Source organism: Micromonospora chokoriensis (genome assembly GCF_900091505.1).
Lineage (GTDB): Bacteria > Actinomycetota > Actinomycetes > Mycobacteriales > Micromonosporaceae > Micromonospora > Micromonospora chokoriensis.
Map to the genome: position 1 here is coordinate 6437743 of NZ_LT607409.1, position 56226 is coordinate 6493968.

The 56226-nt window shown below is 72.6% G+C and carries 56 protein-coding genes (1 of these 56 only partly in view); 24 read left to right on the forward strand and 32 right to left on the reverse strand.

Translation table 11 applies throughout. The features are described 5' to 3' along the window. Positions 1-1105, reverse strand: the 5' portion of a protein-coding gene (locus GA0070612_RS29160) for an HNH endonuclease signature motif containing protein (protein WP_088990832.1). The gene continues 146 nt to the left of window position 1, outside the view; only the first 1105 of its 1251 coding nucleotides appear in the window; its start codon is at positions 1103-1105; the stop codon falls past the left edge of the window. A 288-nt stretch (positions 1106-1393) separates the two neighbouring features. Further along, a complete protein-coding gene (locus tag GA0070612_RS29165) occupies positions 1394-1582 on the reverse strand; it encodes a hypothetical protein (protein WP_088990833.1) in 189 nt (62 codons plus the stop codon). A 67-nt stretch (positions 1583-1649) separates the two neighbouring features. Between GA0070612_RS29165 and GA0070612_RS29170 the strand changes: the two genes are divergently transcribed. Then, positions 1650-1955 carry a hypothetical protein gene (locus tag GA0070612_RS29170; protein ID WP_231924383.1) on the forward strand — a complete coding sequence of 102 codons (306 nt, stop codon included), beginning with the start codon at positions 1650-1652 and terminating at the stop codon, positions 1953-1955. A gap of 73 nt (positions 1956-2028) precedes the next feature. On the opposite strand, the gene ligD is transcribed toward GA0070612_RS29170, so the two are convergent. Further along, entirely contained in the window at positions 2029-3060 is a 1032-nt protein-coding gene (gene ligD, locus GA0070612_RS29175; protein WP_088990834.1) for a non-homologous end-joining DNA ligase, read from the reverse strand. A gap of 47 nt (positions 3061-3107) precedes the next feature. Between ligD and msrB the strand changes: the two genes are divergently transcribed. Further along, positions 3108-3512, forward strand: coding sequence for a peptide-methionine (R)-S-oxide reductase MsrB (gene msrB, locus GA0070612_RS29180; protein WP_088990835.1), 405 nt, complete (start codon positions 3108-3110; stop codon positions 3510-3512). A gap of 54 nt (positions 3513-3566) precedes the next feature. Here the strand turns inward: msrB and GA0070612_RS29185 are convergent, their stop codons facing one another. Together GA0070612_RS29185 and GA0070612_RS29190 are read right to left on the reverse strand one after the other, a co-directional pair. Then, entirely contained in the window at positions 3567-4148 is a 582-nt protein-coding gene (locus GA0070612_RS29185; protein WP_088990836.1) for a DUF305 domain-containing protein, read from the reverse strand. 63 nt (positions 4149-4211) lie between these two features. Next, positions 4212-4952 (reverse strand): lytic polysaccharide monooxygenase, encoded by a 741-nt coding sequence (locus tag GA0070612_RS29190; RefSeq protein ID WP_088990837.1) that lies wholly within the window; start codon positions 4950-4952, stop codon positions 4212-4214. A 245-nt stretch (positions 4953-5197) separates the two neighbouring features. Between GA0070612_RS29190 and GA0070612_RS29195 the strand changes: the two genes are divergently transcribed. From GA0070612_RS29195 to GA0070612_RS29210, 4 genes are all read left to right on the forward strand, one after another. Beyond that, positions 5198-5458 (forward strand): Prokaryotic metallothionein, encoded by a 261-nt coding sequence (locus tag GA0070612_RS29195; protein ID WP_088990838.1) that lies wholly within the window; start codon positions 5198-5200, stop codon positions 5456-5458. Between the two features lie 204 nt (positions 5459-5662). Continuing rightward, complete coding sequence (locus tag GA0070612_RS29200) at positions 5663-6604, forward strand: DMT family transporter (RefSeq protein ID WP_088990839.1); 942 nt, start codon at positions 5663-5665, stop codon at positions 6602-6604. 37 nt (positions 6605-6641) lie between these two features. Continuing rightward, positions 6642-7097 carry a GNAT family N-acetyltransferase gene (locus GA0070612_RS29205; protein ID WP_088990840.1) on the forward strand — a complete coding sequence of 152 codons (456 nt, stop codon included), beginning with the start codon at positions 6642-6644 and terminating at the stop codon, positions 7095-7097. A 118-nt stretch (positions 7098-7215) separates the two neighbouring features. Beyond that, positions 7216-8316: a lytic polysaccharide monooxygenase auxiliary activity family 9 protein gene (locus tag GA0070612_RS29210; protein ID WP_088990841.1), complete on the forward strand. Its 1101-nt coding sequence runs from the start codon at positions 7216-7218 to the stop codon at positions 8314-8316. Between the two features lie 71 nt (positions 8317-8387). On the opposite strand, the gene hemQ is transcribed toward GA0070612_RS29210, so the two are convergent. From hemQ to hemE, 3 genes are read right to left on the reverse strand one after another with little or no spacing between them, the layout of a single operon-like run. Further along, positions 8388-9089, reverse strand: a complete 702-nt coding sequence (gene hemQ / locus GA0070612_RS29215; RefSeq protein ID WP_088990842.1) for a hydrogen peroxide-dependent heme synthase — start codon at positions 9087-9089, stop codon at positions 8388-8390. Continuing rightward, positions 9086-10495 (reverse strand): protoporphyrinogen oxidase, encoded by a 1410-nt coding sequence (gene hemG / locus GA0070612_RS29220; protein WP_088990843.1) that lies wholly within the window; start codon positions 10493-10495, stop codon positions 9086-9088. Before hemG ends, hemQ begins: the two co-directional genes overlap by 4 nt. Before the next feature lie 7 nt (positions 10496-10502). Continuing rightward, entirely contained in the window at positions 10503-11600 is a 1098-nt protein-coding gene (gene hemE, locus GA0070612_RS29225) for a uroporphyrinogen decarboxylase (RefSeq protein ID WP_088990844.1), read from the reverse strand. Positions 11601-11737: 137 nt separating this feature from the next. Between hemE and GA0070612_RS29230 the strand changes: the two genes are divergently transcribed. From GA0070612_RS29230 to GA0070612_RS29250, 5 genes are all read left to right on the forward strand, one after another. Further along, positions 11738-12310, forward strand: a complete 573-nt coding sequence (locus tag GA0070612_RS29230; protein ID WP_088990845.1) for a DUF3000 domain-containing protein — start codon at positions 11738-11740, stop codon at positions 12308-12310. Positions 12311-12503: 193 nt separating this feature from the next. Next, complete coding sequence (locus GA0070612_RS29235; RefSeq protein ID WP_088990846.1) at positions 12504-13823, forward strand: ribonuclease D; 1320 nt, start codon at positions 12504-12506, stop codon at positions 13821-13823. Positions 13824-14078: 255 nt separating this feature from the next. Beyond that, positions 14079-15275, forward strand: coding sequence for a thiolase family protein (locus GA0070612_RS29240; protein ID WP_088990847.1), 1197 nt, complete (start codon positions 14079-14081; stop codon positions 15273-15275). Further along, entirely contained in the window at positions 15272-17332 is a 2061-nt protein-coding gene (locus GA0070612_RS29245) for a 3-hydroxyacyl-CoA dehydrogenase NAD-binding domain-containing protein (protein WP_088990848.1), read from the forward strand. Before GA0070612_RS29240 ends, GA0070612_RS29245 begins: the two co-directional genes overlap by 4 nt. Positions 17333-17503: 171 nt before the next feature. Beyond that, a complete protein-coding gene (locus GA0070612_RS29250; RefSeq protein ID WP_088990849.1) occupies positions 17504-18283 on the forward strand; it encodes a hypothetical protein in 780 nt (259 codons plus the stop codon). A 67-nt stretch (positions 18284-18350) separates the two neighbouring features. Here the strand turns inward: GA0070612_RS29250 and GA0070612_RS29255 are convergent, their stop codons facing one another. The 4 genes from GA0070612_RS29255 to GA0070612_RS29275 form a co-directional block, all read right to left on the reverse strand. Beyond that, entirely contained in the window at positions 18351-18854 is a 504-nt protein-coding gene (locus GA0070612_RS29255; RefSeq protein WP_088990850.1) for a levansucrase, read from the reverse strand. Positions 18855-19018: 164 nt separating this feature from the next. Beyond that, positions 19019-19438 carry a VOC family protein gene (locus tag GA0070612_RS29260; protein WP_088990851.1) on the reverse strand — a complete coding sequence of 140 codons (420 nt, stop codon included), beginning with the start codon at positions 19436-19438 and terminating at the stop codon, positions 19019-19021. A 306-nt stretch (positions 19439-19744) separates the two neighbouring features. Further along, positions 19745-20920 (reverse strand): sensor histidine kinase, encoded by a 1176-nt coding sequence (locus tag GA0070612_RS29270; RefSeq protein ID WP_088990852.1) that lies wholly within the window; start codon positions 20918-20920, stop codon positions 19745-19747. Between the two features lie 55 nt (positions 20921-20975). Next, positions 20976-21644 (reverse strand): response regulator transcription factor, encoded by a 669-nt coding sequence (locus GA0070612_RS29275; protein WP_088990853.1) that lies wholly within the window; start codon positions 21642-21644, stop codon positions 20976-20978. A gap of 143 nt (positions 21645-21787) precedes the next feature. Between GA0070612_RS29275 and GA0070612_RS29280 the strand changes: the two genes are divergently transcribed. Next, positions 21788-22906, forward strand: a complete 1119-nt coding sequence (locus GA0070612_RS29280) for a peptidase C39 family protein (RefSeq protein ID WP_088990854.1) — start codon at positions 21788-21790, stop codon at positions 22904-22906. Here GA0070612_RS29280 and GA0070612_RS29285 read toward each other — a convergent pair whose 3' ends face one another. Then, positions 22907-24190: an outer membrane protein assembly factor BamB family protein gene (locus GA0070612_RS29285; protein ID WP_157742640.1), complete on the reverse strand. Its 1284-nt coding sequence runs from the start codon at positions 24188-24190 to the stop codon at positions 22907-22909. Continuing rightward, complete coding sequence (locus GA0070612_RS29290) at positions 24187-25482, reverse strand: outer membrane protein assembly factor BamB family protein (RefSeq protein ID WP_157742641.1); 1296 nt, start codon at positions 25480-25482, stop codon at positions 24187-24189. The genes GA0070612_RS29285 and GA0070612_RS29290 overlap by 4 nt, the downstream gene beginning before the upstream one ends. Positions 25483-25564: 82 nt before the next feature. Between GA0070612_RS29290 and GA0070612_RS29295 the strand changes: the two genes are divergently transcribed. Beyond that, positions 25565-27475: a hypothetical protein gene (locus tag GA0070612_RS29295; RefSeq protein WP_088990857.1), complete on the forward strand. Its 1911-nt coding sequence runs from the start codon at positions 25565-25567 to the stop codon at positions 27473-27475. On the opposite strand, the gene GA0070612_RS29300 is transcribed toward GA0070612_RS29295, so the two are convergent. Beyond that, positions 27476-29326 (reverse strand): hypothetical protein, encoded by a 1851-nt coding sequence (locus GA0070612_RS29300; protein WP_088991846.1) that lies wholly within the window; start codon positions 29324-29326, stop codon positions 27476-27478. It abuts the gene before it with no gap. Next, a complete protein-coding gene (locus GA0070612_RS29305) occupies positions 29326-31098 on the reverse strand; it encodes a hypothetical protein (protein WP_408630593.1) in 1773 nt (590 codons plus the stop codon). The genes GA0070612_RS29300 and GA0070612_RS29305 overlap by 1 nt, the downstream gene beginning before the upstream one ends. Positions 31099-31649: 551 nt before the next feature. On the opposite strand from GA0070612_RS29305, the gene GA0070612_RS29310 reads away from it, so the two are divergent. Beyond that, on the forward strand, positions 31650-32846 hold the full coding sequence (locus GA0070612_RS29310; protein ID WP_088990858.1) for a hypothetical protein: 1197 nt from the start codon (positions 31650-31652) through the stop codon (positions 32844-32846). Positions 32847-33018: 172 nt separating this feature from the next. Here the strand turns inward: GA0070612_RS29310 and dxs are convergent, their stop codons facing one another. The 4 genes from dxs to GA0070612_RS29330 form a co-directional block, all read right to left on the reverse strand. After that, positions 33019-34965 (reverse strand): 1-deoxy-D-xylulose-5-phosphate synthase, encoded by a 1947-nt coding sequence (gene dxs / locus GA0070612_RS29315; RefSeq protein ID WP_088990859.1) that lies wholly within the window; start codon positions 34963-34965, stop codon positions 33019-33021. 82 nt (positions 34966-35047) lie between these two features. After that, positions 35048-36208, reverse strand: coding sequence for an anhydro-N-acetylmuramic acid kinase (locus tag GA0070612_RS29320; protein ID WP_088990860.1), 1161 nt, complete (start codon positions 36206-36208; stop codon positions 35048-35050). 13 nt (positions 36209-36221) lie between these two features. Then, the gene (locus GA0070612_RS29325; protein ID WP_088990861.1) at positions 36222-37454 is read right to left on the reverse strand and encodes a class I SAM-dependent RNA methyltransferase; all 1233 of its coding nucleotides are present in this window, start codon (positions 37452-37454) and stop codon (positions 36222-36224) included. Beyond that, positions 37447-39543: an APC family permease gene (locus GA0070612_RS29330; RefSeq protein WP_088991847.1), complete on the reverse strand. Its 2097-nt coding sequence runs from the start codon at positions 39541-39543 to the stop codon at positions 37447-37449. Before GA0070612_RS29330 ends, GA0070612_RS29325 begins: the two co-directional genes overlap by 8 nt. Positions 39544-39707: 164 nt before the next feature. Between GA0070612_RS29330 and GA0070612_RS29335 the strand changes: the two genes are divergently transcribed. Together GA0070612_RS29335 and GA0070612_RS29340 are read left to right on the forward strand one after the other, a co-directional pair. Then, positions 39708-40373, forward strand: coding sequence for a potassium channel family protein (locus tag GA0070612_RS29335; RefSeq protein WP_088990862.1), 666 nt, complete (start codon positions 39708-39710; stop codon positions 40371-40373). Positions 40374-40376: 3 nt separating this feature from the next. Continuing rightward, a complete protein-coding gene (locus GA0070612_RS29340) occupies positions 40377-41066 on the forward strand; it encodes a potassium channel family protein (RefSeq protein ID WP_088990863.1) in 690 nt (229 codons plus the stop codon). A gap of 31 nt (positions 41067-41097) precedes the next feature. On the opposite strand, the gene GA0070612_RS29345 is transcribed toward GA0070612_RS29340, so the two are convergent. The 4 genes from GA0070612_RS29345 to dut form a co-directional block, all read right to left on the reverse strand. Then, positions 41098-41781, reverse strand: a complete 684-nt coding sequence (locus GA0070612_RS29345) for a DUF3159 domain-containing protein (RefSeq protein WP_088990864.1) — start codon at positions 41779-41781, stop codon at positions 41098-41100. A 25-nt stretch (positions 41782-41806) separates the two neighbouring features. Beyond that, entirely contained in the window at positions 41807-42187 is a 381-nt protein-coding gene (locus GA0070612_RS29350; protein ID WP_088991848.1) for an OB-fold nucleic acid binding domain-containing protein, read from the reverse strand. A gap of 114 nt (positions 42188-42301) precedes the next feature. Further along, positions 42302-42952 (reverse strand): DUF3710 domain-containing protein, encoded by a 651-nt coding sequence (locus GA0070612_RS29355; protein ID WP_088990865.1) that lies wholly within the window; start codon positions 42950-42952, stop codon positions 42302-42304. A gap of 25 nt (positions 42953-42977) precedes the next feature. Further along, complete coding sequence (gene dut / locus GA0070612_RS29360) at positions 42978-43514, reverse strand: dUTP diphosphatase (protein WP_088990866.1); 537 nt, start codon at positions 43512-43514, stop codon at positions 42978-42980. Positions 43515-43598: 84 nt separating this feature from the next. Between dut and GA0070612_RS29365 the strand changes: the two genes are divergently transcribed. Next, on the forward strand, positions 43599-44129 hold the full coding sequence (locus tag GA0070612_RS29365; RefSeq protein WP_408630518.1) for a DUF3093 domain-containing protein: 531 nt from the start codon (positions 43599-43601) through the stop codon (positions 44127-44129). 7 nt (positions 44130-44136) lie between these two features. On the opposite strand, the gene GA0070612_RS29370 is transcribed toward GA0070612_RS29365, so the two are convergent. Continuing rightward, positions 44137-44985, reverse strand: a complete 849-nt coding sequence (locus GA0070612_RS29370) for a hypothetical protein (protein ID WP_088990868.1) — start codon at positions 44983-44985, stop codon at positions 44137-44139. 116 nt (positions 44986-45101) lie between these two features. Further along, positions 45102-45398, reverse strand: a complete 297-nt coding sequence (locus GA0070612_RS29375; RefSeq protein ID WP_007075406.1) for a DUF4193 domain-containing protein — start codon at positions 45396-45398, stop codon at positions 45102-45104. A 433-nt stretch (positions 45399-45831) separates the two neighbouring features. Between GA0070612_RS29375 and GA0070612_RS29380 the strand changes: the two genes are divergently transcribed. After that, the gene (locus GA0070612_RS29380) at positions 45832-46347 is read left to right on the forward strand and encodes a LytR C-terminal domain-containing protein (RefSeq protein ID WP_197699505.1); all 516 of its coding nucleotides are present in this window, start codon (positions 45832-45834) and stop codon (positions 46345-46347) included. A 25-nt stretch (positions 46348-46372) separates the two neighbouring features. Here the strand turns inward: GA0070612_RS29380 and GA0070612_RS29385 are convergent, their stop codons facing one another. Beyond that, on the reverse strand, positions 46373-47194 hold the full coding sequence (locus tag GA0070612_RS29385) for an inositol monophosphatase family protein (protein WP_088990870.1): 822 nt from the start codon (positions 47192-47194) through the stop codon (positions 46373-46375). A gap of 289 nt (positions 47195-47483) precedes the next feature. Here GA0070612_RS29385 and GA0070612_RS29390 point away from each other — a divergent pair, with 289 nt between their 5' ends. Then, the gene (locus GA0070612_RS29390; protein ID WP_088990871.1) at positions 47484-49079 is read left to right on the forward strand and encodes an RNA polymerase sigma factor; all 1596 of its coding nucleotides are present in this window, start codon (positions 47484-47486) and stop codon (positions 49077-49079) included. A 245-nt stretch (positions 49080-49324) separates the two neighbouring features. Then, entirely contained in the window at positions 49325-49558 is a 234-nt protein-coding gene (locus GA0070612_RS29395) for a DUF7455 domain-containing protein (RefSeq protein ID WP_030337431.1), read from the forward strand. Positions 49559-49740: 182 nt separating this feature from the next. Here the strand turns inward: GA0070612_RS29395 and GA0070612_RS29400 are convergent, their stop codons facing one another. The 3 genes from GA0070612_RS29400 to GA0070612_RS29410 all read right to left on the reverse strand — a co-directional run bounded on the left by GA0070612_RS29400 (position 49741) and on the right by GA0070612_RS29410 (position 52557). Next, a complete protein-coding gene (locus GA0070612_RS29400) occupies positions 49741-51474 on the reverse strand; it encodes a DEAD/DEAH box helicase (RefSeq protein ID WP_088990872.1) in 1734 nt (577 codons plus the stop codon). Positions 51475-51653: 179 nt separating this feature from the next. Then, positions 51654-52298, reverse strand: a complete 645-nt coding sequence (locus GA0070612_RS29405) for a trimeric intracellular cation channel family protein (protein ID WP_088990873.1) — start codon at positions 52296-52298, stop codon at positions 51654-51656. 40 nt (positions 52299-52338) lie between these two features. Beyond that, positions 52339-52557, reverse strand: coding sequence for a DUF3039 domain-containing protein (locus tag GA0070612_RS29410; RefSeq protein ID WP_007456912.1), 219 nt, complete (start codon positions 52555-52557; stop codon positions 52339-52341). Positions 52558-52645: 88 nt separating this feature from the next. Here GA0070612_RS29410 and GA0070612_RS29415 point away from each other — a divergent pair, with 88 nt between their 5' ends. Together GA0070612_RS29415 and GA0070612_RS29420 are read left to right on the forward strand one after the other, a co-directional pair. Continuing rightward, positions 52646-53581: a pseudouridine-5'-phosphate glycosidase gene (locus GA0070612_RS29415; protein WP_088990874.1), complete on the forward strand. Its 936-nt coding sequence runs from the start codon at positions 52646-52648 to the stop codon at positions 53579-53581. Continuing rightward, entirely contained in the window at positions 53578-54477 is a 900-nt protein-coding gene (locus GA0070612_RS29420; RefSeq protein ID WP_088990875.1) for a carbohydrate kinase family protein, read from the forward strand. Before GA0070612_RS29415 ends, GA0070612_RS29420 begins: the two co-directional genes overlap by 4 nt. A 27-nt stretch (positions 54478-54504) precedes the next feature. Here GA0070612_RS29420 and GA0070612_RS29425 read toward each other — a convergent pair whose 3' ends face one another. Beyond that, the gene (locus GA0070612_RS29425; RefSeq protein WP_197699263.1) at positions 54505-54864 is read right to left on the reverse strand and encodes a DUF3099 domain-containing protein; all 360 of its coding nucleotides are present in this window, start codon (positions 54862-54864) and stop codon (positions 54505-54507) included. 105 nt (positions 54865-54969) lie between these two features. Between GA0070612_RS29425 and GA0070612_RS29430 the strand changes: the two genes are divergently transcribed. Together GA0070612_RS29430 and GA0070612_RS29435 are read left to right on the forward strand one after the other, a co-directional pair. After that, positions 54970-55257: a hypothetical protein gene (locus tag GA0070612_RS29430; protein WP_088946797.1), complete on the forward strand. Its 288-nt coding sequence runs from the start codon at positions 54970-54972 to the stop codon at positions 55255-55257. A 13-nt stretch (positions 55258-55270) separates the two neighbouring features. After that, positions 55271-55582 (forward strand): hypothetical protein, encoded by a 312-nt coding sequence (locus GA0070612_RS29435; RefSeq protein ID WP_088991850.1) that lies wholly within the window; start codon positions 55271-55273, stop codon positions 55580-55582. 3 nt (positions 55583-55585) lie between these two features. Here GA0070612_RS29435 and GA0070612_RS29440 read toward each other — a convergent pair whose 3' ends face one another. Further along, positions 55586-56161: an HhH-GPD-type base excision DNA repair protein gene (locus GA0070612_RS29440; protein ID WP_088990876.1), complete on the reverse strand. Its 576-nt coding sequence runs from the start codon at positions 56159-56161 to the stop codon at positions 55586-55588. Between the last annotated feature and the right edge of the window lie 65 nt (positions 56162-56226).

Consider the following 56226-nt stretch of genomic DNA (forward strand, 5'->3'; position numbering starts at 1 on the left):
GGACGGCGTTGTCGAGGCTGGTGGGGCCGCCGTCGGCCCAGTGGTGGATGTGGTGAGCGGCGCACCAGCGTGGCGGCCGGTCGCAGCCCGGGAACGCGCAGCCGCCGTCGCGCAGCACGAGGGCCCGTCGCAGTGGGCCGGTGATGAGTCGGCGTTGCCGACCGACGTCGAGGATCTGGCTGGTGCCGCCGAGGACGGCGGGCAGGATGGCAGCGTCGCAGGCCATCCGGCGCACCGTGTCGGGGGTGAGCTGGAGGCCGATGTCGAGCGCCCCGGCACAGAGTTGCTGGGTGAGGGTGTCGTAGTCGGTGGTGACGACGATCTGGGCGGGGTCGCCGCCGCTGTCGGGCAGCTCGCCGGTGCGCAGGGCGAGTCGGCAGACATCGGCGAGGGCGTCGTGGCGACGTTGCCCGGGCGATCGTGTGTCGTCGGGGCCTGACGGTGCGCTGAGCGGGTCGATGGCGGCACGCAGCAGGCCGGCGGTCTCGGCGTCGAGGGTGCCGGTGAGCCGCAGGCGGCCGTCGGTTTGCGTGGAGAGGGTGAGGTGTCGGTCGCGGGCGGCGCGGGCGTCGTCGGCGGCCAGGGCTGCTGCTGCGGCGGCGTCGGCGAGGTCGGGGGCGACGTGGTCGAGGATCCGGGTGCCCATGCGACGTAGCAGGGTCGGGTCGAACTGCCCGGCCCACTCGACCAGCACGCCAACCGCTTTGTCGGCCACCTCGACGCCCGCCGACGCCGTCACCGTGGCGGCCGTGTCGGCGATGACCCGCGCCTGCTCCGCACTGACCATCCCGCCCGCCAACGCCTCCCGCACCGCAGGTGGGGCGACGTCGACCGAGGCCGCGAGCCCGACCAGCCGACGCGCGGCGGCGACGTCGAGCCGCAGGCGATGACGCAGCCACACCGTCGTCGAGGACGCGCCCTGCGCGACTGCGGTGCCCCGCCCGTCCAACTCCCGGACGACCGCCAACTGCACCGCCGCCAGCCGCTGCTGCAAGCGATGGGTGGCGTCGAGCGCCGCGATCAGCTCGCGCTCGGAGAGGGCCCAGGCAGCAGCGTCGGCGCAGCTCGCCACCGCACTGTCCGCCCGCGCCAACTCATCGATCACAAGCAAATCTTAGAACAGGCGTACGACAAAAATCGGCCGCGCGAAAAGCAGAAACCGAAGCGACGGCCCACCGAAAGCAACCACCGCCAAGATCTGCACAACATCAGCGATGTTGCTGCCTCCCAGGCGTCGGAGGCAGCAACATGCGGGAAGTTGCACGAATCTTGGGCGCGGCATCGGGTCGAGGCGGACGCACAGCAGGGCCGGCGGGCGAGCTGTGCACGCGCCGCCTAACGAGTGATCAGCCAGCACCGCCGCAGCAGGACGAGCCACCCCTGGAAGACCTTGTCAATCTTCCGCCAGCTCCGGGCGGTACTCCCGGATCCAGGCCACCACGTCCGACTTCCGCCAGACCTTGCCCTGCACCAGATCGGCCACCGGGTCCGGGAAGTTCCGGTGGCTGGTGATCACGTAGACCCGCTGCTTACTGATGCCGCCGAGCATCACGCGAATCTCCGCAGCGCCTACCAGCTCCATATGGCGGACCGTAAACAGTTGACCCGACTCCTTGACCCGGGGCAACTTACCGGTCACCGTAAAGGGCATGTCGAAGTCGAACGGAAACAGCGCCGATCGCGCGCCCTTGAGTGACCTGCACCCGGTGCATCAGCACCTGCCGCGGCGGCCCTCCTGGCTGTGCCGTGTGTGCGCCGCTACCTGGCCGTGCCCGTGCGCGCGGATGTTGCTGCGGGTGGAGTACGGGACCGACCGGGTGGCGTTGTCGATCTACATGGCCAGCCAACTGTTCGACGCGACGGCCGACCTGCTCACGCTCAACCCCGACCCGGGACCCGACCCACGGGAGCTGTTCGACAGGTTCCTGGCGTGGACGGCCCAGCCCCGCCCGTGACCGCGTCAGCGGCCCAGCCCCGCCCGTGACCGCCTGAACGGCCCAGCGTGCCCGTGACCGCGAAGGGGGTGTGTCAGGGACCGTCGGGGGTGCGCTTGGCGCGGCTGGGCTGCACGCGCTTGGGTTCGCCGGGCATCTTCGGGTGGTCCGGCGGGTACGGCAGGTCGCCCTGACCGGCGGCGGCGTCGCGGTCGGCCCATTCGAGCAGCGGGGTGATGTCCCACGGGGCGTCGTCGATGCCGGCGTGCGGGTCGCCGCGCTCGGCGAGCCGGGCCGGGACGGTGCGCAGGTCGAAGTCGTCCGGGTCGACGTCGGGCAGTTCGTCCCAGGTGACCGGGGTGGAGACGGTCGCCCGCGCGTTGGCCCGCAGGGAGTACGCGCAGGCGATCGTGCGGTCGCGGGCCATCTGGTTGAAGTCGACGAAGACGCGGCTGCCGCGCTCCTCCTTCCACCAGGCGGTGGTCACCAGGTCGGGGTGGCGGCGTTCCACCTCCCGGGCGAGCGCGATGGTGGCCCGACGCACCTCGGTGAACGTCCAGCGGGGTTGGATGCGCAGGTAGACGTGCACCCCCCGACCGCCGGAGGTCTTCGGCCAACCGGTGACGCCCAGCTCGTCGAGGAGCGCCCGGAGCTCACCGGCGGCCCGCGCGGCGTCGGCGAAGTCGGTGCCGGGCTGCGGGTCGAGGTCGATGCGCAGCTCGTCGGGCCGGTCGGGGTCGGTGGCGCGCACCGGCCAGGGGTGGAAGACGATGGTGCCCATCTGCGCCGCCCAGGCCACGTGCGCCAGATCGGTCGGGCACAGCTCGGCCGCGTTCCGGCCGCTCGGGAAGGTGATCTCCGCCGTGGTGACCCATGGCGGCACCCCCCTGGTGGGCACCCGCTTCTGGAAGAACGCCTCACCACCGATGCCCTCGGGGAAGCGTTGCAGCGTGGTGGGCCGGTCCCGCAGGGCGCGCATGATGCCGTCGCCGACCGCGAGGTAGTAGTGGAAGACGTCCGCCTTGGTGAACCCCCGCTCGGGGAAGATCACCCGATCCGGACTGCTCAGCCGTACGCTGCGCCCGGCCACCTCGACCTCGGTGACCGCCGCCTTGGTGCCCGCCATCCCGCGACCATATGCCACGCCCCCGACGTTCGACGTACCGTTGGGGGGTGAGTCTTGACGACAACGAGCTGCCCCGCACCGAGGACGAGTGGCGGGTCCGGCTGACCCCCGAGGAGTTCCACGTCCTGCGGGAGGCCGGCACCGAACGGCCCTGGACGGGCGAGTACGTGGACACGAAGACCCAGGGGGTCTACCACTGTCGCGCCTGCGGTCTGGAGCTGTTTTCCAGCGACACCAAGTTCGACTCGCACTGCGGGTGGCCGAGCTTCGACGACGCCATCCCGGGCCGGGTCAAGGAGATCGAGGACCGCAGCCTCGGCATGGCGCGTACGGAGATCCGGTGCGCCCGCTGCGACAGTCACCTCGGGCACGTCTTCCACGGTGAGGGCTTCACCCCGAAGGACACCCGGCACTGCGTCAACTCGATCTCGGTCCGCCTCGAACCCCGCTGAGCAAGGGCAAGCAGCAAGGCGCAGGCAGCAAGGCCCAAGGAACCGAAGGGCCGCTCAGGGCGTACCCCGGAGTAGGTCGACCTCGGCGGTCCGGGACTGCTCGATCCGCCGGGCCAGGTCGCGGACCCGCTCGTTGCGGCCGACGTCGACCTGGGCCCGGGCCAGGTCGGCGGCCGACCGCTGGTGGTCGGCGAGCACCTCGCGCAGCACCCGGTCGACGTCCGGGGCGGGCGCGTTGCGCAGCCGGTCGAGCGCCGCGTCGTCGCCGTGCCCCTCGTGGTGGTGCGCGGCGGCGCTGGCGCCCGGCCCGGTGGTGGGCAACCAGCCGCGCATGGCGACCAGTTCGTCGGCCTCGGTGGCCTCGATGGCGGCGGCCAGGGTGCGCAGCGCGTCGTCGCGCACCCGGTCCCGGGACGACCGCACGATCTGCAGGGTGCGTTCGCTGTGCCCGACCATCGTGCTGAGGAACACCAGGTCGATGCCGCTCATCGCGCCCAGGTCGGCAGTGGGTCCGGCGACCGTGGAGCCGGCCGGGGGCGCGGGGGCCGGTTGCGGCCCGCCCGGGTCGGGTGACCCGGCGCAGGCGCTGGTGAGCAGCAGGGCCGCGAGCACTGACACCAGAGGGGTACGGGGCATGTCGGTGCTCCGTTCAGGCGGGGGGCGGCGACGGGTGCGACCCGAGGGGCCGCACCCGCACGGTCAGACCTGCTGCCAGAGCGCCGGTACGTTCGGCGGCTCCCAGCCGGGGATGGCGGTGTGCGCCTGCCGGCAGCGGTAGGTGGTTCCGCCGTAGGTGACCTGGTCGCCGACCTGGTACGCCCGGCCGCTCGCCCAGGTGCCGCCCTGCGCGGGCGGAGTCGTCGGCGTGGGGGTCGGGGTGGGTCGTGGGGTGGCCGTCGGGGTCGGCGTGGGGGTCGGGTTCGAGCCGCCACCGCCGATCTGCACGTCGATGCAGGAGTAGAAGGCGTTCGCCGTGTCGGAGATGTTCCACACCGCGAGGATCTTCTGCCGACCGGAGAAGCCACCGAGGTTGACGGTGTGCGAGACGGTGGCACCCGGCTGCTGGCCGTTGCCGTTCACCACGCCGACGCGGGTGTTGCCGATCCAGTACTCCCAGTTGGCGGTGGCGTGCCGGGCGGTGTTCACCCAGGTGAAGGTCAGCGAGCTGCCGACCGAGGTGGCCGGCCAGCCCCGGCTGTCGTCGTTGAGGACGGCGAAGCCGGAGATTCCGGCGTTGCAGCTGCGCAGACCCTTGGGTCCTTCGACGCTCTGCGGCTCGTACTTGATCTGCCCGCAGTCGGGGACCCGGCCCTGCGCGCAGAGCGCCTGCCGGCTCGGCGGGGCAGAGACGTAGCCGTGGGCCTGCGCGGGGGCGGCGACGGTGAGGGTGGCGGCGACGGCACCTGCCGCCACCAGCGGGACGGTGATTCTTCGACGCATGGGGCAGCTCCTTCTCCGGGGTCCGGTGGGTGCCCCCAAAATAATTTAAACATTGTTAACAGTAAAGACTCCCATCAATAAATGAATCGATGGTGGCGGTTTTCTTCGGCGGAGGTGGAGCAGGCCACCCCCATGACACGCCGGACCGACACGCCGCCGGTCGGCCGGAACATCGACAATCCGCCACCCAGCGCGCCGCATCGAGGGCAACCTGTAGTTACTTGTCCTTATATGGGGGTTTTCTCGTGGCAACCTGCGAGGTCTGCGGCAACGACTACTGGATGGCGTTCGAGGTACGCACCGTCAGCGGCGACGTGCACACCTTCGACTCGTTCGAGTGCGCGATCCACCGGATGGCACCGATCTGCGAACACTGCCAGATCAAGATCGTCGGGCACGGCGTCGAGGTCAACGGCCGCTTCTTCTGCTGCGGCCACTGCGCCCGCGCCGTCGAGGGCGAGGTCGGTGCCGAGATCCGCGACGCCGTCGGGGCACGCCCGGCCTGACCGCGCCAACCCGCCCCGCCCCGCCCGACCGCCCTCCTGCGGTACGGTCGTCGCCATGCGGCCACTGCTGGGCGTCCTCCCCCCGCCGCGCTCCTGAACGGAGCGCCGCGCTCTCGCCGACCGGGTGACTGACCCCGTCGGCCGTCCTGCCGTACGCGCTCCGTCGACGTCGTCCCGTCAACGGCTCACCCTCGGAGCGCCCTCGTGTCCCTCTCCCGAACCACGCGCCCGGCCGCCCCGGCGCCGGTCGTCCACCAGGCCCGCACCGGCCTGATCCAGATCACCGTCACCGGCGTGCTGTGGGGCACCACCGGTGTGGCGGTGCACCTCCTGCACGACAGCACCGGGCTCAGCTCGGTGAGCATCGGCTTCCACCGCCTCGCCATCGCCGCGCTCGTCCTCCTGGCGTGCACCGCCGGTCGACTCCGCACGGTCCTGGCCGCCCTGCGCGCGGCACCCGTACCGCTGCTGCTCACCGGCGTCGGACTCGGCCTCTACCAGGCGCTCTACTTCGCCGCCGTGACCTGGGCCGGGGTCAGCGTCGCCACCGTCGTCAGCCTGGGCGTGGCCCCGGTGCTCGCCGCCGCCTGGGAGTCGGCACGCGCCCGCCAGATCCCCGGCCCGGTGCGACTCGGGACGCTGGTCGCGGCCGTCACCGGTCTCGTCCTGATCACCACCGCCACGGCGGACCCCGGCGCGGCGGCGCCCGCACCCCTGCTCGGCCTGCTGGCGGCGGCCGGCTCCGGCCTCGGGTACGCGGTGACCACCCTGATCAGCCGGCACGCGTCGCAGCACACCACGCCGATGACGCTGACCACCATCTCGACAGTGGTCGGCGCGCTCACCCTGGCGCCGTTCGCCCTGGTGTCCGGAATCGGCGTGCCGGTACGCCCCGACACCGTGGCGCTGCTGCTGCACCTCGGCGTGATCACCACGGCGGTGGCGTACGCGTTGTTCTACGCCGGGCTGCGCACCACAGCGGGCAGCGTGGCCGCTGTGCTGACCCTGCTCGAACCGCTCACCGCCGCGGTGCTGGCGGTGGCGCTGCTGCACGAGCCGCTGCCGCTGCCGGTGGTCGTCGGCGGCGCCCTGCTGCTCAGCGCGGTGGCCGCCACCTACCTGGCACCTCGGGCGAGCACCGGATGAGGCGGCCCAGGCAGGTGACGCGGCCTAGGATCGTCGGATGCCCTCGCAGACCACCGCCATCCGCACGGCCGCCTTCGCCGACCTGGACACCCGCACCTTCCACGACCTGCTCAAGCTGCGCATCGACGTGTTCGTGGTGGAGCAGAACTGCCCGTACCCGGAACTCGACGGTCGCGACGTCGAGCCGGGCACGCGGCATCTCTGGCTGACCGACGGCGGCGCGCCGCTGGCGTACCTGCGGATCCTGGCCGAGCCGGACGGCACCGCCCGGATCGGTCGGGTGGTGGTGGCGCCGGAGGCACGGGGCGGCGGGCACGCCGGCCGGCTGATGACCGCGGCCCTGGAGGTGGTCGGCGACCGGCCCAGCGTGCTGGAAGCCCAGTCGCACCTGGTCGCGTTCTACGGCCGGCACGGCTTCACGGTCAGCGGCCCGGAGTACGTCGAGGACGGCATCCCGCACACGCCGATGCGGCGTGGTGCCATTGACGCCTGACGATCGAGCTGGCATGGTGCCGGGTAGAGCCATCGCAGGAGCCAGCGAGTAGGCACGGGAGTGGGCAACTCCCGTCGGTCCGGGTGTCGTCGTCCGACCTCATCCCCCCGGGGGCTCCATGTCCACTTTCATCCGATCACGGCGCGTGTTCTGGTTGTTCGCCGTCGTGACGGCCGCCGTGCTCCTGTTGACCACAGCGCTGACCACGATCGTGGCTCAGCCCGCCTCCGCGCACGGCTCGGTCGTCGACCCGGCGTCGCGCAACTACAGCTGCTGGCAGCGCTGGGGTGGCGACTTCCAGAACCCTCGGATGGCCAGCGAGGACCCGATGTGCTGGCAGGCCTGGCAGTCCGACCCCGCCGCCATGTGGAACTGGAACGGCCTGTTCCGGGAGGGTGTGGGGGGCAACCACCAGGCCGCCGTCCCCGACGGTCAGCTGTGCAGCGGCGGCCGCACCCAGAGCCCCCGCTACAACTCGCTGGACACCGTCGGCGCCTGGAAGACCACAGCGGTGTCGAACAACTTCCGGCTCCGCTTCTTCGACCAGGCCAGTCACGGCGCCGACTACATCCGGGTGTACGTGACCAAGCAGGGCTTCAACGCGGCCACCCAACCGCTCGGCTGGGGCAACCTGGAGTTGGCCGGCCAGATCGGCAACACCCCGGCCTCGCAGTGGGACAAGGACACCGGCGGCGTCTCGATCCAGATCCCGGTCAACGCGCCGGGACGCACCGGACGGCACATCGTCTACACCGTCTGGCAGGCCAGCCACTTCGACCAGTCGTACTACCTGTGCAGCGACGTCGACTTCGGCGGGGGAACGAGCACGCCGCCGCCGACCACGCCGCCGCCGACCACCCCACCGCCCACGACTCCCCCGCCCACCACCCCGCCCCCGACGACGCCGCCGCCGGCCGGGGCGTGCACGGCTACCTACCAGGTCACCGGCCAGTGGTCCGGCGGCTTCCAGGGTGAGGTGAAGGTGACCGCTGGTGGTTCACCGACCCGAGGCTGGTCGGTGAGCTGGAACTACGGCAACGGCCAACAGGTCACGTCGTCCTGGAACGCCACCGTCAGCACCAGCGGCACGCAGGTCACGGCACGTAACGCCAACCACAACGGCAGTCTTGCCGCCGGCGCGAGCACCACCTTCGGGTTCCTCGGCTCGTGGAACGGCAGCAACCCGGTTCCGCTGGTCACCTGCACGACGACCAGTTGATCCCCGGCCGGCGCCGCACCCGGGCGGGGGTGCGGCGCCGGACGGCGGGACTCACACCAGGCGGGCGGGGCTCAGACCAGGCAGTTGACGATCTCCGCCACCGAGCGGCGGCGGCCCGTGTAGAAGGGCACCTCTTCCCGGACGTGCCGGCGGGCGCCGGACGCACGCAGGTCCCGCATCAGGTCCACGATCCGGTGCAGCTCGTCGGCCTCGAAGGCGAGCATCCACTCGTAGTCGCCCAACGCGAACGAGGCCACCGTGTTGGCCCGTACGTCGGGGTAGCCCCGGGCCATCTTCCCGTGCTCGGCGAGCATCTCGCGCCGCTCGGCGTCGGGCAGCAGGTACCACTCGTACGAGCGGACGAACGGGTACACGCAGATGTAGGGGCGGGCCTCCTCGCCGGCCAGGAACGCCGGGATGTGGCTCTTGTTGAACTCCGCCGGCCGGTGCAACGCCATCTGCGACCAGACCGGGGTCATCGCCCGACCCAGCGTCGTACGCCGGAACCGCAGGTACGCGTCCTGCAACGCGTCACTGGACGCGGAGTGCCACCAGATCATCACGTCCGCGTCGGCGCGCAGACCGGACAGGTCGTACACGCCCCGGACCACCACGTCCTTGCCGGCCAGCTCGTCGAAGAGGGCGACGACCTCACCGGTGACGTTGTCCCGCAGCGACGGCAGCGGGGAACTGGCCCGGAACACCGACCACATGGTGTAGCGGATGCTGTCGTTCAGCTCCCGCAACCGGGCCGCGTTGGTCTGCTCGGTCATCTCGCCGATCCTCCCAGTGCTGTGATGATCTCCTCGGCCGCCGTCTCGCCGGAGCGGACGCAGACCGGGATGCCGACGCCGTCGTAGCCGGCGCCCGCGAGGGCCACTGTGGGGTACGCGGCCCGCAACGCCGCGCGTGCGGCGGCGACCCGGCCGGCGTGCCCCGGGGCGTACTGGGGCAGCGCCCCACCCCACCGCTGCACGTGTCCGTCGACCGGGGCGGGCAGCGGGGTGCCGAGCACCGCCGACAACTCCCGGTGCACGGTGGCCGCGAGGTCCGCGTCGGGGCGTTGCAGGTGCGCCTCCTCGCCGTACCGGCCCACCGAGGCGCGCAGCAACGCCACCCCGTCCGGCCGACGCAGGTGCCCCCACTTGGTGGTGAAGAACGTGGCGGCCTTGGTCAGCAGGCCCTCGGTGCTGGGCACCAGGAAGCCGGACAGCTCGGGCAGGCGGGGTTGCGGCACCGCCAGGGTCACCAACGCGACGCTCGCGTAGTCGAGTTTCCCGACGGCCGCGGCGGCCTCCGGGGCCGGGCCGGCGAGCAGCCGGGCCGCCGGCCGGGCCGGCACCGCCAACACCACGGCGTCCACGTCCACGAACTCCGGGTCGCGGGTCGGGCCGACGGTGAGCCGCCAGCCGGAGCCGGCCGGGGTCACCTCGCGCACCGCCGCGTCGCGCCGGACCGTCGCGCCGCTGGCCACCACCGCCGCCTCGACCAGGGTGCTCAGCCCACCGACCAGGGTGCCGAAGACGGGCGCGCCGGGTGCCCGGGGCGCGGCGGCCTGGGCGGCCCGGACCGCGCCGACCAGGGTGTGCTCCACCCGGGCCGTGCGAGCCAGCGCCGGCATCGTGGTGACCAGGGACAGGTCGTCGGCGCGGCCCGCGTACACACCGCCGAGCATCGGGTCGACCAGCCGTTCGACCACCTCGTCGCCGAAGCGGGACCGGACCAGCGCGCCCACCGACACGTCCGCGTCGGGCCCGATCAGCGGCCGGCCACCGTCGGTGTCGGCGTCCGCGAGCGGGCGGGCGACGGTCGTCACCCGTTCCAGATCCCCGGGTACGCCCACCAGCGTGCCGCCCGGGATGGGGCGCAGCCCCCCGTCGACCACGAGCGCCGCCTGCCCCACGGTGGGGTGCACGACCTTCTCGGCCAGCCCGAGCCGGCGGATCAGGGCCACCGCCGCGCTCTCGGCACCGGTCGGGTCGCGCATCAGGAACGACTCGGCGCCGAACTCCACCGGCTGGCCGGCCAGCTCACCGGTGCGCAGCTTGCCGCCCACCGCGCCGGACTGCTCGTACACCGTGATCTCGGTGTCGGCCGGCGCGCGGTCGCGCAGGCGGACCGCGGCGGCCAGCCCGGCGATCCCGCCGCCGACCACCGCCACCCGCCAGGGCCGCCGCATCGCCTTCTCAGCCCTGGTCGGCCCGGCGGCTGGACACCTCGTGCACCAGCGCGACCACCCGGGTCAGCACCTCCGGGTCGGTCTCCGGCAGCACCCCGTGGCCGAGGTTGAACACGTGCCCGGGGGCCGCCTTGCCCTGCTCCAGGATCCGGCGCACCTCGGCCTCGACCACCGGCCACGGCGCGAGCAGCACGGTTGGGTCCAGGTTGCCCTGCACCGCCTTGTCCGGGCCGATCCGAGCGGTGGCCACGTCCAGCGGGGTACGCCAGTCGACGCCGACCACGTCCGCGCCGGCCTCGCCCATCGCGCCGAGCAGCTCGGCGGTGCCCACCCCGAAGTGGATCCGGGGCACCCCGGCGTCCACCAAACCGCTCAGCACGGCGGTCGAGTGCGGCAGCACGAAACGGCGGTAGTCGGCCTCGGAGAGGGCACCCGCCCACGAGTCGAAGAGCTGCACGGCCGACACACCCGCGTCGATCTGCACCCGCAGGAAGGCCAGTGTCACCTCGGCCAGCCGGCCGCAGAGCGCGTGCCACAGCTCCGGGTTGCCGTACATCAGGGCCTTGGTCTTCGCGTGGGTCCGCGACGGACCGCCCTCGACCAGGTAGCTGGCCAGGGTGAACGGTGCGCCGGCGAAACCGATCAGCGGGGTGTCGCCCAGCTCGGCCACCAACAGCCGGACGGCCTCGTCGACGTACGACACGTCCTCGCGGGTGATCAGGCGGATCCGCTGCACGTCGGCGGCGCTGCGGATCGGCTCGGCGACGACCGGGCCGGTGCCCGGCACGATGTCCAGGTCGATCCCGGCCGCGGCCACGGGCACCACGATGTCGCTGAACAGGATGGCCGCGTCCACGCCGTGTCGACGCACCGGCTGGAGGGTGATCTCGGTGACCAGGTCCGGACGGCGGCACGACTCCAGCATCGGCACGGTCGCCCGGATCTCCCGGTACTCCGGCAGGGAGCGACCGGCCTGGCGCATGAACCAGACCGGGGTGTGCGGCCCGGGTCGACGTCGACAGGCCCTGATGAAGGGCGAGTCGGCCGGTCCGCCGGGGCGGGATTCTCCGTCTCGGGCGACAGTGCCCGTGGTGTCCGTGGTCATCGCCGCAATCGTGCCACGCCCACCACGGCAAACCGGGTGGGGGTGAGAGGAAGGGCACCGTTCCTTACCCCCGGTGCCCTTCAGGAGCGTCGGCGCGCCGTCGAAGCGGGCGACGGACGGCGGCATAGGCTGCCGACATGGCCCCCCCGATCGCGCTCCCGGAAGCGTTCGCCCGCGCGGTCGCCGGGCTGCGATCGGCGACGCCCCGCCCGGAGATCACTCTTGAGGAGGTCGGGGCGCCCCAACGACTCGCCCCGTACGCGTTCGCGCTCGCCGCGACGGTGCTGCGCGACGGCGACGAGGTGGCGACCGGGCGGCTGATCCTGCTGCACGACCCGGCCGGGCACGAGGCGTGGCAGGGCACCCTGCGGCTGGTCACCTACGTGACCGCCGAGTTGGAGGTCGATCTGGCCGCCGACCCGCTGCTGCCCGGGGTCGGCTGGACGTGGCTGACCGACGCGTTGGACGCCCAGGACGCCGGCCATCGGGCGATCGGTGGCACCGTCACGCAGACCATGTCGACCCGGTTCGGTGACCTCGCCGGCCCGCCGACCGTCGGTGACATCGAGATCCGCGCCTCCTGGACGCCGGTCGACGACGACCTCACCGCACACCTGCTCGGCTGGTGCGCCCTCCTGGCCGACACGGCAGGCCTCCCCCCACCCGGTGTGACAGCCCTGTCCGACCGCCGCCCCGCCGGCGCCGCCTAGCCCCTCCCTTGGACGGGGGTCGATCATGGAGTTGTGGTGGACGGATTGCCCCTCGCCGCGGCTTTTGTGAGGCACCACAACTCCATGATCGACCGTGCCGGGGCGGGTGCGCGCGGACATCCTCTGGACACGTGATCGACACACGCCGGACCGGCTGCACCCGCTCGATCTCCACGCGCACTAGGGTTGGCAGGTGACCGACGAACCACCCCTGCGCCGTCGGCCCGCCGAAGACCTTCCGGGAAACGCACCCGAGCACCCGCCGTCGGCCCCGCCGCAGCTGGTGGGCGAGGGCGCCGACCCGGCCGACGGTGGGCCCGTTCCGCTGACCGCCCCGCGTGACGGCACTCCCGAACCGGTGACCACCCCGGCCGAGCTCGCCGAGGTGGTGGCCCGCTTCGCGGCCGGCACCGGCCCGGTCGCCCTGGACGCCGAGCGGGCCTCCGGTTACCGCTACAGCCAACGCGCGTACCTGGTGCAGCTCCGCCGCGCCGGTGCGGGCACCGCGCTGATCGACCCGCTGCCGCTGCCGGACCTCAGCACGCTGGACGCCGCGATCGGCGAGGCCGAATGGGTGCTCCACGCGGCCAGTCAGGACCTGCCCTGTCTCGCCGAGGTGGGGCTGCGCCCACGCCGGCTGTTCGACACCGAGCTGGCCGCCCGGCTGGCCGGGTTCGAGCGGGTCGGGCTGGCGGCGCTCACCGAGCAACTGCTCGGGTTCACGCTGGAGAAGCACCATTCGGCCGCCGACTGGTCGAGTCGGCCGCTGCCCGAGTCGTGGTTGACGTACGCCGCTCTCGACGTGGAGCTGCTCACCGACCTGCGCGACGCGCTCGACGCCGAGCTGGCCCGGCAGGGCAAGTCGGAGTGGGCCGCGGAGGAGTTCGCCGCGTTGGTCCGCACCGGGGCGCGCCCGCCGCGGGTGCGCGCGGAGCCGTGGCGGCGCACGTCCGGCATCCACCGGCTACGCGGGGCGCGGGCCCAGGCCCGGGTGCGCTCGATGTGGTACGCCCGGGACCAGATCGCGGCCCGGCGGGATGCCGCCCCCGGTCGGGTGTTGCCCGACTCGGCGATCATCGCCGCCGCCGAGTTGGATCCGAAGGACGAGAAGACCCTGCTGACCCTCCCCGGTTTCGGCGGGCGGTCGGTGCGTCGGCTAGCCCGCACCTGGCTCGCCGCTCTCGACGACGCCCGGCAGCTCGCGGAGGATTCACTGCCGGTGGCCCCCATTGTCGAGGGCCCGCCCCCGCCGCACCGCTGGGCCGAGCGGGACCCGGTGGCCGCCGGTCGGCTGGCCCGGTGCCGGGAGGTGGTCATCCGCATCGCGGGCGAGCACAACCTGCCGCCGGAAAACCTGGTCACCCCGGATTCGGTTCGCCGGTTGGCCTGGACCCCACCCGAGGTGGTGACCGAGGAGTCGGTCGCGGAGACCCTGCGCGGTCTCAACGCCCGGGAGTGGCAGATCGGCCTGCTCGTCCGCGACCTGACCGAGGCCCTCAACCCCACCCCCTAACCCTCACCCCCACCCCCGAACCCGGGTGATCATGAGGTTGACGGACCTTTCGGCGATCCACCGCCCCGTCAACCTCATGATCGTCGGAAGCGGGACGGGGCGCGGTGTGGGGTGGGCCACAGCGGGGGGTTGGGACGGGTTGGTTACTGGCGAGTAGCATTCGGGGGAACGTGCCCGTGTTGGCCGACCCTCGTTCAGTCCGCAGCGCCGCCCCCGCGGCGCGGGGGCCGATTGGTGGTCGAGAAGGAGGCTCAAGTGCCCCGTGAAGTTCGGGATGTCGTCTTCGTCGACGGCGTCCGTACCCCGTTCGGCAAGGCGGGTGGCATGTACGCCAACACCCGCGCCGACGACCTGGTGATCCGCTGCATCCGTGAGCTGCTGCGACGCAACCCGCAGCTGCCCCCGGAGCGCGTCGAGGAGGTCGCCGTGGCGGCCACCACCCAGATCGGCGACCAGGGCCTCACCATCGGCCGCACCGCAGCGCTCCTGGCCGGGCTGCCCAAGACCGTCCCCGGCTTCGCCATCGACCGGATGTGCGCGGGCGCGATGACGGCGGTGACCACCGTGGCCAGCGGCATCGCGATGGGCGCGTACGACGTCGCCATCGCCGGGGGCGTCGAGCACATGGGCCGCCACCCGATGGGTGAGGGCGTCGACCCCAACCCGCGCATCATCGCGGAGAAGCTGGTCGACCCGTCCGCGCTGGTCATGGGCGCCACCGCGGAGAACCTGCACGACCTGGTCCCGCACATCACCAAGGCCCGCACCGACGCGTTCGCGCTCGCCTCGCAGCAGAAGACCGCCAAGGCGTACGCCAACGGCAAGCTCCAGGACGACCTGGTGCCGATGTCGATCCGCGACGCGGAGGGCGGCTGGGGCCTGGCGACCGTGGACGAGGCGCCCCGGGACACCTCGCTTGCGAAGCTCGCCACCCTGAAGACCCCGTTCCGCCCACACGGCAGGGTGACCGCGGGCAACGCCGCCGGCCTGAACGACGGCGCCACCGCGAGCCTGCTCGCCGACGAGGCCACCGCCCGCGAGTTGGGGCTGCCGATCGCCATGCGGCTGGTGTCGTTCGGGTTCGTCGGGGTGGAGCCGGAGGTGATGGGTGTCGGCCCGATCCCGTCCACCGAGAAGGCGCTCCGCCTCGCCGGGCTCACCATCGACGACATCGGCCTGTTCGAGCTGAACGAGGCGTTCGCCGTGCAGGTGCTCGCCTTCCTCGACCACTTCGGCATCGCCGACGACGACGCGCGGGTCAACCCGTGGGGCGGCGCGATCGCCATCGGTCACCCCCTCGCCTCGTCCGGCGTACGGCTGATGACGCAGTTGGCCCGCCAGTTCGCCGAGCACCCCGAGGTCCGCTACGGCCTCACCGCGATGTGCATCGGCATCGGCATGGGCGGCACTGTCATCTGGGAGAACCCGAACTGGGAAGGTGGCGACAAGTGAAGGCACCGAACGAGGTCGTCACGAAGGCGCTGCTGCGTCAGGTGAACGTGCCCGGCCTGGACCGGCCCGCCGCCCTGATCACCCTGGACAACGGCTTCGACCACACCAAGCCGAACACCTTCGGCCCCGGCGGGTTGGCCAGTCTGGACGAGGCGATCACCGCCGCGCTCGCCGCCGACCCGGCGTTCATCGCGGTGACCGGCAAGCCGTACATCTTCTGTGTGGGCGCGGACATCGTCGGCCTGCCGCAGCTGGCCGACCGGGAGCAGGCGCTGGAGATCGGCCGGCTCGGTCACCGGGTCTTCGCCCGGCTCAAGGACAGCACCGTGCCCACCTTCGCGTTCGTCAACGGCGCGGCGATGGGCGGCGGCCTGGAACTGGCCCTGCACTGCCACTACCGGACGCTGTCCGGCGGCGCGGCGGCCCTCGCGCTGCCCGAGGTCTCCCTGGGTCTGGTGCCGGGCTGGGGCGGCACGCAGCTGCTGCCGAACCTGATCGGCATCCCCGCCGCCACCCAGGTGATCATCCAGAACCCGCTGATGCAGAACAAGATGCTCAAGCCGAAGCAGGCCGCCGAGCTGGGCATCGCGGACGTCCTCCTGGAGCCGGCCGACTTCCTGGAGCGGTCCCTCGAATGGGCCGCCGGGGTGGTCCGGGGTCAGGTCACGGTGACCCGGCCGGAGGTCGACAAGGACATGTGGGCAGGCGTGCTCTACTTCGCCCGGGAGACGCTGAACCAGCGGCTGCACGGCGCGGTCCCGGCCGCGTACAAGGCTCTGGACCTGCTGGAGACGGCCAAGGACGCCGACTTCGCCACCGGCACCGCCGCCGAGGACGAGGCCCTCGCGGACCTGGTCTTCTCCGAGGAGCTGCGCAGCGGCCTGTACGCGTTCGACCTGGTGCAGCGGCGGGCCAAGCGGCCGGCCGGCGCGCCGGACAAGGGCCTCGCCCGCACGATCACCAAGGTCGGCATCGTCGGCGCCGGTCTGATGGCCAGCCAGTTGGCGCTGCTGTTCGCCCGCCGCCTCCAGGTGCCGGTGGTGATGACCGACCTCGACCAGTCCCGGGTGGACAAGGGCGTCGGCTACGTGCACACCCAGATCGAGAAGGCCGTCACCAAGGGGCGGATGGACAAGGGCACCGCCGCCAAGCTGTACGGGTTGGTCAGCGGCTCGGTCGACAAGGCAGCCTTCACGGACGCCGACTTCGTCATCGAGGCGGTCTTCGAGGACCTGGGCGTCAAGAAGCAGGTCTGGGCCGAACTGGAGAAGATCGTCTCCCCGGAGGCGGTGCTCGCCACCAACACCAGCTCGCTGTCGATCACCGAGATGGCCGCCGAGCTGGAGCACCCGGAGCGGGTGGTCGGCTTCCACTTCTTCAACCCGGTGGCGGTGCTGCCGCTGTTGGAGATCGTCCGGGGTGAGCGCACCGACGACGCGACCCTCGCGACCGCGTTCGCGGTGGGCAAGCAGCTCAAGAAGTCGAGCGTGCTGGTGAAGGACGCCCCGGCGTTCGTGGTGAACCGCCTGCTCACCCGGTTCCTGGGCACCGTCTTCGCCGCCGTCGACGCCGGCACCCCGCTGGACGTGGCGAACAGCGCCCTGGACCCGCTGGGCCTGCCGATGCGCCCGCTCGCCCTGCTCCAGCTGGTCGGGCCGGCCGTCGCGTACCACGTGGGCGGCACCCTGCACGCCGCGTACCCGGACCGGTTCTCCGTCAGCGAGAACCTCAAGCGGATCGCCGACTCGGGGCAGCCGATCGTGGTGGACGACCAGGTCAACGACGAGGTGGCCGCGCTGCTCGTCGTCGGTGACCAGCCGTTGACCGCCGAGCAGGTACGACAGAACGCGCTGGACGCGCTCGCCCAGGAGATCCGGCTGATGCTGGACGAGGGCGTGGTCGCCGAGGCGCAGGACATCGACCTGTGCATGCTCCTGGGCGCCGGTTGGCCGTTCCACCTGGGTGGTGTCACGCCGTACCTGGACCGCACCGGCACGTCCGAGCGGGTCACCGGTCGGCGGTTCCTGCCGCGCGGGGCGGCGAGCCTGCCGGCCTGACCGATCGCCGTACCACCGGTCGCGGTGGTCGGACCGTCCCTCGTGGGCGGCCCGGCCACCGCGACCGTTTGTGATCAGCTCACCGCCGGAGGGCCGTCAAGCAGGGACAACGCAGTGTTCCTCAGCGGGTTAGGATCACGCGCTTTGCACCCCCATCTTGGAGCTGACTGAATGTCCCAGCCGCCGGCCAGTCCCTACGGCCCGCCGCACGATTCCTCCAACCCGCCGCAGCACCCGGGCCAGCCCCAGCAGCCGGGCCAGCCCCAGCAGCCCGGTGGATGGCCGCCCCCGCAGCAGCAGGGGTTCCCGCCCGCACAGCCGGGTCAGCCGTACGGCGATCCCCACCAGTTCGCGGGTCCGCCACCGGCGAAGAAGTCGAACGTCGGCAAGATCATCCTGATCGTGCTGGCCGTGCTGCTGGTGGTCTGCCTCGGCGGCGCGGCCGCCATCTGGTTCACCGTCAAGGACGACGTGGGCGACGTCGTCGACGCCACCAAGACCCGGCTGGTCGCGCCGGCCACGCTCGCCGGCCGGCCGAAGATCACGGAGCCGGAGTTGCAGGCGGCTGCCGACCAGATGGTCACCGAGATGAAGGCGGATGTGCAGAACGAGACCAGCACCGTCGGCGCCTTCTACGGCGACCCGGCCAAGCAGGACCTCGTGATGATCGTGGGCGCGTCCGGCCTGATGACGGATCCGAAGAAGGAGTTGGACGACGCGATCAACGGGATCTCCGCCGAGCTGGCGCTGACCAACCTGGCGGCCGTCGATCCTGGTCCGCTCGGCGGTGACGCGAAGTGCGGCGACGGCAAGGCCGAGAGCCTGCCGCTCGGCGTGTGCCTGTGGGCCGACCGGGGCAGCCTGGGCATGGTGGTCATGTACTTCAAGACCGCCGAGCAGACGAAGGCCGAGTTCGTCACGATCCGGGGCCAGATCGAGCAGCGCTCCTGATCCGTCCACGACCGGGGCCCCGACCACCCGAGGGTGGCCGGGGCCCGGTGTCGTACGCGGCGGTCGTTCAGGCGGCCGGGAAGTACGCGTTCAGCTTGCTGCGCAGATGGGCCGCGTAGACGATGCCGAGCATCGGGTTGCCGCGGTAGGCGGCAGCCGCACCGGTGCCGGCGTCCACCGCGACCGGCCGGGCCACCGACGCGAACTTCACCTGCTGCCCCTCCTGCGCCCAGGCCGACGCCGCTGGGTCGACCTGGGTGCCGACCAGGGCGGGGATGGCCGCCACACCGCTCTGGAAGCCACGTAGCTGCCCCTTGCGGGCCACCACGTAGTCCATCACCGTCGCGGTGAACGCGCGCAGCGCGTCCGCCGTGACCACGGTCGTCGGCGCGGCGATCGTGAACAGGTGCAACGTGGTCGCCATCCACCGGAACCTGAAATCGCCGCGGTAGCCGATCAGCACCGGGGTGCCGCGCCAGTCCTCGGTGGTCACCTCGCAGCCGTCGGCTCGCAGCCGCTCGCCGGTAGCGGTGAGGTACGCCTGCACCGGCTCCGTCGCCGTCGTATCCATCTCTGCCCACTCGCCTCTCGGCCGCTGCTCTGGCCGCTCATCTAACACCACCGCCGCCCAGCCCGCCGCCCCTGTTGATCATGGACGGGGTGCGGCGGCAGGGACCTGGTCGTGCCACACGAGGCCCCGACCACCCGCGGGTGGCCGAGGCCTCGTACCGGTATTCAGGCCGGGTCGTTGCCCTGCGCCGCGGCCCGGGCCGCCGCTGCCGCCGCCCGCTCGGCCTTGTTACCGAGGACGCAGAACTCGTTGCCCTCCGGGTCGGCGAGCACCACCCATCCGCTACCGGTCGGGCTGACCCGGTCGTCGACGAGCGTCGCGCCGATGGCGAGCAGTCGCTCGACCTCCTCGGCCCGGGTGCGGTCGGCGGGTTGCAGGTCGAGGTGCAACCGGTTCTTCACCGTCTTGCCTTCGGGCACCGCGATGAACAGCACCTCCGGGCCCCCGGGCGGCAGGAGCATCGCCTCCGGGTCGCCGGGGAAGTCGTCGGGCTGCCGGGGGCAGTCGAAGACCTGCGCCCAGAAGCCGGCCAGGGCGTACGTGTCGTGGCAGTCGATGCTGATGTTGTGAATGATCGAACTCACGGTTGGTCCTCCACAGTGGTGGTAGCGACACGTCCCCCAGCGCTGCGGAGCACGCAGCACCCGGCGAGCACCGCCGACCAGGAGCCGGCCAGGGTGTACGTGTCATGGCAGTCGAAACTAATGGTGCGGATCCGTGGATACACGGGTGGTCCCTCCGTCGTCGGATGGGGACGCTCCGCCGCCGGGGGTCAGCCTGCGATCACCCGGGGTGCGGAGCCCTTAGTGGTGGACATCGACGCACCCCCCTTCACTCTCCGAGCCGACCCGGTGATCTTGCCATCGGCCGAACGCCGCCCGCAACCCCGTTCAGCCGCCCGTCGACACCGGCCCGGTCACCGCCGGGGCGTCCGCCGACGGCAGGGTGACGGTGACCTCCAGGCCACCGCCGGGCTGCGCGATCACCCGTACCGTCCCGCCGTGCGCCGTGCAGACCGCCCGGACGATGGACAGGCCCAGCCCGGAGCCGCGGGCGCCGGTGCGTTCCCGGCCACCGCGCCGGAACGGCTCGAACAGCCCCGGCACGTCGGCCTGGTCCACCTCGAAGCCGGTGTTGCCCACCACCAACCACGACCGGACGCCGTCGGTGCCGGTACGCACCCACAGCCGGCCATGCAGGTGGTTGTAGCGGACCGCGTTCTCGATGAGGTTCCCGGCCAGCCGGTCGAGCAACCCCGGATCACCGACGACCGGCGCGGACTCCAGTGACGTCTGCACCCGCAGACCGATCCGTTCCACCTCGCGGCGCATCGCCGACAACGCGTTGACGGTGCCGGTGGCGAGGTCACACTCCGTCCGCCGACCCAGCTGCCGCCCGGCCTGCGCCTCGCTGCGGGCCAGCACCAGCAGCGCGTCCACCAGGCCGTTGGCGCGTTCCGAGGCGTCCCGGACCACCGTCGCCATCCGACGGTACTCGGCGGCATCCGCGTCGTCGTCGCTGAGCGTCACGTCGATCTCGGTCCGCATGACGGCGAGCGGGGTACGCAGCTCGTGCGAGGCGTTCGCCACGAAACGTTTCTGCGCCTCGAAGGCGGACGCGATCCGGTCCAACATGGCGTCGAACGTCTTGGCCAGCTCGGCCACCTCGTCGTCGGCGCCCGAGTAGCCGATCCGCTGGTCCAGCGTCGCCTCACCGAGCCGCTGCGCGGTCGCGGTGACCTGGTGCAACGGGCGCAGCGCCCGACCGGCCACGGCGTACGCGCCGGCCACTCCGACGACGCTCACCGCCAGCAGCGCGACCAGGCCCTTCGCCAGCAGTTCCCCGGAGGCGGCGTCGACGAGTTGCCGCTGCCACTGGGCGGCGTCCATCGACGTCCCGTCGGCGAGCACCACCGTCGTGCCGGGCAGCAACTCGTCGGTGGGGCGCAGCGCGTCCCGGACCAGCAGCCACGCCAGCGCGACCAGGATCGCCCCCGCGCCGACCAGCAGCACCCCGTTGAGCAGTGTCAGCCGCAGTCGCAGGGTGGGGCGCAACCGCCGGCTCACCGTGCGCCCTCGGTTCGCGACTGCGGGGCTCGCAGACCCGGCTCACTCCTCACGCTCACGAGCTCACCTCGGCGGTGCGGTAACCCGCGCCGACCACCGTCTCGATCAGCGGCGGGTCGCCGAGCTTCTTGCGCAGCGTCATCACGGTGACCCGGACGATGGTGGTGAACGGGTCGGTGTTGGCGTCCCACACCCGTTCCAGCAGCTCCTCGCTGGAGACCACCGCGCCGCGCGCCTTGAGCAGCTCGCTGAGCACCCCGAACTCCTTGTTGGTGAGGTCGACCGGCACGCCGGCACGGGTGGCCACCCGGCGGGCCGGGTCGAGCACCAGGTCGGCCAGTTCGAGCACCGGCGGCGCGGCCGGGGTGGCCCGCCGGCCCAACGCCTGCACCCGGGCGACCAGCTCGTCGAAGGCGAACGGTTTGGGCAGGTAGTCGTCCGCGCCGAGCTGCAACCCCTCCACCCGGTCCGCCACCGTGCCACTCGCGGTGAGCATCAGCACCCGGGTCAACGCGCCGGAGGCGGCCAGGTCGGCGCAGATCTGGTCGCCGTGCACGCCCGGCAGGTCGCGGTCGAGCACCACCACGTCGTACCGCGTGACGAACGCCGCCTCGTGGCCGGCGTCGCCGTCGTACGCCACGTCGACGGCCATCCCCCGCTTGCGCAACCCGCGCGCGATCGCGTCGGCGAGGTTGCGCTCGTCCTCGACCACCAGTACCCGCATCCCGGCCCTCCTCGCTGCTGACCACCGACAACCTAGTGCCGGCCGGCAACCATCGTCCCTCGCCGCCCGCGCCGGTCGGCGTTGCGGGCCCGGTCGGCGTACGCGATGCTGTCCGGCGGCACCGAGCGACGGACGGACCTGGAATGACGATCGCGGCACCACCCACCCGGCGGGACATCCTGTACCGGGGTTTCCACAGGCCGGCCGACCTGGCGCTCGACGGCGACGAGCGCGGTGTCGACGGGCCGCGCACCTGGACGTCACCTCCGGTGCCGGTGGGCTTCAGCGTCGCCGAGGTCGTGCCGTCCTGGACCGCCGACACCCCGGACGGCTCCTGGATCGAGGTCGAGCTGCGCGGCTGGCACGACGACTCCCCCGCCACCGGCTGGTACCGGCTGGCCCGCTGGGCGGCCGACGACCGGGCGGTACGACGCACCTCGGTCCCTGGGCAGCGCGACGACGACGCCGCTGTCGACACCGACACCCTGGTCGTGAACGGGGCGACGGTCACCGGCTGGCAGGCGCGGGTGACAGTGTGCCGACCGGACGGCGCCCCGACCGGCCCGGTGCTGCGCAGCTTCGGCGCTGTCGCCACCGGCCCCGCGCTGCCCGGCCCGACCGACGCGCCGGCGCCCGCCTCGCCCGCCGCCCGTGGGCGGGTGCTGGACGTCCCCCGCTACTCGCAGCGGCTGCACGCCGGCCGGTACCCGCAGTGGGGCGGGGGCGGCGACTCCTGGTGCAGCCCCACCTGCACCTCGATGGTGCTCGCCTACTGGGGCCTCGGGCCGACGGAGGAGCACTACGCCTGGGTGGAGCCGCCCGGCCCACGCCCGGTGGTGGTGCACGCCGCCCGGCACTGCTACGACCACGCGTACGCCGGGGCCGGCAACTGGCCGTTCAACACCGCGTACGCCGGTCGGTTCGGGGTGGACGCGTTCGTCACCCGGCTCCGGTCGCTGGCCGAGGCGGAGGCGTTCGTCGCGGCCGGCATCCCGCTGGTCGTGTCCGCCGCGTTCCGCGCCGACGAGGTGCCGGGGCTCGCCTACGACACCAGAGGGCACCTGATGGTGCTGGTCGGCTTCACTGCCGACGGCGACCCGGTGCTCAACGACCCGTACGCCCCGGACGACGACGCGGTCCGCCGTACCGTGCCGCGGCAGCCGTTCGAGGCGGTCTGGCAGCGCGGCAGCGGCGGCGTGGCGTACGTGCTGCACCCCCCGTCGGTGCCGCTGCCCCCGCCGCCACCCCAGGCGAACTGGTAATCAGCGGCGCAACCGCCACAGCCGGTAGGTGCCGGGGCTCACGCACAGCAGGTGGGAGTCGGTCACCTGACACTCCCCGGTGGCATCGTGCAGTACGTCGAGGAGGCGTACCGCCCCGGCTCGCAGATCCACCTCACCGACGACCACCCCGCCGTCGGGGTGCTTGCGGATGGCCGTCAGCGGATCGCCCGGATCCCGCCGGTACAGCTCCCACGAGCCCAGGACGGCCACCTCCTGACCGGTGAGCGCGTCCAGCACGACGAAGCGTTCCGGCGCGTCTCCGCCGCCCACCGCGTTGGCCAGCAACCGGTCCTCGGCGCCCCACGCCCACCCCCACCGGTTGCTGCTCCAGCGCACCACGCCGGTGGCCGGGTCGAGCGCCTGCAGTTGGTTGGAACCGGTGCGCAGACACAGGACAGGGCCACAGGTCATCACGAAGTCGACTGTCACGTTCGGGCGGATCCAGCGCCGGTCGAGCTGGTCCAGGCCGTACGCGGTGACGGTGCCCGAGCCTCGGTCGATGACCAGCAGGAGGTCGTCCAGCACCTCCAACCCGAATCGCCCGCCGTCGTCCGGTAGCAGGTCGGCGCGCGCCAGCACCGCACCGGTGGTCGCGTCGCGTACCTCGACCGGCCCGTCCGGTGGGTTGAGGATCAGCCGATCCAGCCCGCGCTCAGTCTCGCGCGGGATGATTCCGGCGGTGGTGGCGGGCAACTGCCAGCGGACGGTGCCGCAGCAGGGGTCGACCACCCGCAGGACGCTCGGCTCGCTCTCGCCGCCGGTGCGCAGCAGCAGGTTGCCGTCGACCAGTCGGTCGGCGCTCCCCGGTTGCTGCCACCGGTACGCGCCGGTCGCCCGGTCCACCGCGATGGTCGTCATGTCCTGGCCCTGCGGACCGATCTCGTACCCGCTGAGGATCAGCAGCTCGCCCAGCGGGGAGATCCTCCAGTACCGGGCCTCCGCCGACAGCGGCGCCTGCCAGGCCGGCTCGCCGCCGGGCAGCCGATACGCCGCCAGTCGTCGCTCCTGCGGATCGGACGTGCCGGTCGGCTCGATGGCCACGGCGAGGTCACCGTCGACCAACACGTCGGCGCCGGACGGCACCGGCAGCGTCACCACGGCCCGCCGGGGCGGCGGCGCGCCGGCGGCGGCGAGGGTGAGCAGCGCGAGCAGCGCGACCAGCGCGGCGCGCAGTTGCCGGCCGTTCGCGCGGGGTGGGCGGGGCAGCGGGTCCGGATCCGGGCCGTGCCGCAGCACACCGAGGTCGATCACCGAGTCGCTCACCGGGTCAACCGCCACAGCGCGGTGGTGCCGTCGAGGCGCTGACAGAGCAGCATCGGCAGGGACGCCTGGCAGCTGCCGGCGATGCCCGGCAACACGTCGACGATCCGCGTCCGGCGGGCGACGAGATCCAGCTCGGCGACGACCCTCCGGCCGTCGTCACCCGACCGCGTCCCGACCAGGGGGCCGCCCGGCCCGGCCACCTGCATCAGAGCCCACCCACCCAACCCGGTACGCACCTGACCGGTCGCCGCATCCCACACCTCGTACCCTCGGCCGGGCTTGGCCATCAGCAACTGACCGTGCCGGACGTCCGCCAGATTGTCCGGACCGGAGTCCGACCACCGTACGACGCCGGTGGCCGGATCGAGCACCTGAAGGCCACCGGTCTGCGGCACCGCGCAGAGCAGACCGGCGCAGCCGACCACGTAGGAGATCAACGGCACCTCCGCCGTCCACAGGGGCTTCAGCTCGGTCAGCGCGTAGCCCACCAGCCGGGTGCTGCCGGGTGGGACGACCAGCAGCAGGTCGTCGACGACCTGCACCCGCTGGTACGCCTCCCGGTCACCGGGCAGCGTGTCGACGCTGCGCAGCATCCGGCCCGTGGCGGCGTCGTACACCTGCACCTCGCCGGTGGCCAGGAGCAGCACGAACCCGTCGACCCGGCCTTCCCGGAGGTGGTAGGAGGGATTGGCTGCCGAGGGGATCGGCACCGACCAGAGCACCCGGCCGGTGTGGGGCTCGACCCGGTTCAGCGCGCCCGACCCGTTGTCCCGCACGTCGGTCAGCAGCAGACCGTCGTCGGCGGTCGGTTGGGGCGCACCGGGAAGCTGCCACCGCCGCTCGCCCGAACCGATGTCGAAGGCGATGGTCCGGAACACCCGGCCCGGAGCGTCGACAGTCATCGCCAACACCAGCCCCCGCTCCACCCGGACGTCGAGGTAGTCACCGAGGCGGGCCAGCGGCGCCTGCCACCGTCGGCGCACGCCGCCGCCGGTCGGGGACGGCTGGGCGTACGCGGTCAGAAACCGGTCCCCCTCGGGTGCCGGCGGGTCGACCACGAAGACGCTGTCCCCGCCGAGGTAGGCGGTGGACGTCCGCGACGCCGGCACCACGCTCACCGCCCGCTGCGGCTGTGGTGCCGCGGCGCTCAGCACCACCAGGGCGAGGACCAGCACCGCCGCGCTGCGCAGCGGTCGGCCGCCCGAGCGCGGTCGGCGAGCCGCAGGCGTCGACGCGGGCTCGTCCCGCACCTCGCCCAGCTCGATGATCGACAACGATCGTCCTTCCGTCACCGCGGGTCACCGTCCGGCAAACCGGCCGTGGGTGCACCGGGCTGGCAAAAGCGACGGAAACGCCCCTGTACGATGGCCCGTCGTGGCCGTGCCGGTGGTAGACCCCTCGCTGAATTCCCTGACCGACGCCGACCCGGCCGAGGCCGTGTCGACTCGACGGCCTCGACGCCGCCCGGCCCGAGCCGACCTGTTGGCCCTCGGAGCCTATGTGCTACTGGGCGTATTCGTCTGCCTCAACTACTGGGGTGACGTCACCGGCCGGGTCTCCTCGCACCTGCCCACCGACCACAGCTGGTTCGAATGGCTGTTCGCGCACGGCGCGTACTCGGTGCGGCACCTGGAAAACCCGCTGTTCACGGCCCGGCAGAACGCCCCGGACGGGGTGAACATGATCGCCAACACCTCGCTGCTCGGGGTGACCCTGCCGTTGGCCCCACTGACCATGGTGCTCGGTCCCCAGGTGATGTACGCGCTCTACCTGGGCGGAGCGTTGGCCGCCACCGCCGGCACCGGTTACTGGATGCTCTCCCGCCACCTGGTGCGCTCCCGGGCGGCGGCCTTCGTCGGCGGTGCGTTCCTCGGCTTCGCGCCGGGGATCATCCACCACGCCAACGGCCAACCGAACTTCGTGTCCAACTTCCTGCTGCCGCTGATCGTGGTGCGGGTGCTGCGCCTCGGTGAGGCCGGCCGGTGGCGGCGCAACGGGCTGGTGCTCGGTGCGCTGGTGACGTACCAGATCTTCATCAACGAGGAGATGCTGCTCCTCACCGCCCTGGCCTGCCTGGTCGTCGTGCTGGCGTACGCCGTGCAGCGTCCGGCCGCCACCCGGGCCGTCGCCGGCACGTTCCTGGCCGGGCTCGGCGTCGCCGGCGGGCTGGCCCTGGCGCTCGCGGCGTACCCGATCTGGTTCCAGTTCAACGGTCCCCAGTCCTACCGGGGGCTACAGGGCGGCGTCTTCCACAACTGGGGTGAGGACCTGGCCGCCTTCGTCACCTTCGCCCGCGACACCTGGGCCGGTGACCCGGCGGTGGAGAAGACGATCGGGCTGACCGAGCAGAACACCTGGTTCGGCTGGCCGCTGGTGCTGCTCACTGTGGTCGCCCTGGTGCTGCTCGTCCGACGCTCGCTTCCGGCCCGGATCGCCGCGGTGCTGATCGTCGTCTTCACCGTGGCGTCGATCGGGCCATGGGTCCGCTTCAACGGCGTCGAGACGGACGTGCGCGGCCCGTGGTCGTACGTGCCGGACGACCTGCCGCTGGTGGAGATGATGATGCCGACCCGGTTGACGCTGGTGGTGGGCGCCGCGGTGGGCGTACTCCTCGCGCTCGCCTGGGACGCCGCGTACCGCCAGGGTCGGCCGGTGGTCGACCAGCCGCGGGTGCCGGCGCAGCGGACCGGCGACGCGGCCCCGGCGGTCGCCGACGAGCCGGCGGCGACGGACCAGCCCGCGCCCGTCGCGGCGCGTCGTCGGTGGCTGCGCCCGGTGGGGTACGCCGCGGTCGCCCTCGCCGTGCTGCCGCTCTTCCCCCGGCCGCTGCCTGCCCAGCAGATCGACCCGCCACCGCACTTCATCACCGCGGGTGGCTGGCGGCCGTACGTGCCGGCGGGCCGGACCCTGGTGCCGGTGCCGATCCCGAGCAACGTGCACGGCCTGCCGACGTTGCGCTGGAGTGCGCTGACCGGGCAGGAGTTCCCCGTCCCGGGCGGCTACTTCATCGGCCCGAACGAGGTCGGCGAAGGCGTCTTCGGCGCGCCGAACCGGCCCACCAGCACGCTCATCTACTCCACGATGGACAAGGACGCCGTCCCGGCGCTCACCGACGAGAACCGCCGTCAAGCCGTCGAGGACCTGCGGTTCTGGCGGGCGTCGGTGGTGGTGCTCGGTGCGCACCCCGACGAGGCGGTCCTGCGCGAGCTGGTCACCGGCCTGATCGGGCCACCGCAGCGGGTCGACGACGTCTGGGTCTGGGACGTCCGCGCGTTGGTGGGCTGATCAGCCGACCTGCTCCCGGACGTCCCACACCCAACCGCCGTCCACCGGGCGGCCCGGACCGAGCAGGTCGTCGACGGTGCGACGGACCGGGTCGCCGTTGCTCAGCGGGCCGAGCACCACCACGGCGGCCCGCCAGTGCCGCAGGTCCTCGACCGCGCTACGACGGTCGGCGTCGGTGAGCACCGGCACCGCACCGGTCTCCGCCACCCGCCGCAGCAGCACGGACGTGGGACGGTCCGGCGCGCCCCAGCGGGCGGCCGGGTCGTCCGGGCCGCTCGGACCGATGAAGTAGCCACCCGGCGCGGTGAACGCCAGGCCGGTGCGGGCCGACCAGAGCATCACCGGGCTCCGCGCCGCGCCGGTGACCGGCGGTACGGCGACCACCGTCCGGCCCGGCGGCACCAGGGGCCGCCACCCGCCGTCCGCGACGAACCCCGGCACCGGCATGACCGGCACCACCCGGATCGGCGTCGGCACCAGCGGCAGCAACGCGGCGGCCACCGCTCCGGCCCACAGCAACCGCACCGGCACCCCGGCGACGGCCGACAGCTTGCGTGCCGCCCACACCCGGTCCACGGAGAGCGCCACCAGCACCCCCAGCACCGGTACGCAGACCAGCGCGAACCGGGCCGGCACCGCGAGGTCGAGCAGGGGCAGCCCGGCGACCAGCCGGTACGGCCCGGGGATACCGGTCGCGGTGCCGTCGACCCGCAGCTCGGTGCCGAGGGAGAGCAGCGCGAACACCAGCCCACAGCCGGCCAGCGCGCGGACCGACGGTCGCCGCCACAGCCAGATCACGATCACCACGGCCAGCACCAGCAACCCCGGGCCGAAGAACGAGTTCTCCTCGGTCGGGTTCGGCGAGAGCAACCCCGGGAGCCAGTCGTCACCGAGGACGGTCTGCCGTGCCGACGCGGTGAACGACGCGGCGTCCAACTGGAACGCGTGCGCGGCGAACGCCATCCCGGCGTAGCGCTGCGGGCCGAAGAACTGAAACCACAGGGGGTACGCCAGCAGCACGCCCGCCACCCCGGCAGCCACCGCCAGCCGGCCGAACAGGGCCGGCGCGAGCCGCCGGGCGGCCACCCGGTCGGCGAGCGCGTAGCCGAGCGCGAACACGCCCGCCGCGAGCGCCAAAAAGACCAGCACCTCCTCGCCGATGAAGACCTGCCAGACGAGCAGCAACCCGAGGACGACGCCGGGTCGCCACACTCCGGCGAGTCGGTGCGTCGTCTCCGGGACGGGCCGGTGTGCCGCCTCCGAGGCGAGTCGGTGCGTCGTCTCCGGGGCGGGCCGGAACACCAGGGCGAGGATCGCGGGCACCAGGAACTGCGCGGCGATGTGCAGGTGCGCGCCCGCCTGGGCGATCATGCCCGGGGCGAAACCGCAGATCAGGCCCCCGACCGCGGCTGCGGACCGGGTGGTGACCAGGCGGCGGCGCAGCAACGCGTACCAGGCCGCGGCCGTGCCGGCGAGGCAGCACACGACCGCCACGCAGAACGCGACCTGCGAGCCGAGGAGCAGGGTCACCGGGGTCAACGGAACGCCCAGGCCGAGCACCGAGGTGTTCGCCATCAGGTTCACCCCGTCGGGGGCGTTCAACACGGCGCTGAAGAGCGGGTTCTCCCCCTCGACGACGGCGTGCGCCGCGTGGGCCAGCATCCACTCGAAGAGGATCTGGTCGCCCGCCTGGTGGAACAGCCGCCACGGGTGCCCCCACTGGGCGCTGGTCAGCACGACCGCGAGGGCCAGGTAACCGGCCACCACCAGCAGGTCCCGGAGCCGGCCCGCGCGGGATGGGCGGGCCGTCGCCGGGGGCGACGTGGTCGGGGACGTCGTCCCGATGGTCATCAGACCGAACGGTCGGTCAGCGCCCGGACGTCCCACACCCAGACGTCCAACTCCTGGCGGCCGGGGCCGACCAGGTCCTCGACGGCACGTCGCAGCGGCTCGGAGTTCTGCTGACGGACCGGGAGCACCAGGATCGCGGCCCGCCAGTGGCGCAGTTCGTCGCTGAAGCGGCGGCGCTGCCGGTCGTCGAGCTTCGGCGTACGCCCGGTGGTCGCCACCTCCTCCAGCATCTGACCCACACCGCTGGGTCGGCCGCCGAACCGGCCCGCGTCACCGGTGTTGCCGTTGCGGGGGGCGAGGAAGTAACCGCCGGGGATCTTGAAGTCGAGGTTCGTGGCCGCCGCCCAGCGCATGCCGTGCGTGTTGCCCATGCTGGGCACCGGGATCGGCACCAGCGTCTGGTCCGGCCCCACGTACGCCCGCCAGCGGTCGGCCGTGATGAAGTCCGGCACCGGCGGCCGGGAGACCATCCGCAGCGGCATCGGGGCGATCGGCAGCAGCGCGAACGCCAGGCCCGCGGCGGTGAGCGTCCGTACGGTGCGCCGGTCGGCCGGGCGCAGCGCCCAGGCCCGCTCGACGGCGAGCGCGAGCAGAAGCCCGATCACCACGCTGGTGATCAGACCGAACCGGGTGGGCACCACCGCGTCCAGCAGGGGCAGGTGGACCAGCCACTGCCACGGCCCGGTGAACAACTCCCGGTCCCACCAGGACACCCGCTCGCCGAGGGAGAGCACGGCGAAGAACACGCCGGTCGCCGCGAGCGCCCGCACGATCAACTCCCGGCGCAGCCAGATCACGATGCCGATCGCGATCAGCGACAGACTCCAGCCGAAGAACGCGTTCTCCTCGGAGTAGTTCGGCGCCAGGTTGATGTTGGCCCGCTGGTTGCCGCCGAGGGTGGGCGAGCCCTGGGCGAAGAAGGCCGCGATGTCGTTGCCGTAGTCCCGCACCGCGTCACTGAGCCCGTGGTACGCCATCGGCCCGGCGAACTGCACGTACAGGGGGTACGCCAGCAGCGCACCGGCCAGCAGCGCGCAGGTCAGCACGCCGGCGCCGAGCGGTCGCCACGCCGCCCACCAGCGGGCCGGCTCCTGAGCGAGCACCGCCAGCAGGAACACCCCGCAGGCCAGGGCCGTGAAGAGCAGGATCTCCTCGTTGATGAACGCCTGGGCGGTGACCAGCAGGGCGAGCAACGCCCCGTCCCGGATCGGCCGACGGGACCGGGTGAGGACCAGGACGCGCCAGATGATGAACGGCAGCAGGAACTGGCTGATGATGTTCGGGTGCCAACTCGCGTGCGACAGCATCGCGGGCGAGAAACCGCAGAACCAGCCGCCCACCGCTGCCGCGAGCGGGGTACGCACCAGATGGCGGGAGAGCATGAGGTACCAGGCCATCGCGGTGCCGGCGAGGCCGAGCGTCACCAGCACCACAAAGGAGACCGCCGGCCCGAAGAGCAGCGTCACCGGGACCATCGGAATGCCCAACGCCAGCACGGCCGTGTTGGCCATCAGGTTGACGCCGTCCGGGTAGTTGAACTGCTCGGTGTAGAACGGGTACTCCCCGTGCAGCACCACGCGTACCGAGTGGGCGAGGAAGAACTGCACCTGGGCCGGGTCACCGGTGTAGAGGGAGGCCACCCGGCCGGACGGGTCCAGCCAGATCCGGCTGGTGACCCAGAGCGCGGCGAGCAGGAACAACCCGCCCACCGCAAGGTGTTGCCTGCGCCGGGGCAGACGATGCCACCACCGCTTGGTCGGTGCCGCCTCCACGTCGTCGGCAGCCGTCTCCGGCTCGACCGGCGCCGCGTCCTGGGCCGCCACGTCCGGCTCGACGGACTCGACCGGCAGGGCCGGCGCCGCGTCCTGGGCCGGCACGACCGGCGCGTCGGGCTCGACCGGTTCAACGGGTTCCACCGGCAGGACCGGCTCGACCGGCGCGTCCGGCTCAACTGGCGTCTTGGTGGGGGCCGGTGCGGTGGCCCCGGCCGGGGCGGCGGGTGCGCCGTCGGTGGTGCCCGGGGAGTCGGTCGGTGCGGTCGACCTTCCGGTCAGGGCGGCGGGGCCGGCGAGGATGCCGACCGGTGTGCGGTAGCTCACCAGTTCGTCGGGGCCGGCTGCGGCCTCCGGGTGCGGCGCGGGCAGGGCGCGGGACTCGGCAGGCGTCACAGTCGGCGGAGTCTACCGGAGCAACGAAAACGCACTAAAGCCCCGGTGTGGTCCAATGTGGCGAGTCCAGCGGCGGGCAACTGGGGCCCCGCGTCGGACATCTCGTACTATGGCGCTTTCCGACAGCGACGGTGAGGCGATCGGGGGCGGGCCAGGTGACTCCAGGCCGTCGGTACGGCAGGGCGCTCCCCGTCCTGCTCAGCGCACTGCTGGCCAGCACTGCGTGCGGCCCGGTGGCCGAGAGGAAGTCGCAGGGCCTACGGGTCGGGTACGACAGCCTGGACGGGTCGTTGGCCGTGTGGCCGCCCCGGGGTGACCTGGCGACTGACGCCACGGCGACGGCAGCTGTCACCCGGGCCGTCCGGGACTGGCGCTCACCGGACGACGACCGGGCGCACCTGCCGTCGTCCGGCATCCTCTTCTCCGGTCGGGTCGACGGCGCCCCGGTGGCTCTCGTCGCCGCCGACGTGCCCGGCGAGAGCGCCTCCTGGCTGCTGCAACTCACCCGCGACGGCGACCGGTACGCGGTGACCCGCGCCGCCGAGTACACCGACCCGGGTTACCTCGTCTACTCCGACGTGCTGCCGGTGCAGACCGCCGCCGGCCGGCGCTACCTGGTCTCCGCCCGGGTGCAGACGCTGGTCGGGCCACAGGACCGGACGTTGACCGTCGCGGACGGCCTCAGCGCGCCGGTGGACGTGCCGTCCTGCACGGCGGTCGGGGTGACAGCGACCCTGCGCACCACCGAGTCGCTGCCCCGGGGGCGGGCCGCGGACCGGCTGCTCGACCTGGGCACCGGCACCGTCGATCCGCGCTACCCGCTGGTCCGCGACGAGTCGGGCACGGGCCGGCGGGCACTCACCGGCCTGGACACCTGCGTGCTCGCCGGCGACCGGGGCCCGTTCGGCAGCATCCCCCGCCGGATCGGCGACCGGGACGCGCCGCGTTCGGTGCCGACGTCCTGGCCGATGGCGAAGCTCACCGTCCGCTCGCTCGGCGAGGTCGCCCTCGGAGGCGGCGGGGCGGCCGAGTTGCAGCAGCTCAGCTGGGACACCGACGCCGGCGCGATGACCGCGGTGGTCTACCGGCCCGCCGACGGGAGCGCGCCCGTCGTCTCGCCCGCCGACCGGGCCACCCCGTTGCAGGCGTACCAACTGCCGGTGCCCGGTCAACCGCTGGTGGTGCTCAGTTGGCGGCCCACCCGGGACAGCTCCCTGTCCGTGCCACCGGGCACTCCCCTGCTGGTCGAACGACCCGGCCTGGCGGTCGTCCCCAGCCCGTCCCGTTCCCAGACCTACAGCCTCGCCAACACCGACAAAACCCACTACCGCTCGGTGAAACCGACCAACTGACCCACCCCACCGAGCCCACTCAAACCGAGCCCGGCCCACCCAGCCCGGTTGATCATGGAGTTGTGGTGCCCCCCAAAAGGGACAAAACACCACTCACCACCCACCACAACTCCATGATCGACGGCGCGGGGGCGGGCGTCCCCGGGTGGGACGCCCGCCGTTCGTTGACGGGTCAGTTCTGCGCGGCCGCGTCGCTCGGCGTGAGGCGGTCCGGTGTGGCGTCCAGGCCGGAGATCCAACCGGTGACGTCACGGGCCACGTCCTGCGCGGTCAGGCCCAGGTCGGCGAGGATCTGCGCCCGCGTGCCGTGCGGGTGCCAGTCGGCCGGTACGCCCAGGTCCTTGAGCGGCACCCGGACGTCGGCGTCGCGCATCGCCTGGGCGAGCGCGTCGCCCACCCCGCCGACCCGCACGCCGTCCTCCACGCTGACCACGAGCCGGTGCCGGGCGGCCAGGTCGACCAGCTCCGCCGGGACCGGACGCACCCAGCGCGGGTCGACGACGGTGACTCCGTAGCCCTGCTCGGCGACCCGGGCGGCCACCTCCATGCCCAGTTGGCCGAACGAGCCGACGGCGACCAGCAGCACGTCCGTACGCGCCGACTCGGCCAGCACGTCGACGGTGCCGACCCGGCGCAGCGCCGGAAGGTCCGCGGCGACCGAACCGGTCGGGAAGCGCAGCACGGTGGGGCCGTTGTCGACGGCCATCGCCTCGCGCAGCTCCTCCCGCAGCGTGGCGGCGTCACGGGGGGCGGCGATCCGCAGACCGGGCACCACCCCGAAGACCGACATGTCCCAGATGCCGTAGTGGCTGGGACCGTCCGGGCCGGTGATGCCGGCCCGGTCCAGCACGAAGGTCACCGGCAGCTTGTGCATCGCCACGTCCAGCAGGACCTGGTCGAAGGCGCGGTTGAGGAAGGTGGCGTAGACCGCGACCACCGGGTGCAGGCCACCGAGCGCCAGCCCGGCCGCCGAGGTGGCGGCGTGCTGCTCGGCGATGCCCACGTCGTACACCCGCTCGGGGTACTTGCGGGCCAGCTTCGCGATGCCGGTCGGCTCGGCCATGGCGGCGGTGATGCCCACCACGTCCGGGCGCTCGTCGGCGATGGCCAGCAGCTCGTCGGCGAAGACGTGCGTCCACTTCACCGACGGCGCGGCCAGCAGGGCGCCGGTCTCGACGTCGAAGGCGCTGCTCGGGCCGTGCAGGCAGTCCGCGTCGTCCTCCTCGGCCGGACGGTAGCCGTAGCCCTTGCGGGTGACCGCGTGCACGATCACCGGGCCGCCGAAGTTCTTCGCCGCGCGCAGTGCCGCCTCGACCGCCGCCACGTCGTGCCCGTCCACGGGGCCGACGTACTTGATGCCGAGGTCCTCGAACATGGCCTGCGGGGCGACGGCGTCCTTGATGCCCTTCTTGACCGCGTGCAGCACCTCGTACATCGGCTTGCCGACCAGCGGGGTGGAGCCGAGCGCGTCCTTGACCGTGTCGAGCACCTTCTCGTAGCCCGGGTTCAGCCGCAGCGAGGAGAGGTGGTCGGCCAGCCCGCCGATGGTGGGCGAGTAGGAACGGCCGTTGTCGTTGACGACGATCACCAGCGAGTTGCCGGCGGTGGCGATGTTGTTCAGCGCCTCCCAGCACATGCCGCCGGTGAGCGCGCCGTCGCCGACCACGGCCACGACGCTGCGCTGCTCACCGCGCAGGGCGTACGCCTTGGCCAGGCCGTCGGCGTAGGAGAGCGCGGTGGAGGCGTGCGAGTTCTCGATCAGGTCGTGCTCGCTCTCGGCCTGGCTGGGGTAGCCGGAGAGGCCCCCGCGCTGGCGGAGCTTGTCGAAGCCGGCCTGCCGCCCGGTGAGGATCTTGTGCACGTACGCCTGGTGGCCGGTGTCGAACAGGAGCCGGTCCCGGGGCGAGTCGAAGACGCGGTGCATGGCCAGCGTCAGCTCGACCACACCGAGGTTGGGCCCGACGTGCCCGCCGGTGCGGGAGACCTTGGCGATCAGGAAGTCCCGGATCTCGGCGGCGAGGACGTCCAGCTCCTCGCCGGACATCCGCTTGACGTCCTGCGGACCGCGTACCGTCCCCAGCAGCCGGCCGTGGTTGGCCGTGTCCTCTTCAACACTCATGACCGGAGAGTCTATCGGCCCTGTGGTACTCCGCAGCCCGGGCCGAGCCCGTCACACCCACGCCCGCGCGTTGAGTGCCTGATCAGCGCCGGATCCGCAGCCGCCGGGGCGGATCGGCCGGGCTGCCCGGGTACGCCGGTCCGGCGGGTGTCCACGACCCGAGCACCGCGCCCCGGGTGGCACCGGTCACCGACGGGATCGATCCGGGCAGCCCGTGCCAGGACAGCCAACCCAGCAACGCGAAGGCGTACGCCTCCTTGGCCTGCGCGGGGACGCCCAACTCGTCGGTGCCGCGCAGCCGCCACCGGCCCTCGCCCAGGGCGGCGAGCCGCCGCAACAGGGTGGGGTTGCGCACACCACCGCCGGCGGCGATCACCTCGGCCACCCCGTGCCGGTCACACTCGGCGGCCACCACCCGTGCGGTCAGCTCGGTCAGCGTGGCCAGCAGGTCGTCGACCGGCACCGGCGTACCGAGCGCGGCCAGGTGCCGGTCCAGGTAACCGGCGTGGAACAGCTCCTTGCCGGTGGACTTGGGCGGGGCCACCGCGTAGTACGGCTCGGCCAGCAGCGCGGCGAGCAGCCCTTGGTGCACCCGACCGGCCGCCGCCCGCGCGCCGTCGACGTCGCACGGCTGGCCGAGGAAGCGCCGGGCGGCGGCGTCCAGCAGGGCGTTGGCGGGGCCCACGTCGTACCCGAGGACCGGCGCGCCCGGGGCGACCACCGTGAGGTTGGCGATGCCGCCGAGGTTCAGCGCCGCGCGCGGCCCGGCGGCGGCGTCGAGCAGCAACGCGTCGAAGGCCGGCACCAGCGGCGCGCCCTGCCCGCCGACGGCGATGTCCGCCGAGCGCAGGTCACTGAGCACGGGTACGCCGACCCGCGCGGCCACCCGGGCCACCGCGCCCAGTTGCAGGGTGCCCCGGGCCACCCCGTCGGCGACCCAGTGGAACACCGTCTGACCGGGCGAGACCACCACGTCGGCCCGCCCACCGGCCAGGTCCAGGCCGACCGCCGCCGCGTCGGCGAACACCTTGCCGAGACGGTTGTCGAGCCGGCAGACGGCCTCGACGGTGGTGGCCGACGGGGGCAGCAGCGCCGCGATCTCGGCGCGCAGCTCCTCGTCGTAGTCCAGGCCACGGTGCCCCAACGGCCGCAGCCAGAGGGTGTCCCCCTCGACCTCGAACTCCGCCGCGACGACGTCCACCCCGTCGTACGACGTCCCGGACATCAACCCGACGATCTTCATTGGGCCAGGTTAGTCAGGCGGTCGGCGGGAGCAGCAGCGCCACCTGCTCGACGTGCTGCGTCATCGGGAACAGGTCGAAGCCCCGCACCGCGGCCAACCGCCACCCCAGACCGGTGAAGGTGCGGACGTCCCGGGCGAAGGCCGCCGGGTCGCAGGCCACGTACGCGACGGCCCGGGGGCCGGCGGCGGCCAGCGCGCGCACCACTGGGGCGCCGGCGCCGGAGCGCGGCGGGTCGAGGACCACCACGTCAACCGGGCCGGTGATCCGTCGACGGGCCAGCGCGGTCTCCACCCGGGCCGACACGACCTCGACGCCGGGCAGGTCGGCGAGGTTCTCCCGGGCCGCGGCGACGCCCTGCCCCGCCGCCTCGACCAGGGTCACCCGGCCGGTCGCACCGACCCGCTCGGCCAACCCGGCGGCGAACAGCCCCGCGCCGCCGTACAGGTCCCACGCGATCTCGCCCGGCTGCGGGTCCAGCAGCTCCAGCACCGCGGCGGAGAGGGTGCTCGCCGCGGCCGGGTGCACCTGCCAGAACGCGGACGCGGGCAGCGTCCAGTCCCGCCCGGCGGCCACCTCGCGGACCTCCGTCGGCCCGCTCACCGGGATGGGCGTCCCCTCGCGGATCTCGGTGACCGTCACGTCCCCGCCGGTGCTGGCGACGGTCTCCACCGCGTCGGCGGCCGACCAGCGCTCGCTGAGGACCGGCAACCGCTGGATGTCCGGGTGGGCGATCCGGCAGCGGTCGATGGGCACCACCTCGTGCGAACGGTGCTTGAGCAGACCGGCCCGGTCCGCGGCGTCCACCGCGTAGCGGACCCGGGAGCGCCACCCGAGCAGCCCGCCGGGCAACGCCCGCACCCGGACGTCGAGCCGGTCCAGCTCGACGTCGGTCAGCCCGCCGAGGCGGACCAGCTGTTCGCGCACCACGGCGGTCTTCCAGGCCAGTTGCGCGTCCGGGGCGACGTGTTGCAGGTCGCAGCCACCACAGGCACCCGGTTTCGCGTACGGGCAGGGCGGCTCGACCCGATCCGGTGAGGGGTCCAGCACCGTCACCGCGTCGGCCCGGACGAACCCGCGGTGCACCTCGGTCACCTCGGCGATCACCCGTTCGCCGGGCAGCGCGTGCCGGACGAAGACCACCTGCCCGTCCACCCGGGCCACGCAGTGCCCGCCGGGGGCGACCGCGTCGACGGTCAGCTCGACCCGCTCCGCCTCAACCAGTCCACGCTCGCTGGGCTCAGTCACGGCCGCTGTCTCCCGTCCCGCCGCCCGCCGGGCCGCCCTGGCCGGGCGGGGCGGAGACCGGCGCCGCCGAGACCGGCGGCGGGTCCGCCACCGGCGGAACCGTGCCGCGTGGCCCGCGTGCCGGGGTCCGCGACAGCGTGGCGTCGAGCCGGTCCAGGTTCTTGCTCGCCGTCGACGCGAGCTGCCACGGCACGCTGACCACCATCACCCCCGGCTCGAAGAGCAGTCGGCCCTTGAGGCGCAGGGCGCTCTGGTTGTGCAGCAGGTTCTCCCACCAACGGCCGACCACGTACTCCGGGATGAAGACGGTGACCACGTCCCGGGGTGACTGACGGCGGGTGGAGGCCACGAAGTCCAGGATCGGCCGGGTGATCTCCCGGTACGGCGAGTCGATCACGGTGAGCGGGATGGCCATCTGCCGCCGCTCCCAGTCGGCCTGCAGGTCCCGGGTGTCGTTCTCGTCCACATTCACGGTGACGGCGGTCAGCGTGTCCGGCCGGGTGGCCCGGGCGTAGGCGATCGCCCGCAGCGTCGGCTGGTGCAGCTTGCTGACCAGCACGATCGCGTGGTTGCGGGCGGGCAGCACGGCCCGGCCCTCGTCCGGCGGGGTCAGCTCGACGGCGATCCGGTCGTAGTGCCGGCGGATGGCGAGCATCAGCACGTAGATCACCGCCATGGCGGCGATCGCGATCCACGCGCCGAGCAGGAACTTCGTGATCAGGACGATCACCAGCACGGCGCCGGTCAGGCCGGCGCCGAAGGTGTTGATCGCCCGGGAGCGGTACATCCGGCGACGCGCCTCCGGGTCCCGCTCGGTACGCAGACGCCGGTTCCAGTGCCGGATCATGCCGGCCTGGGAGACGGTGAACGAGACGAACACCCCGACGATGTAGAGCTGGATCAGCTTCGTCACCTCGGCCTGGAAGCCGACGATCAGCACGATCGCGAAGAGGGCGAGGAAGCTGATGCCGTTGGAGAAGGCCAGCCGGTCGCCCCGGGTGTGGAACTGGCGGGGCAGGTAACGGTCCTGGGCGAGGATCGAGCCGAGCACCGGGAACCCGTTGAACGCGGTGTTCGCGGCCAGGAAGAGGATCAGGGCGGTCATTCCGGCCACCACGTAGAGCAGGATCGAGCCGGAGCCGAAGACCGTCTCGCCGAGCTGGGTGGTGACCGTCTTCTGCACGTACCCGTCGGGGCCGGAGATGATCTGCAGACCCGGGTCCTCGACGAACTGCAGGTGGGTCAGCCGGGCCAGCCAGATGATCCCGACCAGCATGCTCACCGAGATGGTGCCGAGCAGCAGCAGCGTGGTGGCGGCGTTGCGGCTCTTCGGCGCCTTGAACGCCGGCACTCCGTTGGAGATCGCCTCCACTCCGGTGAGTGCGGCGGCACCCGAGCTGAACGTCCGCAGCAGCAGGAAGACGAGCGCGAACCCGGTCACGCTGTGCTCGGCCTGGATCACCAGGTCGGCGCTCGGCGCGCGCAGCTCGTCGCCCAGCACGAACACCCGGAACAGCCCGGTGAACAGCATCCCACCCATCACGATCACGAAGCCGTAGGTGGGGATGGCGAACGCTGTGCCCGACTCGCGCAGACCACGCAGGTTGACAGCGGTCAACAGCACCACCGCGCTCACCGCGATCAGGACCTTGTGGGTGGCCACGAACGGCACCACCGAGCCGAGGTTGGCCACCCCGGAGGAGACCGACACCGCCACCGTGAGCACGTAGTCGACGAGCAGCGCGCTGGCCACCCCGACGCCGAACTTCGGACCCAGGTTGACGGTGGCCACCTCGTAGTCGCCGCCACCGGAGGGGTAGGCGTAGACGTTCTGCCGGTAGCTCGCCACCACGGTGAGCATCACCACGACCACCGCGAGGGCGATCCACGGTGAGAACACGTACGCGGAGGCCCCGGCGATGGAGAGGGTCAGCAGGATCTCGTCCGGCGCGTACGCGACGCTGGACAGCGCGTCGGAGGCGAACACGGGCAGCGCGATGCGCTTCGGCAGGAGGGTGTGCTGCAGCCGGTCGGACCGGAACGGTCGACCGAGGAGAAGTCGCTTCACCAGCGAGGTGGGACTGGCCACGAACGCCAAGAGTACGACCACCACGGCGGGAACGCGGGGGTGGGCGATCACCGCTGCCCGCGACGACGGGGTACGGTCGGTCCCCGCTCCCCACCGGAACGTGGCAGGCTCGCACTCGGAAGGCCACCGGCAGCGGGGGCGGTACGCACCTTGGGAGGGACAGCGTGCACGTCGTGATCATGGGATGTGGCCGGGTCGGGTCGACCCTCGCCCACAGCCTGGAGTCCCGAGGGCACTCGGTGGCGGTGATCGACCAGGACGCCGACGCCTTCCGCCGGCTCGGCCCCGACTTCGCCGGGATCACGGTGACCGGGGCGGGCTTCGACGGCGAGGTGCTCCGACAGGCCGGCATCGAGCGCGCGGACGCCTTCGCGGCCGTGTCCAGCGGCGACAACTCCAACATCATCTCGGCCCGGTTGGCGCGCGAGACGTTCGGCGTCTCCCGGGTCGCCGCGCGCATCTACGACCAGCGCCGGGCGCAGGTCTACGAGCGGCTGGGCATCCCCACCGTCGCGACAGTGCGCTGGACGGCCGACCGGATGCTGCGGCACCTGGTGCCGGAGGGCAACGTCGAGATCTTCCGGGACCCCACCAGCACCGTGTCGATCGTCGAGGTGCCGGTGCACAAGGACTGGATCGGCCGGTCGGTGCGCACCCTGGAAGACGCGGCCGGTGCCCGGGTGGCCTACCTGATCCGCTTCGGCATCGGCACGCTGCCCACCGGCTCCACCGTCGTGCAGGAGGGCGACCAGGTGTTCATGCTGGTCAGCGATGACATCGTGGCGACGGTCACGTCGGTGGCGGCGGCGCCGCCGGAAGGGGGGCACTGAGCCATGCGGGTCGCCATCGCGGGCGCGGGCAACGTGGGCCGCTCGATCGCCCAGGAGCTGATCGACAACGGCCACCAGGTGATGCTGATCGAACGCCAACCCAAGATGCTGCGCCCGGACCGGGTGCCGGCCGCCGAGTGGGTCCTCGCCGACGCGTGCGAGGTGGCGAGCCTGGAAGAGGCCAACGTCGCCGGCTGCGACGTGGTGGTCGCGGCGACCGGCGACGACAAGACCAACCTGGTGTTGTCGTTGTTGGCCAAGACCGAGTTCGCGGTGCCCCGCGTGGTCGCCCGGGTCAACCGGGCCGAGAACGAGTGGCTGTTCACCGAGCAGTGGGGCGTCGACGTCGCGGTGAGCAAGCCACGGGTGATGGCCGCGCTGGTCGAGGAGGCGGTGACCGTCGGCGACCTGGTCCGGCTGATGACCTTCCGGCAGGGTGAGGCCAACCTGGTCGAGATCACCCTGCCGCCGACCGCGCCGTACGTCGGTCAGCCCATCCACGCCGTGCCACTGCCCCGCGACGCCGCCCTGGTGGCGATCCTGCGCGGCAAGCGGGTCCTGGTGCCCAGCCCGGACGACCCGATCGAGGCCGGCGACGAACTGATCTTCGTCTGCACCGCCGAGGTGGAGGACCAGGTCCGCGTGGTGATCCTCGGGCCGGACAGCGTCGAACGGACCCGCAGCTCCCGCTGACCCGACAGGCAGCCGCCCCCGGCCGCCCCGCTCAGGTGCCGGGCACCGGGGTCGGCGGCGCCTCCCGGGTGACCCGACGCACCGTCCAGACCGTGATCAGCAGCAACAACGCGTACGGCGGGTAGCCCAGCACCAGCCGGGCCACTCCCAGCGCGGTGTCCTGGTGGGCCAGGTAGAGGCCGGCCTGCACGCCCACCTTGGCCAGCCAGACCACGCCCCACAGCACAGTGAGCTGGGTGAAGGTGCGCACCAGCTTCGGGTCGTCCCGCCACTCCGAGCGGCCCTTCGCGACCAGCACCGACCAGATCCAACCGACCAGAGGCTGCCGGATCACCGCCGAGATCAACAGGGCGACGCCGTACCCGATGCCGTACAGGATGCCGGGGAGGTAGAAGTCACGCTCGTCGCCGGTGCGCCAGGCGATGGCCGCGCCGATGCCGACGCCGAACAGGCCGTTGACGGCGTGCCGGATCGGTCGCCGCTGGGCCAGCCGCACCCCGGCGATGAGCACCGCGACGGAGACCGAGGCGATCACCGCCGGCCGCAGCTCGCCGATGATGTTGGCGAGGACGAAGACCACCACCGGGATGCTCGACTCGACCAGGCCCCGCCACCCGCCGAGCTGGTCGGCCATCTGCTCGGCGATCGTCGGCAGCGGCTCCTCGCCCTGCGGGTCGATCTCCGGCTGGGCCGCTCGGTCCTGTCCGGTGGTCATCGCTGGCCTTCCGTCCGCAGTGCCGTCACTTGGGCGAGTCCAGCTCGTAGTAGGGGTTGTAGATGACCTTGCGGTCGTCCCGCACCGCCACCCGACCCCGGGCGGTCAGGTGCCGACCCGGCTCGATCCCGGCGATGTGCCGTCGACCCAACCAGACCAGGGTCACCACGTCGCTGCCGTCGTACAGGTCGGCTTCGAGCGTCGGCAGGTTGGTGCGCGGCGTGTAGACCACGGTGCGCAGCCGACCGGCGACGGACACCAACTGACCCCGGGAGCACATCTGGGCCGGGATACCGCCGCACTGGGCGCTCTCCCGACGCAGCTCCTGCGCGTCGATCTCGGCCTCGCTGGCGGTGAACCGTTGCAGAAGTCGCCGCAGCGACACCCTGCCCTCGTCGGTCATCATGACCTCCGCGTCACCCTCTCCACGCTCGCCGTCCCCGGCCGGCACCGGCGGCGCCGGAACCGTGCCGCCAGCGTACGCCGACGAGGCCGGTTCCGGCGGGCCGGTGGGCGCGGGTCAGACCTGGCGCGGCTCGCCGGCGGCGTCGGCGGCCTGGTCGGCGACCTCCCGGGGCAGGCGCAGCGGCAGCGGCTCGCGGACCGGCTTCGCCTCCTGGCCACGGTCCACCACCAGGCCGTCGAGGCACTCCACGAGCGGCCCCGCCAGGGTCGGGTCGGTGGCCACCGGGCCCTGGAACACGCCGCGGACCATCCAGCGCGGCCCGTCGATGCCGACGAAGCGCAGGTTCGTCGGGCCGTCCGGGGTACGCACCTGCGCGTGCAGCTCCGCGCCGTACTCGCCGTCGACCTCCTGCGCGCTCGCGCCGTCGCGCAGCAGCGACTGCCGGATCTCCTCGCGCACCTCGTCCCAGATGCCCTCGGACCGGGGAGCGGCGAAGACACCCAGTTGCAGCGCGTTGTCGCCGTGCACCAGCACGACCTGCTGGATCACACCCTGCGGGTCGGCCTGCACCCGCACCTCGACGTCGGCGATCGCCGGGATGTGCAGGCTGCCCAGGTCGAGCCGCTGCACATCGTCGTAGCTCTCGGAGATGTCGTACGGGCCGCGCTCCAACGACGGCGTCGCGTCGCCCTGGTCCGGGACCGGGGTGGCCCGCTCGTCACGGGTCTGCCGCTCGGCATCGGCCCGCTTTCGGGAGAAGATCACTGCGCCCACCCTCCGCTGTTCACACTCACCCTGCCATCTCTTCCGTCTGCCCGCGGCCCTGCTCGTCCGGCCGCCGCCCGGCCCGGTCCCGGCCCGTCGGCGACGGCACCAGCCCGGCGTGCCCGCCGGTGGAACCGTGCCCGCCGGTGCCACGCCGGGACGCCGGCAGCTCGACCACCGGCTCGAACCGCGCCCGCGCGACCTGCTGGACCACGAGCTGTGCGATCCGGTCGCCGCGGGAGATCTTCGCCGGCACATCCCGATCATGGTTGATCAGGTTGACCATGATCTCACCCCGGTAGCCGGCGTCGACCGTACCGGGCGCGTTGAGCACCGTCACGCCGAGCCTGGCCGCCAAACCGGAACGGGGATGGACCAGACCCACGTACCCCTCCGGCAACGCGATGGCCACACCGGTGGGCACCAGGGCGCGGCCGCCGGGTGGCAGCTCCACGTCCGCGGCCGCCACCAGGTCGGCCCCGGCGTCGCCGGGATAGGCGTACGTGGGCAGCGGCAGCTCGGAGTCGAGCAGCTGCACGGGCACGGGTACGACGTCGGTCACTGGTCCCCTCTTCCATCCGGTTCGCGGGGTGACCCTGCCATCCTGCCGGTTCGCCCGGCCGCCGTGCGCCGTACCCTCGCAGGAGTGAGCATGTCGCCCTCTCCGTCCGCCGATCAGCCGCCGGTCGACGCCCGCACGGCGTACACCGAACGGCTGGACCTGCCCTGGTGGCTGTGGCTGGCTGGGCTGGTCGCCGCCGCGCTGTTGGCCGTCGAGATCTGGATGGGCGCCCCCGGCGTCCGCTCCTGGCTACCGTTCGCCGTGCTGCTGCCACTCGCCGCGCTCGGGTTGTGGTGGCTGGGCCGGATCCGGGTCGGTGTGGTCGGCTCCGAGCTGCGGGTGGACGACGCACGCCTGCCGGTCCGCTTCGTGGCCGACGTGGTGCCGCTGGACGTGGCCGGCCGCCGTGAGGTGCTCGGGGTCGGCGCGGACCCGCTCGCGTTCGTGGTGCAGCGCCCGTGGATCGGCGGGGCCGTGCAGGTGGTGCTCGACGACCCGGCCGACCCGACCCCGTTCTGGGTGGTGAGCACGCGGCACCCCGTCGAGTTGGCCGAGGCCGTGCTGGCCGCACGGGACGCGCCGGCGTTCTCCGGCCCCGCCGACGGGCAGGGCTGACCCCCGCTCAGGTGCCCGTCGGTGGGCCCGGCAGGGCGGTCGGTGGCGCGGGCCGGGCGATGCCCCGCCGCCGCAGGTCCACCTGAAGCTGCTCGGCCATCTGCTGGGTGGCCCGCCGGTTGAGGAAACTGGCCACCGCCGCGCCGGTCAGGAACGGCCCGAGTGTGGTGAGGTTACGACCGAACCGCCGCAGCAGCATCTCCCGCAGCTCCTTGCGCGCCGCGGTGCCGAGCACCGCGCCCACTCCGACGCCGGGCACCATCGGGTTGACCCCCCGCTGGGTGGCCCAGGAGTGCACCAGGGCGACCGCCCGCTGGCCACCGGCGGCCGGCAGCGCGACCCCGTGGATCTCGTGCAGCTCGCCGACCAGTTTCAGCTCCACCGCCACCACGGCGACGGTCTCGGCGGCGAGCAGCACCGGCGCGGAGAGCAGGGTCGGTGCGACAGTCCACTCGACGGCCGCGACTCCCCCTCCGGCCGCGCCGATCGCGGCGGTGGTCCGGGACGCGTTACGGACGAGCCGGTCGGCCAGGGCCGCGTCGTCCAGACCGGGAAAGTGCCGACGCAGGGTGTCGAGGTCGCGTACCGGGACGTGCGGGGCGATCTCGGCGACGGTGTCGACCATCCAGCGCACGGCGGCACGTGGCTTGAACAGGTCGGAGATGCCCCGCGCGCGGGCCTGCCCGACCATCCGGGTCAGCAGTTGACGGCGTCGGGCCGGCGCGATGTCGTCCGCGGTCAACGCCGCGACGGTGGCACCGAGGTCGTCCGCGCCGCCGGCACCGGGGTCGCCCGCGCCACCCGCGGCAGCGGGGTCGCCCGCGCCGCCGTCGGTGGTGCCGCCTCGATCGCTCATCGGACCTCCCGGTGCTGTGGCTACCCGTTACGAGTCAAGCAGGTACCCACCGGTGGCGCATGCCTACACCGCCAGCGGCGGCCCCGTTCAGGAGGCCGCCGCCGATGTCGTGATCGTCAGACGCACTCGCGGCAGATCAACTCGCCGTTTCGCTCGACTGCCAGCTGGCTACGGTGGTGGACCAGGAAGCAGCGGGCGCACCGGAACTCGTCCTGCTGCATCGGAAGCACCTTGACCGTGAGCTCCTCGTCGGCCAGATCGGCACCGGGCAGCTCGAAGCTCTCGGCGACCTCGGCCTCGTCGACGTCCACCGCGCCCGACTGTGAGTCGACGCGCCGTGCCTTGAGCTCTTCCAGGCTGTCCTCGCCGAGGTCGACCTCGTCGCGACGCGGGGCGTCGTAGTCGGTGGCCATCGGTTTCACTCTCCCATATCGATGTTGTCGCTTCCGGTTGTAACGCCGGACGACGCTGTTTCGGTTCCGCTGGCCGGCCACCACTTGTGTCGGGCACCCGACCCGAGGACCGAACGGGTCGAGCTCGCCGGGGCGACTCCCCTGCGAGCGCGGAACCTTACCCCCCCTTGGGCGAGGCATGTATACCGCCCTTGCGGCTGAGTTGTACGCCCCCGCACGCGAAGTTGTTCCCAATGTGATTCAGGCGACACGAAGATAGGGGTAGTAGTACCCGGTTCGCGGTCGGCGCGCCGGCATGTCGGGCTGTTTCCACGCGACGGCCGGACAACCGTTAACCTCAGCGGCGTATTCGACGGTCGGCGGCCGGTCCGATCGTTGCCGGCCGTCGTCATCCACCAGAGGTCCCGGGAGTGCTCAGATGAGTTTTGCGCGGGTGCGAGCACTCGTCGTCGTCGGCCTGCTGGGGGTGCTGGCCCTGGCGTTCGTGGTGACCGCGATCATCCGGGACACCCAGGGAAAGGCCGGCACGGCCGAGGGCTGCCCGGAGGGTTGGCCGCTTGCCGACGTGACCCTGCACGAGCCCAAGGACGTCAAGATCAACGTGTTCAACGCGACCGACGAGCCCGGCCGGGCCGGCAGCGTCGCCGACGACTTCCGCAACCGCAAGTTCCAGGTGCAGAAGGTCGGCAACGAGCGCAAGGGGTTCGACGACGTCGCGGTGCTGCGGTACGGCCCGAAGGGTGTCGGGTCCGCGCACCTGCTCCAGGCGTACTTCCTGAACAACGCCGAGCCGGGCTACGACCCGAAGCGCACCGACGACACCGTGGACGTGGTGCTGGGCAACGGCTTCCAGCAGCTCGCCACCACCACCGAGGTCAACCAGTCCCTGGGCGACATCGGCGCACCCCAGGCTCCCAAGGGCTCCTGCCCCTCCCCGGTCGCCAAGTGACGGCCGGGTCGGTCTGACCGGCCGGTCAGGGGCCACCCGCGGCGTCCAGCTCGGCCAGCCGGTCGTGCAGCGACCCGAAGAGCGCCGGCGGGGCCGCGACCACCAGGTCCGGCCCCGGCGGCGCACCGGCCAGGCCGCCGACCCGCACCCCCGCCTCCGCGGCCACCAGCCCGCCCGCCGCCAGGTCCCAGGCCGCGAGACCCTTCTCGAAGTACGCGTCGAGCCGGCCCTCCGCGACCAGACACAGATCCAGCGCGGCGGCACCCAGGCGGCGGATGTCCCGTACGTGGGCGATCAAGCCGGCGACCACCCGGCCCTGGTGCGCACGACGACCGGCGTCGTAACCGAAGCCGGTGCCGACCAGCGCCTGCCCCAGGTCGACCTCGCCGGAGCACCGCAACCGGACACCGTCGCGCCAGGCCCCGCCCCCGACCGTGGCGGTCCACTCCTCGCCGGTGTGCACGTTGCGCACCACCCCGGCGACCACCACCCCGTCCACCTCGGCCGCCAACGACACGGCGCTGTGCGGCAACCCGTAGAGGTAGTTGACGGTCCCGTCGATCGGATCGACGATCCACCGCACGCCGCCCGGGGCGACCGGACCGGTGTCGCGGATGCCGTACTCCTCGCCGAGCACGGCGTCGTCGGGTCGCAACTCCCGCAACGCGTCCAGCACCTGCCGCTCGACTGCCCGGTCCGCCGCGGTGACCACGTCGGTGACCGTGCTCTTGGTCGCGGCCACGGAAACACCCTCGACCCGCATCCGGTACGCGGTGGCCGCCGCGTCCCGGGCGACACCGAGCGCGACCGCCAGAAGTTCCCGAGGTGACGGCGCCGAACGGTCCATCCCAACGTCCCCTTCCCGCACGACCGGGGCGTTCGGGGCCCCGCGCGAGTATCATCCTTACAAAGTCCACATCAGCGCCGAATCGGCGGTCCCACTGCCGTTACGCAGTGCGGCGCAGGATGATCGCCGCAGACGGCGTTACAATTCACCCCTGCCCACGCGCCACGGCCCGCCGACCACCGGCCGGTCCGAGACACGAGGGTCCCTCAACCACATCGCCCGGCCCGGTTGCCCCTCGCTGTGCCGGACAACCCGGCCGTGCCCGCTCTTCGCCTCCGGAAGGTCATTCGTGACAGAACCCCGCCAGACCGGCGCCGACGTTCGCTCGCTCACCGACACCCTGATCGCCCACGCGCAGAGCGCCGGCGGTCAGCTCACGTCGGCCCAGCTCGCGCGCACCGTCGAGTCCGCCGAGGTGACTCCGGCCCAGGCCAAGAAGATCCTGCGGGCACTCTCCGAGGCGGGAGTGACAGTCGTGGTGGACGGCTCGGCGAGCACCCGCCGCCGCGTCGCCGCGGCCCGCTCGACCACGCCGGCGTCCCGGGCCACCACCGCCAAGACCACCAAGAAGGCCGCCGCGCCCGCCCCGAAGCAGGCGCCCGCCTCCGACGACACGCCGTCCGCGCCGACCCCACGCAAGGTGGCCGCGCGCAAGGCCACCGGCACCTCCGCCGCCGGCGCTGCCGCACCGGCGAAGGCCACCAAGTCGACCCGGGCCACCAAGGCGACGGTCGCCGCCGCCGGCGCCAAGGCCGGCACCAAGGCCAAGGGTGAGGGCGCCGAGGGCGAGATCGACCCGGAGGAGTTGGCCGCGGCCATCGAGGACGTGGTGGTCGAGGAGCCGGCCGAGCTGGCCCAGGCCGCCGAGACCGACGCGGCAGCCTCGGCGACCGACAACGACTTCGAGTGGGACGACGAGGAGTCCGAGGCCCTCAAGCAGGCCCGGCGAGACGCCGAGCTCACCGCCTCCGCCGACTCGGTCCGTGCGTACCTGAAGCAGATCGGTAAGGTTCCGCTGCTCAACGCCGAGCAGGAGGTGGAGCTGGCCAAGCGCATCGAGGCCGGGCTCTACGCCGCCGAGCGACTGCGGGCCGCCGACGAGGGCGAGGAGAAGCTCGTCCGGGAGATGGTCCGTGACCTGGGCTGGATCTCCCGCGACGGTGAACGGGCCAAGAACCACCTCCTGGAGGCGAACCTCCGACTGGTGGTGTCCCTCGCGAAGAGGTACACGGGTCGCGGCATGGCGTTCCTGGACCTCATCCAGGAGGGCAACCTCGGTCTGATCCGCGCGGTGGAGAAGTTCGACTACACCAAGGGCTACAAGTTCTCCACGTACGCGACCTGGTGGATCCGGCAGGCGATCACCCGCGCGATGGCCGACCAGGCCCGCACCATCCGCATCCCGGTGCACATGGTCGAGGTCATCAACAAGCTCGGCCGCATACAGCGCGAGCTGCTCCAGGACCTGGGCCGTGAGCCCACCCCGGAGGAGCTGGCCAAGGAGATGGACATCACACCGGAGAAGGTGCTGGAGATCCAGCAGTACGCCCGGGAGCCCATCTCGCTGGACCAGACCATCGGCGACGAGGGCGACAGCCAGCTCGGTGACTTCATCGAGGACTCCGAGGCCGTGGTCGCGGTGGACGCCGTCTCGTTCTCGCTCCTGCAGGACCAGCTCCAGCAGGTGCTGCAGACGCTCTCCGAGCGTGAGGCGGGTGTGGTACGCCTGCGCTTCGGCCTGACCGACGGCCAGCCACGGACGTTGGACGAGATCGGCCAGGTCTACGGGGTGACCCGGGAACGGATCCGGCAGATCGAGTCCAAGACGATGTCCAAGCTGCGCCACCCGTCCCGCTCGCAGGTCCTCAGGGATTACCTGGACTGACCGGGTTTCGTCAACCGAACGTGTCGTTTTGACCACCTGGTGTGCAACACCAGATGGTGATCGTCCGGATGCACGAATGTGATCGTTGACGTGGCACCCTGGGTGCACGGCACACTGTCCCTGCCAGGTGTGACCTCGGTCCCCCGCGGGCACACAGGGAAGGCAGTGCCTAGTAAGGGTGTTGCACCATAGGTGAGCAACGACCGAAGAGATTGTTCATCGGTGACGACCAGAGGAGGAAGGCGATGACCCCGACCCTCACGCCGCCGCCCGAGACGGTGGCGCCCCCAGCCGCCGATGAACGGTGCGACCGCTGCAATGCTGCCGGGAAGCTCCGGATCACTCTGGCGGGTGGGAGCGAGCTGGTGTTCTGCGGGCACCATGCGAACAAGTACGCGGAGGATCTCGTGAAGATCACCGAGCGGTTCGCGACGGAGCCCGATTTCAGCTGGCGTGGCGCCGATCTGATGGCGAACTGAATCCACAAACCGACATAGCCGGCCGGAGGCACCCCGAGGGTGCCTCCGGCCGGCTTCTTCGTACCCACACCCGCACAGTCCCGGACGATCAATCACCGCGCCTGGCCGCTTCCGCTCCGCGCCCACACGCCTCGCCCTGCACCGGCATGCCACGCGCCCTCGGGCGGACGCTCCCGGTGGGTCTAGAGGGTCTGGACCGTGGCGATGCGCTCCTCGAGCTGCTCGATCGTGGCCTGGGCGCTGGGCGGGCCGCCGCAGAGGCGGCGCAGCTCGGCATGGATCTTGCCGTGCGGTTGGCCGGTGCGATGGTGTCGTGCCGCCACCAGAGCGTTCAGTTGGCGCCGTAGCGCCACACGGCGCTGGGCGGCGCTCATGGGTGCCGGCGGCGCCGCGGTGGGCGCAGCGGCCGTCTGAGCGGGCCCGTCGGCGGTACGGCGGCGCTGCGCGGCGAGTTGTGCGGCTTGCCGCTTGGTCAGTAGCAGCGACACCTGATCGGCGGTGAGCAGACCGGGCAGGCCGAGGTATTCCTCTTCCTCGGGGGTGCCGGCCTGCGCGGCGGTGCCGAACGACGCGCCGTCAAAGATCACCTGGTCCAGTTCGGCGGTGGCCGAGAGCGCGGCGAAGCGCTTCTCCAACTCGCCGCTGGCCTGGTCGTCGCGCTGTGCTCGTTCCAGCAGGTCGTCGTCGAAGCCGTCGGATTCCTTGGGTTTGCCGAGTACGTGGTCCCGCTCGGTCTCCATCTCGCTGGCCAGCCCGAGCAGGTGCGGCACGCTGGGCAGGAACACCGACGCGGTCTCCCCGGGCCGGCGGGCCCGGACGAACCGGCCGATCGCCTGGGCGAAGTAGAGCGGTGTGCTGGCACTTGTGGCGTAGACCCCGACCGCGAGTCGCGGGATGTCGACCCCTTCGGACACCATCCGCACCGCGACCAACCACCGCTGGTCGGATGCCGCGAACGTCGCGATCCGGGCCGAAGCGCCCTGGTCGTCGGAGAGCACCACGGCGGCCTTCTCGCCGGTCACCTGCTCGATCAGCTTGGCGTACGAGCGGGCGGTCTGCTGGTCGGTGGCGATGATCAGCCCGCCGGCGTCGGCCATGCCGGCGTTGCGCAGCACGGTGAGTCGGGCGTCGGCGGCCCGCAGGACCTGCGGCATCCAGTCACCGGCGGGGTCCAGGGCGGTACGCCAGGCCTGTGCCACCAGATCCTGCGTCATGGGTTCACCGAGGCGGGCGGCCAACTCCTCCCCCGCGTTGGTCCGCCAGCGGGTCTCCCCGGAGTACGCCAGGAAGAGCACCGGCCGGACCACGCCGTCGCGGAGGGCGTCGGAGTAGCCGTACACCGAGTCGGCGCGGGAGCGCAGCAGCCCGTCCCCGCCCCGCTCGTAGCTGACGAACGGGATCGGGTTGTCGTCGGAGCGGAACGGCGTCCCGGTGAGCATCAGCCGGCGTACGGCGGGTTCGAAGGCCGCCTTCACCCCGTCGCCCCAGGACCGGGAGTCGCCCGCGTGGTGGATCTCGTCGAGGATGACCAGGGTGCGTCGGGTCATGGTGCGCCGTCGGTGCACCTGCGGCGCCATCCCCACCTGGGCGTAGGTGATCACCGCCCCGTGGAAGTCGGCCGCGGAGTGCACGTCGGCGTTGCGGAACGCTGCGTCGAGTTGGATGCCCACCCGGGCCGCCGCTTCGGCCCACTGGTTCTTCAGGTGCTCGGTCGGCGCGACCACTGTGACCGCCTCGACGGTGCCGTCGGCGAGCAGCTCGGCGGCGATCCGCAGGGCGAAGGTGGTCTTACCGGCGCCGGGGGTGGCGACCGCGGTGAAGTCCTCGGTACGCCGGCGCAGGTATTCGACCAGGGCCTTACGCTGCCAGGCGCGTAGCGCCGGGAACGTCTCGAGCACCGGCGTCCGGGCTGCCACGCGAAGCTCCTCTCCGACCGCACGACGGCGGATCCGGGGCGAGGGCCACGGTGACCGCCGCCCATGAAAACGCCTCCGCGCAGAAGCTGCCGCGAAGGCCGACTCAGCATAACCAGCGTCGGCCCGCCGTCCCAGGCGACGCCACGCTGGTCACATCCGCCACTCCGGCGGAGGGAGCCTCACCACTCAGGGTCACCGGTTCGTGGCGGGCGCAGTGTCGCCACCGGGGCGGACCACCGTCGTCGCAGTGCGATCAGGCGTAGCCCGAACACCAGGACGGCGGCGGCGGTGAGCGGCACCGGCCCGGTCTGGTCGGTGGCGTACAGGAGCACCACCAGGATCGAGCCGGCCAGCGCGGCCACCGCGTAGATCTCCCGGCGCAGCACCACGGGGATCTCGGCGGTGAGCAGGTCGCGGCCGAGCCCGCCGCCGATCGCGGTGAGCATGCCGATCAGGCAGGCGCCGACCGCCGGCACCTGGGCGTCGAGCGCCTTGACCGTGCCGGTGACGGTGAACAGCGCCAGGCCGGCCGCGTCCAGCACCAGGACGGTGGTGCGCAGTCGAGCCAGTTGGGGGTGCAGCCAGAAGACGGCGAGCGCGGTGATCGCGGCGGTGGCCGCGTACCGCCAGTCGGCGAAGGCCAGCGGCGGGACCTCGTCGATGGCCAGGTCCCGGAAGATCCCGCCACCGAGGGCGGCGACGAACCCGACGAAGGCGACGCCGAAGAGGTCCAGTCGCTTCGCCACGGCCGCGGAGGCCCCGGATGCGGCGAAGACCGCCACCCCGGCCAGATCGGCGAGGAGCAGGGCGGTGGAGGTGGTCACCGCCGCAGGCTACGTCGCCGGCCGGGATGCCGGCCCGCGTTCACTCGCGGTACGAGTCGTAGATCTCCTTGCACTTGGGGCAGACCGGCGAACCCGGCTTGGCCGCCTTGGTGACCGGGAACGTCTCGCCGCAGAGCGCGACGACGAAGGTGCCCATGACGGCACTCTCGGCGATCTTCTCCTTGCGGACGTAGTGGAACATCTCGGGACCGGTGTCGGCGTCCTTCAGCTCCGGACGTTCGAGAACCTCTGTGCTCACGTCTGCACCTCCAACCGTCAAGTTTGGCAGGTCATCACGGCCGGGTCCACTTGAGCCCGGCGGACACCCGACCCCGTACGGTGCCAACGTGACTGACTTTCGCATCAGCTACGGCACCGAGGTCGCCGAAGCACTGCGCGACGGCCGACCCGTCGTCGCCCTGGAGAGCACCATCGTCTCGCACGGCCTGCCCCGGCCGGAGAACCTGCGGGTGGCCAGGGAGATCGAGCAGGCGGTTCGGGACGCCGGGGCCGTTCCGGCCACCATCGGGATGATCCGCGGCGAGGTGGTGGTCGGCCTCGACGACGCGCAGCTGACCCGCCTCGCCACCGTCGACGGAGTGACGAAGCTCTCGGTCCGTGACCTCGCGGTGGCGGCGGCGACGGGCGCGGACGGCGCGACGACGGTGGCCGCGACCAGCGCGGTGGCCGCCGCAGCCGGCATCGGGGTGTTCGCCACCGGCGGGCTGGGTGGGGTGCACCGGGAGGCGGCGCACACCTTCGACGAGTCGGCCGACCTGACCACCCTGGCCCAGACCCCGATCGCCGTGGTCTGCGCCGGGGTCAAGTCGATCCTCGACGTGGGCGCGACGCTGGAACGCCTGGAGACCCTCGGCGTCGCCGTGGTCGGTTACCGCACGCGCCGGTTCCCCGGTTTCTACCTCACCGACGCCGGTTTCGACCTCGACTGGTCGGTGGACTCGCCGGAGCAGGTCGCCGCCGTGCTCGCCGCCCGGGACGAGCACGCCGTGCACACCGGCGGGCTGCTCGTCGCCAACCCGCTGCCGGTCGACGAACAGCTCGACCCGGACCTGCACGACCGGACCCTCGCCGAGGGCCTGGCCCTGCTGGATCGGGACGGCATCACCGGAAAGGCCGTCACGCCGTACCTGCTGGCGCACTTCCACTCGGCCACCGAGGGCGCGAGCCTGGCGGTGAACGTCCGGATCATTCTGCGCAACGCCGACCTGGCCGCGCGGATCGCGGTCGCCGCGGCGGCCCGCAGCACCACCGCCCCGGCGTGACGCGACCGGCCCGGGTGGTCGTCGTCGGCGACGTGATCACCGACGTGGTCGCCGTGCTGTCCGGGCCCCTCGCGGCCGGCTCGGACACCGGGGCGGAGATCAGTCTCGGCGGTGGTGGTCAGGCGGCCAACACCGCTGCCTGGGTCGCCGCACAACGGGTGGACGTCACGCTGGTCGGCGCGGTCGGTGACGACGACGCGGGGCGGGACCGGGTGGCCGAACTGACCCGGGCGGGCGTCGACTGCGCGGTCGAGCGGATCGAGGGCGTACCCACCGGCACGGTGATCGTGTTGGCGGCCGACGACGAGCGGACCATGGTCAGTCAGCGGGGCGCGAACCTGCGGCTGAGCGGCGCGCACGTCGAGCGGGCCGTCGCGGCGGCGCCCGACGCTGGGCATCTGCACCTGTCCGCGTACACCCTGCTGGACGCCGCGTCGCGCGGCGCGGGGCTGCGGGCGTTGGCCGCCGCCCGCGAGCGCGGGCTCACCACGAGCGTCGACGCGGCCTCCGCGGCGCCGCTGCGGCGAGTCGGTGCGGCGGCGTTCCTGAGTTGGGTACGCGACATCGACCTGCTGCTGGTCAACGCGGACGAGGCGACGGCGCTGGCCGGCGGGCTGGACCCGGCGGCGCAGGGGCGGGTGTTGTCGGCGACGGCCCGGCGGGTGGTGGTCAAGCGCGGGGCGGCCGGCGCGGTCTGGGTGGACCGCACCGGGGCCGTCCACGTGGCCTCAGCCCGCCGGACGGCGGTGGTGGACGTCACGGGCGCCGGGGACGCCTTCGCGGCCGGCCTGCTCACCGCGTGGCTCGCGGGCGCCACCCCGGCCGCGGCGCTGAGCCGCGCCACCGACCTGGGGGCGATGGCCGTCTCCACCGCCGGCGCGCGTCCGCAGCCGTGACGGTACGAACCCTGGCCCGTTCGCGGGTCAGGGTTCGGCGTCGATGACCTTATGCGGGCGTTCCTCGGCGGTGAGGCTCATCGGCGGCGTCTCGTCCCGCCGACGGGGGTGGAACCGGTTGGCGAGCCGGTGCTCTTCCTTGGGCGGCCGGTCGTTGGCCAGCAGCACGGCCAGCCAGGGGATGAGCACCATGCCGAGGCCGCACAGCGGCAGCCAGAGCCAGAGCAGTGGGGCGTTCGCACCGACCAGGATCGCGCCGACGACGATGCACAGCACCCGGATGCCCATCATCAGGACATAACGGCGCTGGCGACTGTTGAGCTGGTCGTCCTGGCTGCGCGAGGCGTCGGTGATGAGAATCGGCTGATACGCCTGCCGCTTCACCATGGACCTCCTACGAGGGGATTACCCCTCATCCTGTCACCGTGAGGCCGTGATCAGCGAACTTCGAGTCATCCCGGAACGTGTTACGTACGTGGTACGCTCCCGAGCGTGGGCAGCAGGTTCAGCTTCACCGACGAGGCGTTGGCCAACCTGAGGGTCTACGACGTCACGCCCGGGGAAGTCTGGGAGGCGCTGCACAGCGCCCGACGGGTCATCCGCCATCTGGGCGACGACGTGATGGTGGTCTACGCCGCCGCCCGTCGGGGCCGCCGACTGGCGGTGCTGCTCGCCGAGGCCGATGGCACCGACAACGACTGGGACATCCTCTCCGCCCGTGAGCTGAGCGACGCCGAGTCCAAGCGCTACGACGAGGCCGTGCGGAGATCTCGCCGATGAGGAGGCCGTGACGATGCACCGGAACGACGCGACCAAGCAGTTCCACAGCGGCGACGACCGGATCGCCGAGCTGATCGACGAGAGTCCTGCGGTGGACCTCCCCACCCCCGACACCGACGTGCCGATGGTCAGCCGGTCGGTCCGGCTGCCGCTGGACACCTACGAGCGGGTGCGCTCCGCCGCCGACGCCCGGGGCATCGGGGTCACCACCCTGATGCGTCAGTGGATCGAGGCCGGCCTGGCTGACCTGGACGACTCGGCGACCGTCTCGCTCGCCGACGTCCGACGCGCGCTGGCCTCCCTGGCGCACCCCACCGCCGCCTGAGCGTCATCCCCCCGCAGCCTTGGCCGCGGCCTTCATCTGCTGCTTGTACTCCCGCACCCGGCGCAGCGAGTCGACGTCGGTGACGTCGGCCACGGACCGGTACGCGCCCGGGTCGCCGTAGCCGCCGGCAGCCTGCCGCCAGTCCTGCGGGGTCACCCCGAACCGCTTGCCGAGCAGGGCCACGAAGATCTGCGCCTTCTGCTTGCCGAAGCCGGGCAGCCCGGACACCCGGCGCAGCAACTCCGGCCCGTCGGCGACGTCGGACCAGAGCAACGCCGCGTCACCGTCGTAGCGCTCCACCAGCACCCGGCAGACCTCCTGCACCCGGGCCGCCATCGCCTTCGGGAACCGGTGCAACGCGGGCGGCTGGGCGAAGATCGCGACGAGCGCCTCCGGGTCGTACCCGGCCAGCTCCGCCGCGTCCAGGTCATGACCGAGCCGCTGGGTCAGCACGTACGGCGAGGAGAACGCCTTCTCCATCGGCACCTGCTGGTCGAGGACCATGCCGATGAGTCGGGCCAGCGGGCTGCGCTCCAGCAGCCGGTTGGCCTCGGGGTCGATGGGAAGTACAAGCGTCATGGCACCATCCTGCCCGGCCGCCTGTTGCGGACGACCACCGACGCTCCGGGTTCGATCCGGCGGGT

Excerpts from the sequence above, each read along its gene's own strand:
- GA0070612_RS29165 (WP_088990833.1), bottom strand. The coding sequence starts at position 1,582 with ATGGAGCTGGTAGGCGCTGCGGAGATTCGCGTGATGCTCGGCGGCATC.
- GA0070612_RS29170 (WP_231924383.1), top strand. The coding sequence starts at position 1,650 with ATGTCGAAGTCGAACGGAAACAGCGCCGATCGCGCGCCCTTGAGTGAC.
- ligD (WP_088990834.1), bottom strand. The coding sequence starts at position 3,060 with ATGGCGGGCACCAAGGCGGCGGTCACCGAGGTCGAGGTGGCCGGGCGC.
- GA0070612_RS29185 (WP_088990836.1), bottom strand. The coding sequence starts at position 4,148 with ATGCCCCGTACCCCTCTGGTGTCAGTGCTCGCGGCCCTGCTGCTCACC.
- GA0070612_RS29190 (WP_088990837.1), bottom strand. The coding sequence starts at position 4,952 with ATGCGTCGAAGAATCACCGTCCCGCTGGTGGCGGCAGGTGCCGTCGCC.
- GA0070612_RS29205 (WP_088990840.1), top strand. The coding sequence starts at position 6,642 with ATGCCCTCGCAGACCACCGCCATCCGCACGGCCGCCTTCGCCGACCTG.
- GA0070612_RS29210 (WP_088990841.1), top strand. The coding sequence starts at position 7,216 with ATGTCCACTTTCATCCGATCACGGCGCGTGTTCTGGTTGTTCGCCGTC.
- hemQ (WP_088990842.1), bottom strand. The coding sequence starts at position 9,089 with ATGACCGAGCAGACCAACGCGGCCCGGTTGCGGGAGCTGAACGACAGC.
- hemG (WP_088990843.1), bottom strand. The coding sequence starts at position 10,495 with ATGCGGCGGCCCTGGCGGGTGGCGGTGGTCGGCGGCGGGATCGCCGGG.
- hemE (WP_088990844.1), bottom strand. The coding sequence starts at position 11,600 with ATGACCACGGACACCACGGGCACTGTCGCCCGAGACGGAGAATCCCGC.
- GA0070612_RS29230 (WP_088990845.1), top strand. The coding sequence starts at position 11,738 with ATGGCCCCCCCGATCGCGCTCCCGGAAGCGTTCGCCCGCGCGGTCGCC.
- GA0070612_RS29250 (WP_088990849.1), top strand. The coding sequence starts at position 17,504 with ATGTCCCAGCCGCCGGCCAGTCCCTACGGCCCGCCGCACGATTCCTCC.
- GA0070612_RS29255 (WP_088990850.1), bottom strand. The coding sequence starts at position 18,854 with ATGGATACGACGGCGACGGAGCCGGTGCAGGCGTACCTCACCGCTACC.
- GA0070612_RS29275 (WP_088990853.1), bottom strand. The coding sequence starts at position 21,644 with ATGCGGGTACTGGTGGTCGAGGACGAGCGCAACCTCGCCGACGCGATC.
- GA0070612_RS29280 (WP_088990854.1), top strand. The coding sequence starts at position 21,788 with ATGACGATCGCGGCACCACCCACCCGGCGGGACATCCTGTACCGGGGT.
- GA0070612_RS29300 (WP_088991846.1), bottom strand. The coding sequence starts at position 29,326 with ATGACCATCGGGACGACGTCCCCGACCACGTCGCCCCCGGCGACGGCC.
- dxs (WP_088990859.1), bottom strand. The coding sequence starts at position 34,965 with ATGAGTGTTGAAGAGGACACGGCCAACCACGGCCGGCTGCTGGGGACG.
- GA0070612_RS29320 (WP_088990860.1), bottom strand. The coding sequence starts at position 36,208 with ATGAAGATCGTCGGGTTGATGTCCGGGACGTCGTACGACGGGGTGGAC.
- GA0070612_RS29340 (WP_088990863.1), top strand. The coding sequence starts at position 40,377 with ATGCGGGTCGCCATCGCGGGCGCGGGCAACGTGGGCCGCTCGATCGCC.
- GA0070612_RS29345 (WP_088990864.1), bottom strand. The coding sequence starts at position 41,781 with ATGACCACCGGACAGGACCGAGCGGCCCAGCCGGAGATCGACCCGCAG.
- GA0070612_RS29350 (WP_088991848.1), bottom strand. The coding sequence starts at position 42,187 with ATGATGACCGACGAGGGCAGGGTGTCGCTGCGGCGACTTCTGCAACGG.
- GA0070612_RS29370 (WP_088990868.1), bottom strand. The coding sequence starts at position 44,985 with ATGAGCGATCGAGGCGGCACCACCGACGGCGGCGCGGGCGACCCCGCT.
- GA0070612_RS29375 (WP_007075406.1), bottom strand. The coding sequence starts at position 45,398 with ATGGCCACCGACTACGACGCCCCGCGTCGCGACGAGGTCGACCTCGGC.
- GA0070612_RS29385 (WP_088990870.1), bottom strand. The coding sequence starts at position 47,194 with ATGGACCGTTCGGCGCCGTCACCTCGGGAACTTCTGGCGGTCGCGCTC.
- GA0070612_RS29395 (WP_030337431.1), top strand. The coding sequence starts at position 49,325 with ATGACCCCGACCCTCACGCCGCCGCCCGAGACGGTGGCGCCCCCAGCC.
- GA0070612_RS29425 (WP_197699263.1), bottom strand. The coding sequence starts at position 54,864 with ATGGTGAAGCGGCAGGCGTATCAGCCGATTCTCATCACCGACGCCTCG.
- GA0070612_RS29435 (WP_088991850.1), top strand. The coding sequence starts at position 55,271 with ATGCACCGGAACGACGCGACCAAGCAGTTCCACAGCGGCGACGACCGG.
- GA0070612_RS29440 (WP_088990876.1), bottom strand. The coding sequence starts at position 56,161 with ATGACGCTTGTACTTCCCATCGACCCCGAGGCCAACCGGCTGCTGGAG.